This window comes from Streptomyces sp. NPDC127108 (assembly GCF_042677545.1).
GTDB lineage: Bacteria > Actinomycetota > Actinomycetes > Streptomycetales > Streptomycetaceae > Streptomyces.
In genome coordinates, this window is the sequence record NZ_JBHXTE010000058.1 from 1 (window position 1) to 57,671 (window position 57,671).

The following is a 57,671-nucleotide window of genomic DNA, read 5'->3' on the forward strand; positions in this document are numbered from 1 at the left end:
GGCCCGCTGCCGAAGCAGCGGGCCCGCCCTCGTCGTTACTCCGCTCCGCGGTCCGCGCGCTTACGCGGACTTGCGGCTGTCACGCGGATGCACCGCAATATTCATCGCACCGGACCTGAGAACCGCCAGGCGCTCCTCAAGGACCTCCTCGAGCTCTTCTCGAGTACGGCGCTCCATGAGCATGTCCCAGTGCGTACGCGCGGGCTTGCCCTTCTTCTCCTCAGGTCCGTCGCCGTCCACGAGAAGTGCCTGGGCCCCGCAGACCTTGCACTCCCACTCGGGCGGGATCTCCGCCTCCACCGAGAACGGCATCTCGAAACGATGTCCGTTCTGGCATGCGTACTCCACGGCCTGGCGCGGAGCCAGGTCGATGCCGCGGTCGGTCTCGTAGCTGGTCACCACGAGGCGCGTGCCGCGAAGAGCTCGCTCACTCATGAATCGTGCCTCCCGGGCTTGTCGCCCACAGGACAGGTGTCGCTGTCGTCGTCATCCGGTCAACGTCCGGTCGGCGGTAAAGATTCCCGTTCAGGGTCATGCGTCGCCGTCGTATGCCGCCCCTTGTTGTACCCACCAGCGCCCGGTTTGTCACATCTGGCAGCAGATGTCACCCAGCGTTTCTGAATCCTCAGCGCGCAGTAACGGTCCGCCTGGCAGGCCAAACGCGTACACTACCGGCCTTCGCCGCTCGTTGCTAAATCCGGTCGGGCCCGGAATGGCCCGTGGCGCGCCCCGCACGCCGTACCGGAACCCGCGCGAGCGGCCCGCGGGCGAGCGCGAAGAGGGCTGCGAGCGATCGGATCGCGCCCCGGTCCGACCCTGTGAGCTGGTACGTCAGTCAGAACGGCGGTGGCCCGAGCCACGCCGCGCCCCGGTCGCCGATCTCGTACGCGGAAGCACTGGGCTGCTTTTACGTCACTTTCCTCGCGGGGCCCGTCGGGGCCTGTCGGCACCCGTCAGGTCCACGTGCCCCGGTCCTTGAGCACCTCGCGCAGCAGCTCGATGTCGTCCGTCATGATGCCGTCGACGCCCAGGTCGAGCAGGGCGTGCATCCGGTCGGCGTCGTTGATCGTCCACACGTGGACCTGGAGCCCGCGCGCGTGGGCGGTGCGTACGAAGCGGTGGTCGACCACCCGGACGCCCGACTGCGCCTCCGGCACCTGGGCGCACACCGCCGAGACGCGCGGTGTCGTCGGCACCCCCAGGGAGCGCAGCCGCAGCCCGAGGACGCCGCGCGTGCCGAACGACGTGGCGAGGCGCGGTCCCGCCAGGCGCTGGGCGCGCGCGACGCGGCCCTCCGAGAAGGAGCCGACGCACACCCGGTCCCAGGTGCGGGTGCGCTCGATCAGTTCCAGGAGCGGGAGGAGGGCGGACTCCGCTTTGACGTCCACGTTCCAGCGGACGTCAGGGAACGCCGCCAGCATCTCCTCGAAGAGGGGGACCGGCTCGCTGCCCGCCACGCGCGCCTGGCTCACCTCGCTCCAGGGGAGGTCCGCGATCCGGCCCGACGCGTCCGTGACCCGGTCGAGCGTCGCGTCGTGGAACGCGGCGAGCCTGCCGTCCGACGTGGCGTGCACATCGGTCTCGATGTAGCGGTAGCCCGCGTCCACGGCGCGCCGGAAGGCGGCCGCGGTGTTCTCCAGGCCGTCGGCCGCGCCGCCGCGGTGCGCGAAGGCGAGCGGGCCGGGGTGGTCGAGGTAGGGGTGGCGTACGCGCGTGGTCACCGTCGCAGTATCGCTTGCTCCGATGGCTCTCCGGAGGCCACGACGCGGCCCGCGGTGGACGCGGGGACGGCGAAGAAGCGCAGGAAGAACTGGGCGAGCGGGCCGATGCACAGGGCGTAGAGGACCGTGCCCACGCCCACGGTGCCGCCGAGCACGAAGCCGGTGACGACGACCGCCACCTCCACCAGCGTCCGCATCAGGCGGATCGAGCGGCCGGTGCGCTCGTTGAGGCCCGTCATCAGGCCGTCGCGCGGTCCGGGACCGAACTTGGCCGCGATGTAGAGGCCCGTCGCCACGCCGTTGAGCACGATGCCCGCCACCAGGAGCGGAATGCGGATGCCCAGGGCGTGCGCGTCCGGTACGAGGGCCAGGGTGCCGTCCATCGCCAGGCCGACGACGAAGACGTTCGACACCGTCCCGAGGCCCGGGCGCTGGCGCAGCGGGATCCACAGGAGCAGCACGGCGGCGCCCACGAAGATCGACACGACGCCGATCGACATCCCGGTGCGTTCGGCGATGCCCTGGTGCAGCACGTTCCACGGCTCCAGGCCGAGGCCCGAGCGCACCAGGAGCGCGGAGCTGGCGCCGTACAGGGCCAGACCGGCGTACAGCTGGCACAGCCGCCGCGTGAGGTGGCGCCCGCCGTGTGTTCCCGTAGTGGGCCGACCTGATTTCGCCCTGGACAAGAGAAGCCCCCGTGGTGGTAGTGGCCTGACGCATGACACTCTGTGGCTTGGTGGCGGACGCCAACCATGGCCAATTCGACGAAGGTGGACTGGGATCATGCCTCAGTGGACATCAGCGGTGGGCTCGACCCAGCTCGCCCGGCTGCTCACCTCCCAGCAGGCGCGCCCCGCAGGACCGGGCACCCGCCGCCCGCCCGCCTACCGCGCCCTGGCCGACGGTATCCGCCTCCTCGTCCTGGAGGGACGCGTTCCCGTGGCGGCCCGCCTGCCCGCCGAGCGCGAGCTGGCCGTCGCGCTCGCCGTCAGCCGTACGACCGTCGCCGCCGCCTACGAGGCGCTGCGCACCGAGGGCTTCCTGGAGTCTCGCAGGGGAGCGGGCAGCTGGACCGCGGTCCCGGCCGGGAACCCGCTGCCCGCGCGCGGCCTCGAACCGCTGCCCCCCGAAGCGCTCGGCTCCATGATCGACCTCGGCTGCGCGGCCCTGCCCGCGCCCGAGCCCTGGCTCACCCGCTCCGTGCAGGGCGCCCTGGAGGAACTCCCGCCCTACGCCCACACCCACGGCGACTACCCGGCCGGACTGCCCGCCCTGCGCGCGATGCTCGCCGAGCGCTACACCGCGCGTGGCATACCGACCATGCCGGAACAGATCATGGTCACCACCGGCGCCATGGGGGCCATCGACGCGATCTGTCACCTCTTCGCGGGCCGCGGCGAGCGCATCGCCGTGGAGTCGCCCAGCTACGCCAACATCCTCCAGCTGATGCGCGAGGCGGGCGCGCGCCTGGTGCCGGTGGCGATGGCCGAGGGCCTCGGCGGCTGGGACATGGACCGCTGGCGCCAGGTCCTGCGCGACGCCGCGCCCCGGCTCGCGTACGTCGTCGCGGACTTCCACAACCCGACCGGCGCGCTCGCCGACGAGGACCAGCGCCGTCGCCTGGTCGACGCCGCCCGGCACGCGGGCACCGTGCTCGTCGTCGACGAGACCATGAGCGAACTGCGCCTCGACGACGGACTCGACATGCCGCGCCCCGTCTGCGGATTCGACCCCTCGGGCTCCACCGTCATCACCGTCGGCTCGGCGAGCAAGGCCTTCTGGGCGGGCATGCGCATCGGCTGGGTGCGCGCTGCACCCGACGTGATCCGCAGCCTGGTCGCCGCGCGCGCCTACGCCGACCTCGGCACCCCCGTCCTGGAGCAGCTGGCCCTCAACTGGCTGCTCAGCACCGGGGGCTGGCAGCAGGCCGTGGACGTGCGCAGGGAGCAGGCCCGCGACAACCGCGACGCCCTGGTCGCCGCCGTGCGCCGCGAGTTGCCCGGCTGGGAGTTCGAAGTGCCGCACGGCGGCCTCACGTTGTGGGTGCGCACCGGCGGTCTCTCCGGCTCGCGCATCGCCGAGGTCGGCGAACGCGTGGGCGTGCGGGTGCCTTCGGGCCCCCGCTTCGGCGTGGACGGCGCCTTCGAAGGCTATGTGCGGCTGCCGTTCACCGTGGGCGGGGCGGTCGCCGAGGAGGCGGCGGTGCGGCTCGCCGCGGCCGCCCGCCTGGTGGAGTCGGGGACGGGCGCGGGAGCCGGGGCGGAGGGGCCGCACACGTTCGTGGCGTGAGGCCCCCTCCGTCCGGTGCGCTCAGCCCTCGGCGACCGCAGGGGCCAGCGCCGCGTCCGCCGGGGTCGTGCGGGCCGGGAGCAGGTCGAGGACGGCCCGCCGGTGCGCGTCGCTCGTGGCGTCGTCGTACGGGTCGGGGGTCGCGGGGACCTGGAGGCGGTGCACGGGACCGGTGCCGAGGCGGGCGTAGCCGCGGCCGGGCGGCATGTCCGCCGTGGGGGTCGTGTGCGGCCGCGCGCCCAGGACCTCCTCGACCTGGCCGGGCGTGGCCGGACCGAGCACCACGCGCGCGCGGGTGTGCTGGCACACGGCGTCGGTGAGGGCGTCCGCGCTGTCGAGCTGGTCGGCCACGACGACGGTGACGCCCGCGGCGCGCCCGTGCCGCAGCGGCACCTGGAGCAGTGTCTGCGGATCGCGGTGGCCGTCGGCGGCGGCCAGGTGGCCGAGCGTGCTGGGGCGGTCGAGGAGGATCCACAGGGGCCGTTTGATGTCGTCCGGCGGGGCGTGGCCCGCCTGCCGGGCCCGGTTCGCGGCGATGAGCCGCCGCTCCGTCTCGTGCGCCGCCCACTCCAGGCTGGCGAGCGCCCCGGCGAGCCCGCACTCGACGGCGAGGACGCCGTCGCGCCCCGTCAGGCACGCGAAGTCGCCGGTGCCGCTGCCCTCGATGATGACGACGTCGCCGTACTGGAGCGCCTGCAGGGCCACCGAGCGCAGGAGCGTGGTGGTGCCGCTGCCGGGGTGGCCGAGGACCAGCAGATGGGGCTCGGTGGAGCGGCCGCCGGTGCGCCACACGACGGGTGGTACGTCGCGCTGCTCGTCGCCGTCCGCCACGGGCAGGGTGCGCTGCACGGCGGACGGGTCGGTGAAGCCGAGGACGGTCTCGCCGGGGGCGGTGACGAAGCGCTGGGCGGCGATGTCGGTGGGCAGCGGCGGCAGCACGGTCACGGTGAGGGTGTTGCCCTCCTCGTCCCACGTGAAGTGGTACTCCCGGCCGCGCCCCGACTTGGCGTGCAGCAACTGCTCGATGCGCGCGCGGGATTCGGCCTCGCCGTCGGTGAAGTACGCGGGATAGCGCAGCACCAGATGGGAGACGCGGCCGTCGTCGTCGAACGTGTAGTCGCTGAAGGCCTTGTCCCACTCACCGCCGTGCGCGAACAGCGGGCTCGGGTCGTCGGGGACGGAGAAGTACGGCACGAGTGCTTCGTAGAGCGATTGCAACCGCTGGACCTGGGCGTCGTCCGGGCCGGAGGGGGCCGGCGCGGTGCGCTCACGGCCGGTCCAGGCCGCGGCCGCCATCAGGCTGATGGCGGCGAGCAGCGGACCGTAGGGGATGAGCGCCACGACGAGGACCACGGAGGCCACCAGGAACAGAAGGGGGCCCCGACGGTCCTTGGGGGTCTCGGACCACTTGCGCCGCCCGGCTCCGGCGAGGCGGCGCAGCCCGCGTGTGATCGTGATCAGCGGGTGGAGGACGTCGGTGGCACTGTCGGCGGCCGACCGGGCGAGTTCGCGACTGCGCGCGATGTGCTCCCGGCTCCGGGCGATCTGGGCGGTGCCGTTGCTCAGGATGCGGGGGAGAGGGCGCCGAGCCACGTCGTTCTCCTGGGGGTGGTGGTGAGCGGTGAACCGTCGGAAACCGTCAGAACTTGATGCCGCCGAGCAGGCTCGCGAGGCTCGCGCCGCCGGCCTTGATGCTCGGGGCGATAGCGGTGCCCGCGAGGTAGAAGCCGAAGAGCGCGCACACCAGCGCGTGGGAGGCCTTCAGTCCGTCTTTGCGGAAGAAGAGGAAGACGATGACTCCGAGCAGCACGACGCCTGAGATGGACAGGATCATGAGGTTTCTCCTGGTCGATGGGGACAGTCACCATGAGTTCTTCCAGGCTCACAGCATGTATCCATACGATAAAGGGTGCAAATGGGGTAAATTTCCGATATTTACCTCGAACGGCGGCGGCCTGATGGGCCGACTGTGCACGTCGGAGGCGGTTTCGGAGCGAGGGTCGGGGTGGGGGGTCGTCACCCGACGTGATCTTTGCCGTGGACGCGGTCGGTCATGTGCCGTGACGGGCAGTACCCTGTCGATTCACTCGTACGGCTGCACGGCTGGGTCACCGGGAACGATCCGGGCCGGCCGCGCATTCGTTTCGGCCCAGTGCACGCGGAACACGAAAGGCGATCATCACTGTGAGCGATGAAGTCTCCGACACGGGGGGCGCGGCAGCCCCCGACCCGGAGGTCGTTGCCCTCGCGGGCAAGATCTTCGACCTTGCCCGGGCCGGTGACACCGACGCGCTCGCCGCGTACGTCGACGCGGGCGTGTCCGCGAACCTCACCAACGACAGCGGCGACTCGCTCGTCATGCTCGCCGCCTACCACGGCCACGCGGCGACCGTACGGGCCCTGATCGAGCGCGGCGCGGACCCGGGACGCGTCAACGACAAGGGCCAGACGCCGCTCGCGGGCGCCGTCTTCAAGGGCTCCGACGACGTGATCAGGGCGCTGCTCGACGGGGGTGCCGATCCGGCCGCGGGCACGCCGTCGGCGATCGACACCGCGCGCATGTTCGACAAGACCGAACTGCTCGCACTGTTCGGCGCCGCCTGAGCGGGTAGGCGGTCCGGCAGCACGGGGGCGCCGGAAATGTGGTCGCGGCGGGCAGAACCGCTGGGTCATCATGACGACGTGATTCACGGACGCGACGTCGGGGCAGGTGTTGCCGCAGCGCGCGGACCGTGAGCGGCCCGACCCCGGACATGGCGTCCGGGACCCTCCGGGTCACCGACGAGAGGCAGAGGAAGATGGTCTTCAGCAAGCAAGAGACGTGGGGCGGCCCGACGTGTTGGCGCGCGGCCAGGTAGTGCGGATTCCCGGTTGCGTCGACGCTTGATGTGAGGCTGTTTCCCATGTTCGAACCGGTCATAGCGCCCAGCGGTACGCTGCTCGGCCTGCTGCAGCGGGGCCGCGGCGACGGCACCCTGCACGCACTCACCGCCCCTCGGTCCGAGGCGCTCTCCGCCCTTGACCACTGTGTGCTGCACGACCCGCGGCACGACTGGCAGGTGGAGAACCGCTCGCTGTACTACGCGCGGCTCTACCTCGATCTGAACGGCGGGCTCGGCGCGATCCAGCGCCATCTCTTCGACCCCGACGACACGCACGACCCGGACGACTCACGCACCGGGCTCGCGCTGTCCGTCCTCGGCCACCTCGCCTCGTACGACAGGCTGGACGCCCTGCGCCTGCTGCGCAGCTACGCCGAGTACGGGGCGAACTGGGCCTGGGCCCTGGACGAGCTGGCCCTGCGCGACGACGACGCGGGCCTGCGCGCCCTCGCCGTCCCCGTGCTGTCCCGCTTCGCCACCGATGCCGAGGGCGAGGCCGCGCTGACCGAGGCCGTGCGCGACGCCTTCGAGCCCCGGCCCTGGCGGCTGTGGGCGGAGGATCCGCGGCCCGAGATCGGCGGCCGCGTGCGCGCCGCCGCCGAGCGGGGCTCCTTCGACCGCTGGCAGCGCCAGCTCGCCCCCGCGGGCCCGCGCCCCGGCTGGAGCGTGCGGGCCGTGCTCGCCTGGGCCCAGGAAGGACTGGAGCGCGGCGCCGCACTGCATGTGCCGGCCGCCCGCTGCCTGACCGCCGTCGCCGGGCCCGAGGACCGCGCCGAGATCCTCGAGGCCGCCCGCCACGGCGCGGACGCCGAACGCGGCACGGCCCTCTGCTACCTGGCCGACGCCAACGATCCCGGCGTCCTCGACCTCCTGGAGGAAGCCGCCCAGAGCCCGTCGCGCGCCGTCGTCGACATCGCGGCCGAGACGTTCGAGCGGATGCGCTCCGTCGCCGCCGTCGAACGGGCCCGGCAGTGGGCCGGGCGCCCCGACGCGCTCGGCGCGGCCGCCGGCCGCGTGCTCGCCTGCAGAGGCGGCGCCCAGGACAGCCAGCTGGTGCTCGCCGCGCTGCGCGAGGCGGTGCGCGGCGAAGGCCCGGACGCGCCGACCCTGTGGCCGCTCGTCGACGGCGCGGGCCGCCTCGGCATCGGCTGCGCGGCGCCCGTCCTGCGCCATGTCTACCGCGAGACCGCCTCCTCCCACCTCCGGGGCCGCGCCGCCCGCGCCCTCGCCGCCACCGACCCCTCCTTCGCCGCGGGCTTCGCCGTCGAGTGCCTGTGGGACTGCGAGGAGTCCACCCGCGAAGTCGCCGCCCGCCACGCCGAGACCGGCGACGCCCGCGTGGTCAACCGCCTCCGCAGACTCGCCGCGGATCCCGCCGAGGAGGACGACGTGCAGTCGGCGGTACGGAGCCGGATCGGGCCGGACGCGCCCGCTGTGTGAGCCTCTTGGGGCGGCGGGGGCGCGGGGCTGTGCTGGTCCGGTTATCGGTCGGTGCTGTGCCGGTGTTCCGACAGGGCTGTGCCGGTGCCCGGGTGGTTCCGGGCGGCTCTGTGCGCGGCTCCCCCCCCAGTGAGGGGGAAGGCCCCCGCCCCGAAGGCCCAGCCCACCGCCCCCGCCCAGTGCGTAACGCCCCGCCTGCGGCGAAATGGCCGGATCCCGTGGAGCGCAACGCTCATGGGACGTTCCTCGTCAGGAAAGATCCACGTTGACGTGGGCACGCCCCGTCTGACGACAACACGGGTATGCGTGTCGTCATCGTCACCGAATCCTTCCCGCCCGACATCAACGGCGTGTCGCACTGCGCCCTGCAGACCGCCCGGCAGCTCGTCGCGCGCGGTCACGAGCCCCTCGTCGTCGCCCCCGCCACCGCGGCGGGCGCCGACCCTCTGTCCCCGTGCCCCGTCGTACGCGTACCCTCCCTGCCCCTCCCCGGATATCCGCAGGTCAGGGTCGCGTTGCCGAGTCGAAGGCTGGCGGCGGCGCTGAGCGAGCACCAAGCCGACCTGGTCCACCTGGCCAGCCCGTTCGTGCTCGGCGCGCGCGGCATGGCCGCGGCGACCCGCAAGCACCTGCCCACCGTCGCGGTCTACCAGACCGACCTCGGGGGCTACGCGCGGACGTACATGGGCCGGGGCGAGGCCACCGCGTGGCGGCGCATCCGCGCGGTGCACGCCGCCGCCGACCGCACCCTCGCGCCCTCCACCGCCGCCCTCGGCGACCTGGTCGCGCACGGCGTGCCCCGGGTACGGATGTGGCCGCGCGGCGTGGACACCGCACGCTTCCGGCCGTCGCTGCGCGACCCCGCCCTGCGGCGCGAACTCGCCCCCGACGGCGAACTCATCATCGGCTACGTAGGGCGGCTCGCCCCCGAGAAGCACGTCGAACTCCTGGCGCAGGTGTGCGGCCTCGACGGCGTCCGGGTCGTCGTCGTGGGCGACGGGCCGAGCGCAGGCACCCTGCGCACGGCGCTGCCCGGGGCCACGCTGCTCGGCCGCCGCACCGGCGACGAACTCGCCCGGATCTTCGCCTCCTTGGACGTCTTCGTGCACACCGGGCCCCTGGAGACGTTCTGCCAGACCGTGCAGGAGGCCATGGCCAGCGGCGTTCCCGTCATCGCGCCCGCCGTGGGCGGCCCCCTCGACCTGGTGGTCCCCGGGAGGACCGGGATCCTCGTCCCGCCCGGCGACGCCGCCGCCGTGCGGGACGCGGTGTGGGTCATGGCCGCCGACCCGGCGCTGCGGGCCGCCTACGGGGCCGCCGGGCGCGCTGCCGTCGAGGGGCGGACCTGGGACGCCATCGGGGACCAGCTCATCGCGCACTACGAAGAAGTCCTCGCCGAACGCACGGCGGTGGCGGCATGACCGCGGCCCTCGGCATGAACCCCCTCGGCACGGCACGCGCCGCGCGCACCGCCGGGCCGCTGCGCATCGTGCGCCTCGCCAACTTCGTCACGCCCTCGTCGGGCGGCCTGCGCACCGCCCTGCGGGAACTGGGCCGCGGCTACCTGGCGGCAGGCCACGACCCCGTACTGATCGTCCCCGGAGAGCGCGCCGACACCGTCCGCACGGAGCAGGGACTCGTCATCACCGTGCCCGGACCCGAGTTGCCCGGCACCGGCGGCTACCGCGTCATCGCCGACCAGAGGCGCCTCACCCGCCTCCTGGAACGCCTCGCCCCCGACCGCCTCGAGGTCTCCGACCGCACCTCCCTGCGCTGGACCGGCGAGTGGGCGCGCCGCGCCCGCGTCCCGGCCGTGATGGTCTCCCACGAGGCGGCGGACGCCGTGATGCGTACGTGGGGGCTGCCGCCTGGCCTGGCGCGCCGCGCGGCCGACGCGCTCAACACCCGTACCGCGCACGCCTACGCGCGCGTGGTGTGCACCACGGCCTGGGCGGAGCGTGAGTTCGTACGCATCGGGGCGGGAAACGTCGTCCGCGCGCCCCTGGGCGTCGATCTGGCGGACCGCCACCCGGGGCTGCGGGACCGGCGGACACGGGACCGCCACGCGCGCGGGGACGACGTCGTGCTCCTGGTGCTGTGCTCCCGCCTCTCCGTGGAGAAGCGGCCCGGCATGGCGCTCGACACCCTGGAGACGCTGCGCGGGCGTGGCGTACCGGCCGTGCTCGTCGTCGCGGGCGACGGTCCGCTGCGTCCCCGGCTCGAACGGCAGGCCAGGGAGCGGCGCCTTCCGGTGACGTTCCTCGGCCATGTCGCGGACCGCGCCGCGCTCGGCGCCCTCCAGGCCACGGCCGACGTCTGCCTGGCCCCGGGCCCCTGCGAGACCTTCGGCCTGGCCGCGCTCGAAGCCCTCGCCTGCGGCACCCCGGTCGTGGCCAGCGCCTCGTCCGCGCTGCCGGAGATCGTGGGCGGCGCGGGGGCGGCCGCCGCCGACACGCCCCGCACGTTCGCCCACGCGGTACGCGCGGTCCTCGAACGCCCGGAGCACATCCGACGGGCGATGGCACGCGCGCGTGCGGAGTGCTTCGGGTGGGACGCGGCGGTGGGGGCGTTCTTGGCGGCGCATGGGGCTGAACCGGGGGAGGGGGCGGTTGCTGGTGGGGGTGCGCTGACTGTCAGGGACGGGGCGGCTGGTCGGGGGGCGATCACTGTCGGGGACGGGGTGGTTGTGGGGGATGGGGTGGCTGTCGGGAACGGGGTGGTTGTGAGGAACGGTGTGGTTGTGGGGAACGGGGCGGCTGTTGGGAACAGGGCGGCTGTGGGGAACGGGGCAGCTGTGGGGAACGGCGTGGCCGTGGGGGATGGGGCGGCTGTGGGGGACGGCGCGGGTGCGTCCGTCAGCCACGGGTCCGGTTCCGACTCCGGGCGGGGCGGGGCGCGGGTGGCGGCCGCCGCGGACGAGGGCGCGGCACCCGTCGGGGACGGGGTTCGGGCGCTGCGTCTCGTGGCGGGGCCCGGTGCCGGGCCGGACGGGAGCGGTGGCGGATGAGCCCGGTGACGTTCGTGGCGCTCGGGGACTCGCTCACGCAGGGCGTGGGGGACCCCGTGGACGGCGCGTGGCGGGGCTGGGCGGCGCTGCTCGCCGCGGGCCTCGGGACGCCCGGACGGCCCGTGGAATTCCACAACCTGGCCGTCAGCGGCGCGCAGACCTGCGACGTGCACGGCCGCCAGACGCCCCGGGCGGTGGCCCTGCGGCCCGACATCGCGTCCGTCGTCGTCGGCGTCAACGACACCCTGCGCTGCACCTTCGACATCCGTGCCGTCGCCGTCCGCCTCGACGAGGTGTACGGCGCCCTCACGGCGGCAGGCGCGGTGCTGCTCACCGCCTGCATGCCCGACCCCGGCGCCATGCTGGGCCTGCCCGGCGCGCTCGGCCGCCCGCTGGCCCGGCGGCAGCGCGCGGTCAACGCCGTCGTGCACGCCCTGTCCGAACGCCACGGCGCCGTCCACCTGCACGCCGCCGACGAGGAGTGGGTCGCCGACCGCGCCCTGTGGAGCGCGGACCGGCTGCACCCCGGAGAGCGCGGGCACCGGGTGTTCGCCGCCCGCTTCCACGCGCTGCTCGCCGCCGAGGGCCTGGCACCAGGATCCGCCCCCGCCGTCGACCCCGAACTGCCGCCGCCCGCCCCGTCGGCGAGCCTGCTGTGGCTGGCCACGGCCGGTACCGGCTGGATCGCCCGGCGCTGCACCGACCTGCTGCCGCAACTGCTCGGCCTCGCCGTGGAGGAGGTGCGGCACCAGGTGCGGGGCACGAGCGGTGGGCTCGACGTCCGGGACGCGCACGCCGCGGCGGCGGCACTCGCGGGGCTCGGGGCCGCCGAGCACCAGGTGGAGGCGGCGTAGCCCGCACCTCATCCGCGGCGCGCCCCCGGCCAGCCCCCCACCCCCACGAACCGCACCACCGTCCCCGGCACCGCCTGCGCCGCCGCCGCGAGGTCGCCTTCCCTGACGACACCCACGACCGGGTAGCCGCCCGTCGTCGGATGGTCGGCGAGGAACACCACGGGCCTGCCGTCCGGCGGCACCTGGATCGCGCCCAGGACCATGCCCTCACTGGGCAGTTCGCCGCGGACCGCACGCTCCAGGGGCGGCCCGTCGGTGCGCAGGCCGATGCGGTTGCTCGCCGAGGACACGCGGTACGCGCGCGTGGTGAGCGTGCGCAGGGCGGTGGCCGTGAACCAGTCGGTACGAGGTCCCGGCGTCACCCGCAGGACCAGCTCGCGCGGCGGCCCGGGCTGCGGAACGGTGTCCACGCGCGCGTGGGCGACGGGTGCGGCACCCAGCGGCAGCACCGCGCCGTCCGTCAGCGGGGGCGGGCCGAGCCCGGACAGCAGGTCGGTGGAGCGGCTGCCGAGGACCGGCTCGACGGCCACGCCGCCACCTAGGGCGACGTAACCGCGTACTCCGGAGACAGCGGGCCCCACCTCCAGGAGAGCATCGGCGGGCACCCGCACCGGTGTGCCCCAGGCCACCGCGCGCCCGTCGACCGTCACCCGGCAGGGCGCACCGCCGACGGCGACCGTGACGTCGCAACGGGGCCGCAGCGCGCAGCCGTTGAGGGTGGTCTCCAGGACGGCCGCCGCGACCGGATTGCCGACGAGACGGTTCACCAGGGCGGCGGCGGGCCGGTCCAGGGCTCCGGAGCGCGGCACCCCGAGGTGGGCGTGCCCGGGACGGCCCTCGTCCTGCACCGTGGTGAGCGCCCCGGCCCGTACGACCGCGAAGGCCCGGTCGGTCATCGGCCCTCCGGCACGAAGCGGACCCGCGCGCCCGGCGACAGGAGCGCCGCAGGTACGCGCGCGTGGTCCCACAGCACGGCGTCCGTCGACCCGATCAACTGCCAGCCGCCGGGCGAGGAGCGCGGGTACACGCCCGTGTACGGCCCGGCGAGGCCGACGGAGCCCGCGGGCACCGCCGTGCGCGGCGTCGCCCTGCGGGGAACGTCGGGCACCCCGTCGAGGCCCGTCAGATACCCGAACCCGGGCGCGAACCCGCAGAAGGCGACGCGGAATTCGGCCGCCGCGTGGATCCGCGCCACGTCCCGCACCGGCACGTCCCACAGCGCCGCGACGTCCGCCAGGTCAGGGCCGTCGTACCGCACCGGGATCTCCAGGACGTCGTCCGCGCGCGCGGGCAGCGGGGGGATCTCCCAGGTGGGCAGGCGCGCGGCGAGCCGGAGCGGGGTGTCGGGTCCGTCGAGGCCGTCCAGGAGCACCGTGCGGGCCGCGGGCACGATCTCGCGTACGACGAGGTCTCCGGCCGCGCGGCGGCGCAGCAGCTCGGCGTGCAGGGCCGCGGCGGCCGTTCCGTCGGCGAGTTCGACGAGCAGCGCGCGCTCGCCCATGGGCAGGACCTTCATGGGCGGCGTCGACGGCGGGTTCGGTGCTGTCGGCGTCGGCAGGGACGCCGGTGGTGCTGCCGTCGGGCGGGTGCTCATGCGAACGCCTCCACCCGCACGCCCGCCGCTTCGAGGCGCGCCCTGACCTCTCGTGCGAGCTCCACCGCCCCGGGGGTGTCGCCGTGCAGGCACAGCGAGCGCGCCCGGACGTCGACGCGCCGCCCGCCGTGCGAGGTGACGGTGCCGAACCGGGCGATGCCGAGGGACCGTTCGACGACGGCGTCGGCCTCAGTGATGACGGCGCCGTCGGTGCCGCGCGGCACGAGGGTGGCCTCGTCGGTGTACGCCCGGTCCGCGAACGCCTCCGTGACGACCGGGAGTCCGGCCTTCTCCGCCGCCTCCAGGAAACGTGATCCGGGAAGGCCGAGGACGGGCAGCCCGGCGTCGGCGAGGAGCACACCGTCCACGACGGCGGACGCCTGCTCCATGTCGTGCACCACGCGGTTGTACAGCGCGCCGTGCGGCTTCACGTACGCCACACCGGCGCCCGCCGCGCGCGCGAACACCTCCAGGGCGCCGATCTGGTACGCCACTTCCGCCGCGAGCTCGGCGGCCGGCACGTCCATCGCGCGCCGCCCGAACCCCGCCAGATCGCGGTACGACACCTGGGCGCCGATCCGCACCCCCCGCTCCGCCGCGCGCTCGCACACGCGCCGCATGGTGGCCGCGTCGCCCGCGTGGAAGCCGCAGGCCACATTGGCGCTGGTGACGACGGACAGCAACTCCTCGTCGTCGGTGAGCCGCCACCGCCCGAAGCCCTCGCCGAGGTCGGCGTTGAGGTCGATCGAGGCCCAGGTCATGTGCGTATCGCTCCCGTGGATTCGTGTGGAGTCGGTCAGGCGACGCGGTACTGCTCGTCGCGCGCGTCGGTGATGAACATCCGGCCCGGCGCGTGCATGATCGCGAACGGCGGCCGCGACGCCATCACGGCCGCCTGCGGTGTCACCCCGCACGCCCAGAACACCGGGATGTCGTCCGGCTCGGCGTCCACCGGATCGCCGAAGTCGGGCTCGGCGAGGTCGGCGATGCCGAGTCCGGCCGGGTCGCCGCAGTGGACCGGCGCGCCGTGCACCGCGGGCAGCACGGATGTCTCCCGGATGGCCGTGGCCAGGTCGCCGGGCGGCACCGGGCGCATGGACACCACCAGGGGGCCGCGCAGCCGCCCCGCCGCACGGCACTGGCGGTCGGTGACGTACATGGCGACATTGCGGCCCTGCGCGACGTGCCGCAGCGGCACGCCGGCCGCCGCGAGCGACCACTCGAAGGTGAAGCTGCAGCCGATGAGGAACGACACCAGGTCGCCGCGCCAGTGCCCGAGGACGTCGGTGGGTTCGTCGACCAGCTCGCCGTCCTCCCACACGCGGTAGCGCGGCAGATCGGTGCGCAGATCGGCCCCCGGGGCCAGCGGCGTGGACCAGGAACCCGCGTCGGTCACGTCGAGGACCGGACAGGGCTTCGGGTTCCGCTGGCAGAACAGGAGCATCTCGTACGCCCAGTCGGCGGGGACGGACACCAGGTTCGCCTGGGTGCGTCCGGGCGCCCAGCCGGCCGTTGGCGCGCTGTGGCCCGCACGGAACGCCGAGCGCGCCTCTTCGGGGCCCATGGTCTCGGGACGCACGGCTTCAAGGCTCACAGCAGTTCCCTTCCACGCGTCTCGGGCAGCCCGAGCAGGGCGATCACGGCGAGCGCGTAACCGAACGCTCCGAAGATGAGCGCTCCGCCGACGCCCCAGCTGTCCGCGAGGAACCCGACGGTCGTGGGGAACACGGCGCCCACCGCGCGGCCGGTGTTGTACGTGAAGCCCTGCCCCGTGCCGCGCACGGCGGCCGGGTACAGCTCGCTCAGGAAGGAGCCGAAGCCGCTGAAGATCGCGGACATGCAGAAGCCCAGGGGGAAACCGAGCACCAGGAGAAGGCCGTTGGCGTCGTCCGGGATGTTCGTGTAGGCGGCGATGCTGGCCGCGGACAGGAACGCGAACAGCGTGATGTTGCGCTTGCGGCCCAGCTTGTCGGTGAGGTAGCCGCCCGTCAGATAGCCGATGAAGGCACCGGAGATCAGGAACGTCAGGTACCCGCCCGTGCCGACGACCGTGAGCCCGCGGTCCTCCTTGAGGTACGTGGGCACCCATGTGGCCAGCGTGTAGTAGCCGCCCTGGACGCCGGTGGACAGCAGCACCGCGAACAGGGTGATGCGCAGCAGCCCCGGCTTGAAGATCGCCGTGAACGAGCCCTTCTCCGTGCTCTGTTCGCGCTGGGCCGCCGCTTCGGGGGCGTCGTGCACATTGCGGCGTACGTAGATCACCAGCAGTGCGGGCAGCGCCCCGGTGAAGAACATGACGCGCCAGGCGATGTCGTCGTCCATGAACTGGAAGACCAGGGTGTAGACGATCGCGGCGAGCCCCCAGCCGACGGCCCAGGAGCTCTGGATCGCGCCGAGCGTACGGCCGCGGTTCTTGGCGGTCGCGTACTCGGCGACCAGGATCGCGCCCACCGCCCACTCGCCGCCGAAACCGAGCCCCTGGAGGGCGCGGAAGACCAGCAGCGTCTCGTAGTTGGGCGCGAAGCCGCAGGCCACGGTGAACACCGCGTACGTGATCACGGTGATCATCAGGGCCTTCACCCGGCCGATGCGGTCCGCGACGACGCCCGCGACGGCGCCGCCCACCGCGGAGACGACCAGCGTGACGGTCGTGAACAGACCGGTCTGGCCGCTGTTCAGGCCGAAGTAGGCCGAGAGCGCGACCATGCTGAGCGGCAGCGTGAAGTAGTCGTAGGAGTCGAGCGCGTACCCGCCGAAGGCGCCGGCGAAGGCGCGGCGGCCGCGCGGGCCGAGCGCGCGCAGCCAGCCGAACGCGCCGTCGTCGTCGGGTGGTTGGGTCCCGCGTGGCTGGTCGTCCAGCTCTATGGCGGAGGGCGGGGGAGTCGTGCTCATGGGCACCTCACAGAGGAGTCGGCGGGGCTGGAGGGTGCTTCTGAGGAGCGGGGACGTGCTGGGCGGCGTGTGGCCGGTGCCCTTTGGGGACGGGGGCGGGGTGACGCCTGCCGGACAACGTAGAGGATTGTTCAACGATCCCTCAATACCCATGTTGTCTCGTTCTTGTATCTGCGGTTGAATCCGGGCATGGCTGAGGGGATGGCTGATCATGGCTGAACTGACCGGTCTCGCCGACGACCGCGCGCTCCTGGGACGCACCAGTACCGCGGAGCGGGTCGCGGACATCCTCCGGAGCCGCATCGCCGAGGGGTACTTCCCACCCGGCACCCGGCTGTCGGAGGACAGCATCGGCGGCGCGCTCGGCGTCTCCCGCAACACCCTCCGCGAGGCCTTCCGGCTGCTCACCCACGAGCGGCTGCTCGTCCACGAACTCAACCGCGGTGTCTTCGTGCGGGTCCTGACCGTCGAGGACGTCGAGGACATCTACCGCACCCGGCGCCTGGTCGAGTGCGCCGTCGTGCACGGCCTCGGCCGCCCGCCGTACGCCGTGGACGCGCTCGCCGCCGCCGTCGCCGCGGGCAGGGCCGCGGCGGGCCGCCGGGACTGGAAGGGCGTCTCCACGGCCAACATCCACTTCCACCGCGAGCTCGTCGCGCTCGCCGGGAGCGCCCGCACCGACGAGCTGATGCGCAGCGTCTTCGCCGAACTGCGGCTCGCCTTCCACGTGGTGGACGACCCGCGCGGCCTCCACGAGCCCTACCTGGTGCGCAACCAGGAGATTCTGGACGCCTTGCAGTCGGGCCTCGGCCCCAAGGCCGAGCGGCTGCTCGCGATCTACCTGGACGACTCGCTGCAGGGCCTCGTCGACACGTACGCGCGCCGAGTGGCGGCGGGCGGGGCCGGGGCGGGCTGAGGCGCGTCGGCCCGAGGCGCGGGGTCCTGGCGCGGGTTGGCGTGAGGGGCGGGGCGGGGTCCTGGCGCGGGTCGGTGTGAGGGTGGGGCGAGGTCTGGGCGCGAGCTGGGGCGGCGGGGCATCTGCGTCGTTTCGACCGTTGTCAGACCGAGGACCTAGTCTGTGCACCGTGACTTCGCCTGCCGTACCGGACTCCGTTCCGTCCCAGCTCAGCGCGGGGCCGCGGCCCGCGCCGGGCCCGGCCGCCGACGAGGGCCTGGCACGGCGCCTGCGCGCGCTCGCGTGCACGGCGCCGCTGCACGACCTGGACGCCCGCAAGGCCAACCTCGCGGGGGAGTACTCGGTGTACGCGATGGCGGAGGTGGCCCTGTCCGCCATCGACCTCGTCACGCTGAACATGGACTTCGACACGGGCGCCGACCACGACCAGGTCGTCGCCCGGCTGCTGCCCCGCGTCGCCGCCCAGGCCCCGCGCCGCCCCACCGCCGAGCACGAGCGCGTCGCCCGCTGGGTCCTGGAGAACCTGATCAACGTGGGCAGCGTCGACCGCGGCTTCCGCGCGGTGTACGGCACCTTCGACCCGGACGGCACCTACGTCCGGCGGGACTACGACTTCAAGCTGATCGAGGAGGTCCCCGGCTACGGCGGCGGTGTCTGTCTGCGCACCACCGACGAGGCCGTGAACGTCCTCGTGGGCGCCCTCGACACCGACGTCACCAGCGCCCAGATCGCCGCCGAGGTGAAGCTGGAGGTCCTGATCAGCCGTGGCCGCCTCGCCGACGCCCAGCTCGCCGCCGAACAGGCGCGGTATCGCACCGTGCAGTACTCGGAGACCCTCCGCAGGGCCCTCGACGCGACCCGGCGCAACGTCCGCGCGGTGGACTGGCTCCAGTCCGTGCCCGACATGATCGCCGAAGCCCTGGACCACGTGGCCGACCGGTACCGCCACGAGAACGCGATCCTGACGAACATCCGCAAGGCACGCGACGAGTCCGAGGACCCCGAGCACAAGCGCCGCGCCGCCGAGCTCGTCGACATCGTCAAGGACTGCATCCGCCGCCACACCCAGCTCCAGTCCCGGCTCCTCGAAGCGGGCCCCCTGTTCCGCGCCGAGCAGGACCGGCAGGCCTTCGCCGCCCCCACCGCGCGCACGGGACTCGACCTGTACGGCCAGTTGGTCGCCCCGATCCTGCCGCTCCCCGCCGAGCAGGCGATCCGGGTGACGGACGCCTTCTTCGCGCGCGGGACGGGCCTGCGCACGCCGGTGTCGGTGCGGGTCGGCGACCTCGTCGACATACTGCTCACACCGCCGCAGGAGCGCGAGCACCTGGGCGCGGAGATGCCCGAGCCCGACCTCATCGCCACGCCCGACGACAGCCGCTTCAGCGAGGAGCAGCTCGCGAGCGCCATGGAACTGCTCGCGCTGCCCCCCGACGCCCCGCGCAGGCTCTCCGGGCTGCTCGCCGACGCCCGCCGCAGCGACCCCGAACTGCCCTATCTGGTCGCCCTGCTCGCCGTCCACGCCGCGAGCCCGCCGGTCGGCACGGCCTACCGCCAGGGCGAGCAGCAACTGCTGTTCGCCGTGGACGACGGCACCGACCTCGACGACCCGGAGTTCGGCGGCGCCGACCTCATCGTCGGCACGGCGCTCCTGGACGCGGTGGGCATGGCGGCCGACCGGACGGAGGCGGCCTGATGACGGCGACCCCGCACCCCGCAGGGGCGCCCACGCGCGCGACTCGGCGTCGGCCGAGAACGACCCCGCCCGCCGCTGGGACACCCACCGGCGCGCCCCCTCAGGCGACCACCGGCGCGCCTCCGCGCCCCGTACGACCGACCGACCGCACCAAGGAGCCCCAGCCGTGACCGACCACCCCGCAGAGCACGCCGCGTGGGGCGAGCCGGACGCCGCCGCGGCCCCGGCGGCGGCGCCCACGAGCGCCGCCGTCACCCCCGCCGACGCCGCCGACGCGGCCCGCCTCGTCGCGTTCGGACTCCAGCCCAAGCTCCAGCCCGCCCGCGACCAGGAGTACGGCGAACTGCTCCGCAGGTACCGCGAGGACCCGCCCTTCGCCCGCCTCGCCGACGCCGTCGCCGCCGGGCTCGGCCTCGTCGTCCTGGAGGTGTCCCCGCGCGCGGGGATGGCGGTGACCGCCGCCGAGGACTCCGTGTTCGCCGTCCGCATGGGCGACTACGCCCGCCGCGCCGCCGCCGACTCCACCGACCGCTTCCTGCACGGCCTCGCCCACCTCGCCGTCGCCGCCATGGCCTTCCCGCGCCCCGAGGACCTGGCCGACGACGGGTACATCGGCCGCGTCACGGTCAACGGCGTCGACGCCTTCGTCCGGCAGGCCTGCCGCCGCCTGGAGGAGCGCGCCGAGGAGCAGGGCGAGAACACCGACCCGGCCTCGGACGCCCCGGGGCTCGAGTCCGCCTGGCGGATCTGGGCGCGCCGCAGCTCCACCGGCGCCACCAAGGACGCGCGCAGGCTCGCCGGTTCGACCACCGGCATCGTGGGCAAGGCCGCCGCGTTCCTCACCGACTCCGGGTTCCTCCAGCGCACGGGCGACGACTCCGGCGGGACCTACCGCACCACCGCGCGCTATCAGCTCCAGGTCCGCGACATGGCGGGCACCGCGGCCATGGCCGAACTCCTGGAGCTGGGCGTCGTGCCCGTCACCGACGGCTCCGCGACGCTGCTGCCCCCCGACGACACCGACGACCTGGAGCTGGCGGCCGACGCCGGCCTGCCGTTCCACTCCTGATCCGCGCGGGACGGCATCCGGTCGCCCCGCCCGCATCCACCGACGTTCCGCCCGTTCCGTTTCTTCGTCCCGCACGACTTACGACGAGAGTCCGCCGCCATGTACGAGCTGTCCCGGGTCCGCCTCTACTCCATCGGCCCCGCCGGTGCGCGCTACGCCGACACCGTGCTGGACCTGCGCGGCGTCGGCGACGTGGTGCCCGACCCCGCGCCCGCGCAGGCGGAGTTCTTCGAGGAGGAGCCCGTCGGCCCGCCGCGCCGCCCGGCGCCCGCCGGGGTGCTCTTCCTGGAGAACGGCGGCGGCAAGTCCGTCCTCCTCAAGCTGATCTTCTCGGTGATGTTGCCGGGCCATCGGAACACGCTGGGCGGCGCCAGCTCCGGCGTGCTGCGCAAGTTCCTCCTGGCCGACGACTGCGGACACGTCGCCCTGGAGTGGCAGCACACGCTCACCGGTGAGTGCGTCGTCGTCGGCAAGGTCAGCGAGTGGCGCGGACGGCAGGTCTCCAACGACCCGCGGAAGTTCGCGGAGGCCTGGTACTCCTTCCGCCCCGGCCCCGGGCTCAGCCTGGACTCGCTGCCGGTCGCCGAGTCCACCGCCGTGCGCCCTTCCGCCGAGGGCGCGTCCGGCGCACAGGGGCGGCGGCGCACCATGAAGGGCTTCCGGGACGCCCTCATGGACGCCACGAAGGCCTATCCGCACCTCGAAGTGCACTGGGAGGAGATCCACGACCGCTGGAACGAACACCTCGGGGACCTCGGCCTCGACCCCGAACTGTTCCGCTACCAGCGCGAGATGAACGCCGACGAGGGCGAGGCCGCCGGCCTCTTCGCCGTCAAGAAGGACTCCGACTTCACCGACCTGCTGCTGCGCGCCGTCACCGACACCCGGGACACGGACGGCCTCGCCGACCTGGTGCACGGCTTCGGAAACAAGCTGGGCCGCCGCGCCGAGCTGATGGCCGAGCGCGACTTCACCGCGGGCTCCGTGGACCTGCTCGGCCGCATCGTCGACGCCGCGGACACCCGGGCACGCGCGCGTGACGTGCACGCGGGCGCCGAGCGCCGCACCCGCACCCTGGCCCGCCGCCTCTCGGCCCGCGCCGTCGAGGAGCGCGGCCGCGCCGCCGAACTGGCCGAGCAGGTCACCGCCGCCGCGCACACCGTGACGGCCGCCGAGCAGGCCCGCGGCCGCTCCGCGCTCATCGCCGCCGAACTCGCCTACCGGCACGCCTCGCTGGCCCTCACCGTCGCCGAGAAGGCCGCCGCGGCCCAGCGCCGCGAGCTGGCCGACGCCCGCACCCTGCACTCCGCCTGGCAGGCCGCCGAGGCCGTCCTGCGCCATCGCGCCGCCGCCGACCGCTCCGCGCGCGTGGCCGTCGCCATCCGTGAGGCCGAGCGGGACGCGGCCCCCGCGCTCGCCGCCCGCGCGAAGGCCGCCGCCGACCTCGTCCGCGCCCTGCACACCGCCGCCGCGGACGCCGAGTCGCACGCCAACGAGGAGGAGGAGCGCTCCGCCGCACTCCAGGAGACCGGCGAGGCCTCGCACCGCGACGCCACCACCGCCGCGACCGAGGCGCAGCGCGCCCGCAGCGAGGCCGGGCACCTGCGCCAGCGCCTCACCGAGGTCGAGCAGGAGACCGCCGAGGCCGTCCGCGCGGGCTGGCTCGACGACAGCACACCCGACGCCGACCCGGCCCGCGCGGCGCTCGCCGCCAGCGACGCCGAGAAGACGGCGGTCGCCGCCTGGGACGAGGCCCGCGAGTCCGCACGCCGGGCCTCCGACCAGGCCAAGGAGGCCGCCTCCGCCGAGGCCCGCGCCGAGCTGACGGCGGCCCGCGCGGAGGACGCGGCGACGGCCGCCGAGCAGGCGCACGACGCGGAGAGCCGCACCGCCGACTCCCTCGCACAGGACGAGCGCGTCGCCGAACTCCTGGGCCTGCCGGGCGGATCCGACGGGAGCGGGCGCGGCGGGGTGCCGCAGCCCCGGCACGCCGGTGCCGGGGCGGGCGAGGGCGCCGACGACGGGGCGGGGGCCGCCGCTTCAGGTGCGCGTGGCGCCAAGGGGGCGCACGGGGCCGAGGGGGCGCACGGCGTCGAGGGGGCGCACGGCGAGCACGCCGTCCCGGGCGGAGGCACGAGCGCAGCGGGCGACGCCCACGACGGCTCGGCGCCGGGCGGCTCCACCTCCGCCGCCGGGCAGACCCTCGCCCCCGTGGCCCCCGGCCTCACCGCCACGGAGCTCGACCGAGGCGCCGACGACCTGAAGACCCTGCTCGACGACGGAGTGGCCGCCGCAGAGCGGCAGTTGTTCGAGCTGCGGACCGCCGCAGCCGACGACTCCCGCATCCTCGGCGCGCTCGGCGACGGCGGACTGCTTCCGCCCGGGCCCGACGTCCTCGCCACCGTCGAGTTCCTCGGGGAGCACGGCATTCCGGCCCTCCCGGGATGGCGGTATCTGGCCCAGGCCGTCGACCCCGCGGACCACGCGCGTGTCCTTGCCGCGCGCCCCGAGCTGGTCGACGGCGTCGTCATCACCGACCCGGACACGCACGCCCGCGCGCGCGAAGCGCTCACCGGCGCCGCGCTGCTTCCGCGCTCCACGGTCGCCGTCGGCACCGCCGCCGCGCTGCTCGCCCCGGTGCCGCATGCCGACAGCGCCGCCGACGACTCCGGCGCCGTCTTCCTCGTACCGCCGAACCCCGCGATGCACGACGAGCACGCCGCCGACGAGGAGCGGCAGGCCCTGCGGGCGCGCACGACCCGCCGCGACGAGGAGATCCGCGCGCTCGCCCTGCGTCTCGCCAAGGACCGGGAGCTGGCCGCGCGGCTCGCCTCCTGGCGCTCCGGCTGCCCCGCGGGCCGCCTCGCCGAGCTGGCCGCCGCCGCCCGGGACGCGCGCGCCTTCGCCGAGGAGGCGGAGGCCGAGCTGGCCGAGGCCCGCACCGCGCGCGCCGAGGCCGACGAGGCCGCGGCCGACGCCGCCCGCGTGCGCGACGAGCGCCAGGAGGGCGCCCAGCGCGCACGCCGCGCCGCCGACGCGCTCGCCGGGCTCGCGTTCCGCCTGCGTGAGCGCGCGGGCTGGCAGACCAAGCTGCGCGAACTGGCCGACGACGCCGTCGAGTCGGAGGCCCGCGCCCAGTCCTGCCTGGACCGCGCCCGCGCCGCCGACGAGGACCGCCGCGCCGCCCAGCGCGCCGCCGACGACGCCCGCCGCACCGCGCGCGCCCTGCGTGCCGAGCGCGCCGAGATCGCCGGCGCCCCCGAGGACGTACCGCTGGACCAGGACGGCCCCAAGACCTCCCTGCCCGCCCTCAGGGAGGCCTACCGCGCGGCCTCCCAGCTGTACGAGAAGGTCGGCGTCGGCGCCGACCTGCGCGCCGAACAGGCCCGCGCGGAGAGCGACGAGAGCGCCGCGCTCGCCGAGCTCGACCGGCTCAGCAACAAGGTGCGCACCCGCGCCGCCCAGCTCCTCGAAGGCACCGACGGCGCCGACGGGCCCTCCCGGCAGGCCGCCGCAGCCCGCGCGGAGGCCCAGGTCCAGCTCATCGAGTCGCGCGCCTCCACCGCCAGCGAACAGCTCGGCCGACTGCGCGGCGAGGCCGAGCGGCACGCCCCCGAGGACGGCGAAGCGCACACCGACCTCCCCGAAGAGCTCGTACCGTCCGACGCCGAGCAGGCCCAGACCCTGCTGCGCACGGCCACGACCGAACTGGCCACCCACACCGAGGCCTTGAGCCAGGCCAAGGAGGCGCACGCCGCGCTCCTGCACACCCACCGCGCCACGGAGGACGCGGCCGGCGGGTTCGACGAGACGGCGGCACTCCTGCGCGACCTGCTGCGCGAGCACCACGACACCGAGGACGACGAGCAGCCCGCGCCCCACCCCGGCACCCTGGAGGAGGCCCGCCAGGCCGCCGCCGAGACCCGCCGCTCCCTGCGCGGCTGCGCCGCCGACCTGTCCGCCGCCGAGTCGGCCGTCCGCGAGGCCAGCGACGTCCTCGTCCGGCACGCCAACTCCACCCGGTACGAACAGGTCCGCACCCCCGCCCGGCAGCAGATCCGCGAACTGCCCGCCTCCGCCCTGCCCGAGCACGCCAAGAAGTGGGCCGACGCCTTCGCGCCCCGCCTGCGCGTGCTCACCGACGAGCTGGAGCAGTTGGAGCGCAACCGCGACAGCATCGTCGACCGGCTGCGCGGCCTGGTCGAGTCGGCGCTCGCCACGCTCCGTTCCGCCCAGCGGCTTTCCCGGCTGCCCGAGGGCCTGGGGGAGTGGTCGGGCCAGGAGTTCCTGCGGGTCCGCTTCGACGAGCCCGACCAGGCGACGCTCACCGAGCGCCTGGGCGAGGTCATCGACGAGGCGACGCGCGCGGCCGTGAAGAAGAACTCCGACCTGCGCAGGGACGGCATGTCCCTGCTGCTCCGGGGCGTTCAGGCGGCCCTCGAACCGCGCGGCATCGCGGTGGAGATCCTCAAGCCGGACGCCGTCCTTCGCGCCGAGCGCGTCCCGGTGGGGCAGATGGGCGACGTGTTCTCCGGCGGCCAGCTGCTCACCGCCGCCATCGCCCTGTACTGCACGATGGCCGCCCTGCGCTCGAACGACCGGGGCCGCGACAAGCACCGGCACGCGGGCACGCTGTTCCTCGACAACCCCATCGGCCGTGCCAACGCCACGTACCTCCTGGAGCTCCAGCGGGCCGTGTCGGACGCCCTCGGCGTCCAGCTGCTCTACACCACCGGCCTGTTCGACACGACGGCACTCGCTGAGTTCCCGCTGGTCATCCGGTTGCGCAACGACGCGGACCTGCGCGCGGGCCTGAAGTACATCAGCGTCGAGGAGCACCTGCGGCCGGGCCTGCCGCAGGAGCAGCAGGCCCCGGCCGGGGAGACGGTGCACGGGGAGATCACGGCGACACGGATGTTCAAGAAGCCAGCCGCTGGATGAGCCAGTGGTGGAACACCCCGATGTGATGCTCGGTCGGCACCAGGACACCGCCCTGCCGGTACGCGCGTGAGCCCATCGCGGGCTGCGTGCGCTCGCACGCCGCGAAGTCCTGCTCGTTGACCCGGTGGAACAGCTCGACCGACTTCGACAGGTCCGCTCCGGAGGCGACGACATCGGGTGCGTACAGCCAGTCGCACTCGACGACCGTGCGGTCCACGGCCAGCGGGAACATGCGGTGCAGGATCACGTGGTCCGGGACGAGGTTGACGAACACGGCCGGCTTGACGGTGATGGCGTAGTAGCGGCGGTCCTGGTCGTCGGCGACCTCGGGCAGCCGCCCGAAGCCCGGGGAACCGTCCACAGTGAAGCCGCTGACGTCATCCCCGAAGGCGGCACCGTGCCCTACGTAGTACTGCGCCGCGAAGCCGTCGGCGAACTCCGGCAGGACGTCCGTCAACTCGGGGTGGATGGTCGCGCAGTGATAGCACTCCATGAAGTTCTCGACGATCAACTTCCAGTTGGCACGCACCTCGTAGCGGACGCGATGGCCGAGCGCCAGGTCCTGGGTGCGGTAGCGCTCGATCGACGCGGGGTCGCCCAGGCGCTCCCTGGCCTCGCCGATCACCGTGTCCTCGAAGGACGGCGGCGACTCGGCCAGACACACCCAGACGTAGCCGAGCCACTCCCGCAGCGCGACCTCGACCAGGCCGTACGCGGACCGGTCGACGTCCGGCATCCGCGTCAGGTTCGGCGCGGCGATCAGACGCCCGTCCAGGTCGTACGTCCAGGCGTGGTACGGGCACTGGAGGCTGCGCCGGACCTGGCCCGCCTCGTCCGCGCACAGGCGGGCGCCGCGGTGGCGGCACACGTTCAGGAAGGCACGCAGGCCGCCGTCGCGGGCGCGGGTGATCAGGACGCTCTCCCGGCCGACCTGGACGGTGCGGTACGCGCCCGGACGGTCGAGGTCGGCGGAGCGCACGGCGCAGCACCACAGGGCCTCGAAGAGGCGTTCCTGCTCCTGCCGGAAGACGTCGGGGTCGGTGTAGTAGTGGCCGGGCAGCGTCGCGATGAGGCTCGCGGAGACCTCTGTCGTCACGTCCGTACTCCTCAGACGGGCGCCGCGGCGGGCGCGGTTCGCTCTGACGTGCGCCCCGGGGGGCGCGGGTTCGGTCAGACCGGCGCCGTGGCGGGCGCCGGATCCAGCGGGCCGGTGATCCGGCGGGGGTCGAACAGCTCGATGGGGTGGTCGGTGGTGCCGTCGAGCGCCAGGTCGGCGACGATCTCGCCGACCACCGGCACGAACTTGAAGCCGTGCCCGGAGAAGCCACAGGCCACCGTCACCGACTCAGGGTGCGCCGGATGGCGCGTGATGACGAAGTGCTCGTCGGGCGTCGTCGTGTACATACACGTGGAGGCCTTCAACAGCCGCCCGGGGAGCAGCGGTATGTGCCGCGCCATGTGCCCGGCCATCGCCGCGACCTCGTGCGGATGGACCGTGCGGTCGATGGTCTCCGGAGTGCACACACTGCCGTTGCGGAAGAACGCGACCTTCACCCCCAGGTCGGGGCCGTCGATCGACGGGAAGCCGTACACCTGGACGCCCGCCCGGTCCTCCCACACGTAGATCGGATGGTGCTCCGGCAGGAACGGACCGACACCACCCGTCGGCTGGAACCAGTACATGATCTGCCGCTCGATGGTGAACGGCACCTCCAGGTCCGCGAGCAGCCCCGGCGCCCACGCGCCCGGACAGATCACCAACTGGCCCGCGGTGTACGTGTCGTCGGCCGTGTGCACGCGCACGCCGTCCCGGTACGGCTCCCAGCGCGTCACCGGTTCCTCGAAGTGCAGGTCCGCGCCCTGGCGGGTGGCGAGCTGCAGATGCGCGGCGACCGTGTTCTCCGGCCGGACGAGGCCCGCGCGTTCTTCGTAGAGCGCCACTTCGTCGTCGCGCGGCGTGAGCGTCGGGAAGCGGCGGCGGATCTCCCGGGCGTCCAGCATCTCGTGCGGAAGCCCCCAGGTCTCGGCCGAGAGCCGCGCTCCGGAGACCACCCGCCCGTCCGGGCTGCCGACCATCACACCGCCGCACAGGGTGGCGATGTCACGGCCGGTGTCCTGTTCGAGCTTCTCGTAGAGCTCGTACGCGCGCAGCAGCAGCGGTACGTACGCGGGGTCCTCGAAGTACGACTGCCGCGTGACCCGGGAGCCGCCGTGGCTGGAGCCCCGCTGGTGCACGGGACCGAACTTCTCCAGGCCGAGGACGCGGGCTCCGCGCGCGGACAGATGGTGGGCGGCGGCGCTGCCCATGCCGCCCAGGCCGATCACGATCACGTCGTAGGTGGGGGTGGTGGGAGACACGACGGTCACCTCCGGATCCGGGTCATCTCGGGGTCGAAGAGCGGTTCGTCGGTGACGGTCGCGGAGACCTTCTCGCCGAAGTACTCGATGTGCGTGCTCGTCCCGGCGGGCAGCGGCGGCAGCCAGGCGTACGCGACGCAGCGGCCCAGCGTGTAGCCGTACGCGGCGCTGGTGACGTATCCGGCGGGCGCGGCGTCGCCGGGGGCCGCGAACACCGGCTCCTTGCCGAGGACCACGGCGGCCGGGTCGTCCAGGAGGAGGGCGGTGAGCCTGCGGGTGAGGGGGCCGCGCCGATCGAGGGCCGCGCGCCCGAGAAAGTCGCCCTTGTCCATGCGGACGGCGAAACCTACGCCCGCCTCGTAGGGGTCGTGTTCGGCGGTCATGTCCTGGCCCCAGGCGCGGTAGCCCTTCTCCAGGCGCAGGCTGTTGAAGGCGCTGCGGCCGGCGGCTACGACACCCAGGTCCCGCCCCGCGTCCCACAGCGTGTCCCACAGGCGCAGGCCGAGGTCGGCGCTGGTGTACAGCTCCCAGCCCAACTCGCCCACGTAGCTCAGGCGCAGCGCCGTCACCGGGACATGGCCGAGGTGGGTCTCGCGGGCCTTGAAGTAGCCGAAGGCCTCGTGCGAGAAGTCGTCGCGGGTCAGCGGCTGGACGAGGGCGCGGGCCAGCGGACCCCAGACGCCGACGCAGCACGTCCCCTGGGTGATCTCCCTGATGTGCACGTCGTCGGGCGCGTGCGACTGTAGCCAGGTGAGATCGGCGGGGGAGTTGGCGCCGACCTGGAAGCGGCTGGGGGCGAGCCGTGCCACCGTCAGGTCGGAGCGGATGCCGCCCGCCTCGTCGAGAAGGAGGGTGTAGGTGACCGAACCGGGCTTCTTGCGAAGGTTGTTGGTGGTCATGCGCTGAAGGAAGCCGAGGGCTCCGGGGCCGGTGACCTCCAGGCGGCGCAGCGGCGTCATGTCGTACAGCGCGACGCGCTCGCGGGTGGCGCGCGCCTCGGCGGCGGCGATCGGCGACCAGTACCGCCCGGACCAGCCGTCCCGTTCGGGCACGTCCACGTCGGCGGCGAGCGCGGCGTTGGCCTCGTACCAGTGGGGCCGCTCCCAGCCCCCGCCCTCCAGGAACACCGCGCCCAACTCCTGCTGGCGGGCGTGGAACGGGCTGACGCGCAAGGGGCGCGGCTCGTCCAGGGGCTGGAGCGGATGGAGGACGTCGTACACCTCGACGAACTGCCGGGCGCCGCGCTCGGCGACATAGGCGGGCGAGCGCTGGGCGTCCTCGAAGCGGGTCAGGTCGCAGTCGTGCACGTCGACGGCGGGCCTGCCGTCGACCATCCACTCGGCGACGGCCTTCGCCACGCCCGCGGAGTGCGTGACCCACACGGCCTCGGCGAGCCAGAAGCCGCGCAGCGCCGGGGCCTCGCCGAGCAGCGGCATGCCGTCCGGCGTGAAGGAGAAGACACCGTTGAACCCCTCCTCGACGGCCGACTCCTTGAGCGCGGGCAGCAGTCCGCAACAGTCCTGCCAGCTCGGTGCGAAGTCCTCCTCGGTGAAGGGGTACGAGGACGGCATGGCCAGACCGCGGTCCTGCGCGTCGTCGTACGCGGGCACGGCGAACGGGTCCACGGGCAGCGGGCGATGGGCGTACGAGCCGATGCCGACGCGGTCCGTGTGCTCACGGAAGTACAGGTCGCGGTCCTGGAAGCGGAGGATGGGCCGGGACGCCTCGGTCCGTGGGTCGTTGCGGCCCGCGAGTTCCGGCAGGGGGCGGGTCCGGGCGTACTGGTGGGCGAGTGGCTGCAGCGGTACGTCGACGCCCGCCATCCGGCCGATCACCGGTCCCCAGAAGCCCGCGGCCGACACGACGCGGTCGGCGGGGAAGGTGCCGCGGTCGGTGACGACGGCGGTGACGCGGCCCTCCGCGCGCTCGATGCCGGTGACCGTGTGCCGCTCCAGGAAGCGGGCGCCTCGGCGGGTCGCCCGGTCGAGCTGCGCACGGCAGGCGAGCACGGCGCGGGCCAGGCCGTCGTCGGGTGTGTGCAGACCGCCGAGCACCTGGCCGGTGTCGAGCAGCGGCCACAGCTCCTTGCAGCGCGCGGCGTCGACCAGCTCGGCGCGAATGCCCCAGGACGCGGCGAGGCCCGCCTTGCGGTGCAGGTCCGCCCAGCGCTCCGGAGTGGTGGCCAGCTCCAGGCCGCCGACCGGGTTGAAGCAGGCGAGTCCGTCCACGGTGAGCTCGCCGAACTTCCGCACGGTGTAGGAGGCGAACTCGCTGAGCGTCTTGGACGGGCTGGTCTGGAAGACGAGCCCGGGCGCGTGCGAGGTGGAGCCGCCCGGGGCGGGCAGCGGCCCCTGTTCGAGGACGGTGACGTCGGTCCAGCCCCGGGCGGTCAACTCGTCGGCGAGGGAGCAGCCGACGATTCCGGCGCCGATGATGACGACTCGGGGGGTGGTGGATTCGGGGTTGCCTGGTGTGGGTGTGGGTGTGGGTGCGGGTGCGGGTGCGGGGATGCCGCGCACGCCGGGGGAGTGCGGGTCGGGTCGTACGCCGGTCACAGGACCACCACCGATCGCAGCACCTCGCCGCGCTGCATCCTGGCGAACGCCTCCTCGACCTCGTCGAGGGCGATCTTCTCCGTCACGAAGGCGCCGAGGTCGAGCCTGCGGCTGAGGTACTGGTCGACGAGCAGGGGGAAGTCCCGCGTGGGCAGACAGTCGCCGTACCACGAGGACTTGAGCGCGCCGCCGCGCGAGAACAGGTCGATCAGCGGCAGCTCGACGGCCATCGCCGGATCGGGCACGCCGACCTGGACGAGCACGCCCGCGTGGTCGCGCATGTAGAAGGCCTGCTTGTACGTCTCGGGGATCCCGACCGCGTCGATGGCGACGTCGACGCCGAAGCCGCCGGTGAGCCCGCGCACCGCCTCGACGGGATCGGTGCCCCGGGAGTTCACGGTGTGGGTGGCGCCGAAGCGGGTGGCCCCGTCGAGCTTGCCGTCGTCGATGTCGACGGCGATCACGCGCCGGGCCCCGGCGAGCGAGGCCCCGGCGATCGCGGCGCAGCCGACGCCACCGCAGCCGATGACGGCGACCGTGTCGCCACGGCCCACGTTCCCCGTGTGCACGGCGGCCCCGTACCCGGCCATCACGCCGCAGCCGATCAGCCCCGCCGCCTCCGGCCGGGCCGCCGGGTCCACCTTCACGGCCTGGCCCGCGGCGACGAGCGTCTTCTCGGCGAAGGCGCCGATGCCGAGCGCGGCGCTGAGGGGAGTGCCGTCGAGCAGGGTCATGGGCTGTGCGGCGTTGCGGGAGTCGAAGCAGTACCAGGGACGTCCGCGCAGGCAGGAGCGGCACGTTCCGCAGGGCGCGCGCCAGGCGATGACCACGTAGTCGCCGGGCACCAGGCCCCCGGCGTCGGCGCCGACCGCCTCGACGGTGCCGGCGGCCTCGTGGCCGAGCAGGAACGGGAAGTCGTCGGAGACCGCGCCTTCCCGGTAGTGCAGATCGGTGTGGCAGACCCCGCAGGCCTGCACGGAGACAAGTACCTCTCCCGGTCCGGGATCCGGCACGACGATCGTCTGCACCTCGACGGGTGCGCCCTTCTTCGCGGCGACGACGCCACGGACCTCGTGTGGCACGGCCAGGCTCCTCGACTTTGTGTCGTCTTGTTGCGTACTCCACGATCGGTTGCGCTATGAGAGACATCGTGAGAGCGACATCAAGGAGCCGTCAAGGGGCCGGAGTGAACCCTCGGTAAAACGCCATGGGTGTCGCGAAACGGGGCTGGCACAGGGCGGGGACGGGGGTGCGAAGGCCCGATTCCGCAGGCTTGGGGCGTCCGTGCGCGTGCGAGGGGGTGGGGGTGCGGGGCTGCGGCGTCCGATCCCCTCGCCGAGAAGGGGCGCGCGGCGACGGGGGCGCCAAGGAGGACGGGCGGGGCGCGCGGCGGACCGTGGGGCGGTCGCGTGTGGGCTGTGGGTGGGCCGAGGGTGTGCCGTGGGAGGGCCGCGCCCCTACGCGGCCCTCGTCCCCGCTGCCGTCAGAACCCGTAGCCCATCCGGCGCGACAGCTCCACCGCCGCCGCGACCGTGCGCTTGGCCAGCTCGGTGAGCCGGTCCTCCGTCAGCCGGTACACCGGCCCGGAGGCGCTCAGCGCCCCGATGACCTTGCCGTCGTGCGCCCGCACCGGGGCCGCCACGGCGGCGAGTCCGACCTCGAGCTCTTCCACGGCGATCGCGAAACCCTGCTGGACGACGGCCTCCAGGTCGCGGCGCAGCGCCACCGTCCCGGTCACCGTGTGCTCGGTGATGCGGGGCAGCGTGCGGGCGATCTGGCCCTCGCGCAGGGTGGTCGGCAGGTGCGCGAGCAGGACCTTGCCGCTGGAGGTGGCGTGCAGCGGGGTGCGTCGGCCGAGCCAGTTCTGTGCGGTCACGGACGCGGGGCCCCGGGCCTGCATGATGTTGACCGCGGCGTCGTCGTCGAGCACGGCGATGTTGACCGTCTCGCCCAGCTCGTCCGCCAGCTCGCGGCAGACCGGGCCGCCCTCCTGGGAGATGTCCATCCGCACGGCCGCCGCCCCGGCGAGGCGCAGGACGCCCGCCCCGAGGAAGTACTTGCCGCGGTCCTTCGCCTGTCCGACGAGACCTCGGTTCTCGAGCACGCCGAGCAGCCGGAACGCCGTCGACTTGTGCACCCCCAGCTCGTCGGCGATCTCCGTGACCCCCGCCTCGCCGTGCCGGGCGAGGATCTCGAGGACGCTCACCGCGCGGTCCACGGACTGCACGGAACCGGCGGGAGCCTTGGCCTGCGGCTCGCGCGGCTCGCGCGGCTCGCGCGCTTCCCGGGGCTTCTCGGGTTCTTCCGCGCGCCCTTTCCGGCGCTTCTCCTTGGCTGCTCCCTGCTGCGGCTCCTCGTTCTGGCCAGGCTGTTTCCGCGTGCGGGTCATATCTCAACTCTCACCACTCGGCGGCCTCTCGGAGCCGCGTCCCAGGGAGCCCCTTGACGCGATGGGCATCCCACCGGATTCTGTTGCGCATAGCGCTCTCTGGTGCGCCATATGAAACTTCATGCTACCGAAGAGTCCTTGGCCCGAACGGTCCCGGACCGGGCCGACAGATCCAACCGGGCCGACAGATCCAGAGGAGGGCCCGTGATCCCCGTCTGCCGCCTTGAAGACCTCCCTGCGGGCGAGTCCGTCCGTCTCGACACCACACCCCCCGTCGCGGTGTTCAACGCCGACGGCGCGCTGTACGCCGTCGACGACACCTGCAGTCACCAGGACGCCTCCCTCTCCGAGGGCTGGCTGGAGGGCTGTCTGGTCGAATGCCCGCTGCACGCCGCCTCATTCGATCTCCGGACCGGAGAGCCGACGTGTCTGCCGGCCCGCCGTCCGGTGCGCACCCACCGCGTGAGCGTGGTCGACGGAACCATCCATGTCCACCTGACCGACCCGACCGCGACCCCCGTCCCGGCCTCCGCTCCCCTCACGGCCGCTGCCTCCCTGTCCGCCGCCGCTTCTCTCGCCGCCGCCGGCCCCGGGCGAGGCCCGTTGACCGGTGAGGGATCCGCCGCATGAACACCGTCACCGTCGTGGGCGCCTCCCTCGCCGGGCTCTACGCGGCGCGCGAGCTGCGCGCCCAGGGCTTCGACGGCCGCCTCGTGATCGTCGGCGCCGAGCCCCACCTGCCGTACGACCGCCCACCCCTCTCCAAGTCCTTCCTCACGGACGCGGCTGCGGTCACGGATACGGCCCCGGCCGCGGCGACCACGGCCCCGGCCGCGACCAGCGCCCCGAAAAGCCCCAAGGCCACCGGCACCGGCACTGGAACCGTCACGGCCACCGCTCCCGACCCCGACCCCGCACCCCACATGCCGTACGCATCGGCCCCGGACCCCCAACTCGCCCTCACCGACCCCGAGGAGATCGCGGACCTGGCCGCCGAGTGGCTGCTCGGCGTCCACGCGACCGGCCTCGACCAGCATGGCCGCGCCGTCCTCCTGGACGACGGCCGCACGGTCGTCACCGACGGCGTGGTCGTCGCGACCGGAGCATCGGCCCGCCGACTGCCGGGACCGCAGCCCGGGGGCGTCCACACCCTACGTACGCTCGCCGACGCCCGCGCCCTGCGCGCCGACCTGAGCCGTGGCCCCCGCCGGGTCGTAGTGATCGGCGGGGGCTTCATCGGCGCGGAGACCGCGTCGTCCTGCGTCGCACTGGGCCACGACGTCACGGTCGTCGAGGCCGCCCCACTGCCCCTGATTCCCCAACTGGGCCCGGACATGGCCCTGTTCTGCGCCGACCTGCACCGGCAGGGCGGCGCCCGCCTGCTCACCGGTACGGGTGTGGCGGGCCTGCACCGCATGGCCCCGGCGGCCCCGTCTGCCGCATCCACCCTGCCTGCCGCAGCCGACCCTTCCGGCACCGCCGGCCCGGGGAACCCCCGGGCCGGAACGCCCGGCCCCGGCACCTCCGCCCATCCCGACACCTCCGACCACCCCGACACCTCCGGCCACGTCACCGCAGTCGGGCTGTCCGACGGCCGCGTCCTCCCCGCCGACGTGGTCGTCGTCGGCATCGGCGCCGTCCCCAACACCGGCTGGCTCTCCGGCACTTCGCTCGCCGTCGGTGACGGCGTCCTGTGCGACGGCGGCTGCGTCACCTCTCTCCCGCAGGTGGTCGCCGTGGGAGACGTCGCCCGCGTCGGTGGCGTCCGCGCCGAACACTGGACGAGTGCGACGGAGCAACCTCGCGTCGCCGTCCGCAACCTGCTCGCGGCCCGGACCGTGGAGTCCCTCACCGCGCTCCCGTACTTCTGGTCCGACCAGTACGGCTCCCGCATCCAGTTCGCCGGGCACCGCCCAGCCGACGCCACCGTGCGTATCGCGGAGGGCAGCCCGGACGACGGCGGTTTCCTCGCGCTGTACGAACATGCGGGCCGGGTGACGGCCGCGCTGGCGGTCAACCGCCCTCGCCCGTTCATGAGGGCGCGACGGGAGTTGCGAGCCCGACAGACAGCCGCTGCCTGACCCCGGCCCCGACCACCGCCCGCAGTCCCTGACCGTTGTCGCCGACCCGCCGACCCGCCGACCCGCCGACCCGCCGACCCGCCGTGCTCAGGAGTGCGACAGCTGACCCTGCCCGCCCGGGCTGCGTATGCCCTCCTTGGCGCGGGCGGCCACGCGCGCCTGGCGGCGGGCGCGTCGCCGCTCGCGCCGCAGCCTGCGTGCCGTGCTGCTGGGCATCGAGACCACGCCGTTGCGCTGGTTCCACACCTGGCGGGTCACCCAGACGTCGCACACGCCCCACGTCGCCACGACTGTGCTGGCCACGCTGCTCAACACCATGGGGAAGGCCAGCCAGGACTCCGCCATCGTGCAGAAGAACGCCGTCATCGCCTGGATGAGCGTCAAGGACACGATGAGCACGGCCCGCACGGCCGCCTTGCGCACGGGGTCGGGCAGCCGAGGCCGACGCGCGGGCTCGTCGACCCACAGGGGCCGCCGCTCCTCGTACTCGCTCTCGTCCAGCGCCTCGAATCGACCCTGCTGCTCCGACGCCTCCACCTGCTCACCGCCGTCCGCGTGCTCACGGCCGTCCGAACTCCCGGCCCCCGCAGGCCGATCCGAGGCCCCCGGCTCCGCGGGTCGGCCCAAAGCCTTGGCGTCGGTGCGTCGACCCGAGGCCCGCGATTCCCCGCGTCCCTTGGTCGCTCTGGCCTTGCTGTCCCGAGAGCCGCGAATCGTTCTCTCCGCGAGCCGAGTGGCGGAGGCCGTCCCGGATGCCCGCCGTCCCGCCGACTCCTTGTCCGCGTCCACGCTCGCCGCTTCGGCGTTCGTGGACTTCTCGGACGTCCCGTTCGCCGACGTCCGCCGGCGTTCTGTCGTACCCATCAACTCGTCACTCCCCCCGCTGTCCTGCCCCAGCCGCTGTTCTGCCTGTGCCTCGCGGCCGGCCGATCGAGAGCTCTCATGTCCGACTCTCCGCCTTGCTGCCCGTTTTACGCTGCTTTACGCCGTGCCGCTAGGGCTCGGTCGTGCAGCCGTCCGCCGTCGCCACCCTCGTCCGTCCCTCGTGCCCCCGCACCTTCCGGCGCCCGCGCCACCCGGCCCCCGTGCGCACCCGCTCTCGTACTGATCGACGAACGGACGCCGCGGAAGATTCCCGCCTCCGGCGGCAGATCCCCCCGGATGAGAGATCCCCATCCGGTGCGATCGGTTCCACGTTCCGAACAGTTCAGGCCAACTGGGCCTGCTGGTAAGGGCGATGAGGTCGTGTGGCATGCGCCGCAGGCGGGAGACAATCTCCCGCAATGGGCGGACAACTATGGATGCACCTTTCGCGTCACGGCTGAAAAGCGTCCGGACGTGCCTTCGAGTTGCACGTGTCTCAGTAGTAGGCTCGCGCCGTTTGTTGACGCACATGCGTGCCCCAGGCCGAACGCGCGGCTGTGAGGGGCCCGATCTGGGGGAGGCCATGCGCTTTCGCGGGAAGTCAATCCGCCGGAAGATCGTGGCATTGCTGCTCGTGCCGCTCGTGTCCCTCACGGCGATCTGGGGCTTTGCCACCTTCCTTACGGGGCGCGAGGCGAACAAGCTCATCGACACGGCGTACATCCTCGACGACCTGGCAAGACCGCTCCAGGACACCGCCGAAGTGGTGCAGGAGGAGCGGCGCCAGACCCTCGTCTACCTGGCCGACCCCCGTGCGTCGGACGCGCTCGCCGCGCTGCGCCGCAGCCGAGTGGCCACCGACAGGCTCGTCGCCAAGATCGAGTCCAAGGCCCGGAAATCCGACGCCCGCGAGGTCCTCGACGGCCGGTCGGAGGAGCGCCTGAGCGTGGCCCTGGACGGCTTCAAGGGACTCGACTCGCTGCGCCGCACGGTCGAGGAAGGCACGATCAGCCGGGACAAGGCGTTGAAGATGTACACGCGCCTGACCGACCCCTGCTTCGGCTTCCTGATGACGCTCAACGCCCTCGACGACGTGGGCGTCACCGCGGAGGGCCGCGCGCTCGTCGGTGTCGGCCAGGCCCGTGAACTGCTGTCCCGCGAGGACGCGTTGATCGGCTCCGCCCTGGTCGCGGGCACCGTCACCAAGGGCGAGGTCCGCCAGGTCTCCGACCTCGTGGCGCAGCGCGGTGTGCTCCTCGACAACAGCCTCACCCAGCTCCCCGACGACGAGCGGGCCCGCTTCGAGCGCTACTGGAACGGCGCCGAGACGAGCCGACTGCGCGACGCCGAGCAGTCCCTGATGGAATCCGGCGGCGGCACCCCCCGCGCGGTCACGTCCAGCGACTGGGACCGCGAGTCGGACAAGGTCCTCACGAGCCTCGCCGACCGGACCGAGGACGCCGTCGACCGGCTGCGCGACCGCGCCCGCCCCCAGGCCATCAGTGTCATCGTGCAACTGGCCGTCGCCGGTGTGCTCGGCCTGCTCGCCGTGCTCCTGTCCATCTTCCTTTCCGTACGCATCGGCCGCAGCCTCATCCGCGACCTGCGCCGCCTGCGCCTGGAGGCCCACGAGGCGTCCGGTGTGCGCCTGCCCGGCCTGCTGCGCCGTCTCGCGGCGGGCGAGCAGGTCGACGTGGAGACCGAAGCGCCGCGCCTGACCTACGACAAGGACGAGATCGGGCAGGTCGGCCAGGCCCTCAACACCCTGCAGCGCGCCGCGGTCGAGGCCACCGTCAAGCAGGCCGACCTGCGTCGCGGCGTCTCCGAGGTGTTCGTCAACCTCGCGCGCCGCAGCCAGGTCCTGCTGCACAAGCAGCTCACGCTCCTCGACACCATGGAGCGCCGCACGGAGGACACGGACGAGCTGGCCGACCTCTTCCGCCTCGACCACCTCACCACGCGCATGCGGCGGCACGCCGAAGGCCTTGTGATCCTCTCCGGCGCCGCCCCGTCGCGGCAGTGGCGCAAGCCCGTCCAGCTCATGGACGTCGTCCGCGCCGCGGTCGCCGAGGTCGAGGACTACGAACGCATCGAGGTGCGCCGCCTGCCGCGCATCGCCGTCACCGGCCCCGCGGTCGCCGACGTCACGCACCTGCTGGCCGAACTCCTGGAGAACGCCACGGTGTTCTCACCCCCGCACACTGCGGTGCAGGTCCTCGGGGAGCACGTCGCCAACGGCTTCACCCTGGAGATCCACGACCGCGGCCTCGGCATGGCGTCCGAAGCCCTCCTGGACGCCAACCTCCGCCTCGCCGAGACCCCCGAGTTCGAGCTGTCCGACACCGACCGCCTCGGCCTCTTCGTGGTCAGCCGCCTGGCCCAGCGCCAGCGCGTCCGCGTCTCGCTGCAGCCCTCCCCGTACGGCGGCACCACCGCCGTCGTGTTCATACCGGAGTCGCTGCTCACCGACGACGTGCCCGACACCGGAGGCGTCGGCTTCCGCCTGGACCGGCCGCAGCCGCAGAAGGCCGTGGGCGGCACCACGGACGACCGCGACGCCGCCCTCGCCCAGACGCCCGTCGAACTGCCCGGCCTGCCCGCGTCCCTCCTGGACGGACCGGTCGAGCTGGAGGCGCCCGTCGGCATGGCCGGCCTCGACGGCTTCCCGGGCGCCCTGGAGGACGAGGACAGCGAGCGCGGCGGCCTGTTCCGCCCGCGCCGCCGCGTCGGCGAGACCGCCGGGGAACAGCACCAGCAGGCCCGCGAGCCCGACCTCGGGGAACCCGTCCGCGCCGCCGACTCCACCGGCCACGACGCCCTGTACACCGACGACCCCCTGGACGACGAGCCCGCCCCGGGCGGCACCGTGCCCCTGGCGCGCCGCCGCACACCGAAGCTGGTCTCCTCGCACGGCCGCCGCGTGGGCCCGGCCCGCACCCGTGACACGGACGTCGGTCCCGCCCTCACCCGTGACACCGACACCGCGGACCCGGACAGCGACAACGACCGCGCCCGCCGCGACCCCGGCACCGGGTGGCCCGGCCGCGGCCCCGCCCGGGAATCCCGGCCCCTGGGTCAGGCGCCCACCGACACCCGCTCCGACGCCGGCCCCGCGCGCGGGGCTCTCGACAAGCGCGTACGGGACGGGCTCGGCACCCCGCCGCACGCCCCCCGGGACCGCTCGGACTCCTCCGGCGGCGCGGGCGTCGACCTGCCGCGCCGCCCCAGGCCGGACGCGGGCTGGCCCGACCTCACTCCGCCGCGCCCCCTGGGCCCGGACACCCCGGCCGACCCGCAGCCGCTCCTGCCCCGGCGCCGCCCGATCACGGACGCGCCGCGCGCCACCACCCGCACCGAGACAGCGCCCGGTGCGGACCGGGCGGCAAGGACGGACAGAGGACCCATGGACCGGGCCGCAGGCAGCACGGACACGCCGCCCCGGACGGCGGGCAACGATCAGGCCGCGCCCGCGCCCGGCGGGCTGCCCCGCAGGGTCCGGCAGGCGAATCTCGCCCCCCAGCTGAAGGACAGCCCGGACCACCGCACAGAACTGGACTCGACACCGGCGACGGCCGGAGCGGAGGAGCGCGACGCCGACGAGGTACGCAGCCGGATGGCTTCGCTCCAGCGCGGCTGGCAGCGCGGCCGTGAAGAGAACGCCGTGGGCGATGAAGTCCCGGACGGCGAAGCACCAGGAACGACATCTGAGGGGGACGGTCGATGACCGCACCGAAGGCCGACACACGCACCACCGCGACCGGGGGATCGGGAGAGCTGAACTGGCTCCTCGACGACTTGGTGGAGCGCGTCGGCAGCATCCGCAAAGCACTCGTGCTCTCCGGGGACGGCCTGCCCACGGGCGTGTCGAAGAACCTGACGCGCGAGGACAGCGAGCACCTTGCCGCCGTCGCGTCCGGATTCCACAGCCTGGCCAAGGGCGTGGGGCGCCACTTCGACGCGGGCAAGGTCCGCCAGACGGTGGTCGAGCTGGACGACGCCTTCCTCTTCGTCACGGCAGCGGGTGACGGCAGCTGTCTCGCCGTCCTCGCGGACGCCGACTCCGACGTCGGCCTGGTGGCGTACGAGATGACGCTGCTGGTCAAGAGGGTGGGTGTGCACTTGGGTTCGGCGCCGCGCACGGACCTGCCCGCGGGAGGGTAGTGGGAGGGCATGAGCGACGACGACGGTCAGGCCGCTATGCCTCACTGGTTCGACGACGACGCCGGCCCGGTGGTGCGCCCGTATGCCATGACACGGGGCCGCACCACCAGCCCCGCCCAGCACCGCCTCGACCTGATCGCGGTCGTGATCGCGGAGTCGCGCGCCGAGGAGACGGAGGCCGACCAGACGCTGTCCCCGGAGCACGTGGACATCGTCGGCCTCTGCCGCGACACCCCGCAGTCCGTCGCGGAACTCGCGGCGGAACTGGACCTTCCGATCGGCGTGATCCGCGTCCTCATCGGTGATCTGGTGGACGACCAACTGGTGCACGTGACCCGCCCCGTACCCCCCGCCGAGCTGCCGGACGAGAGTATTCTGCGCGACGTGATCAACGGCCTCCGGGCGCTCTGAACAGCGCGAAAGCGGGGATTGAGACGTGACAGGCTGGCAGTTCTGGGTCGACAGGGGCGGTACGTTCACGGACGTCGTCGCGCGCCGCCCGGACGGCGGACTGCTCACCCACAAGCTTCTGTCGGACAACCCCGCGCGCTATGCCGACGCCGCCGTCGCGGGCATCCGGGAGCTCCTCGTCGAGGCGGGCGAGCCGGGCACCGACACCGCGCGCGGAGTCGGCGATGTACGCATCGACGCCGTCCGCATGGGCACCACGGTCGCCACCAACGCCCTCCTGGAGCGCAAGGGCGAGCCCACCGCCCTCGTCATCACCCGGGGCTTCCGCGACGCGCTGCGCATCGCCTTCCAGAACCGCCCTCGGATCTTCGCCCGTGACATCGTTCTCCCCGAAGAGCTCTACGACCGCGTCATCGAGTACGACGAACGGGTCGGCGCCGACGGCGAGGTCCTGCGCGCCCCCGACCTCGACGGCCTCGCCGAAGCCCTGCGGCAGGCCTACGACGACGGCATCCGCGCCGTCGCCGTCGTGTGCGTGCACAGCCATCTGTACCCCGCCCACGAGCAGGCGGCCGGTGACGTCGCGCGCCGCACCGGATTCCCGCAGGTCTCGCTCTCCAGCGAGGTCAGCCCGCTGATGAAGCTCGTCCCGCGCGGTGACACGGCGGTCGTCGACGCCTATCTGTCGCCCGTCCTGCGGCGCTACGTCCAGCACGTCGCCGCCGAACTCCAGGGCGTGCGGCTGATGTTCATGCAGTCCAACGGCGGACTCGCGGACGCCGGACAGTTCCGCGGCAAGGACGCCGTCCTCTCCGGGCCCGCCGGCGGCATCGTGGGGATGGCCCGGATGTCGCGGCTCGCCGGGTTCGACCGGGTCATCGGTTTCGACATGGGCGGCACGTCGACGGACGTGTCGCACTACGCCGGGGAGTACGAGCGGGTCTTCACGACACAGATCGCGGGCGTACGCCTGCGGGCCCCGATGCTCGACATCCACACCGTCGCCGCAGGCGGCGGCTCGGTGCTGCACTTCGACGGCAGCCGCTACCGCGTGGGCCCCGACTCGGCGGGCGCGGACCCAGGTCCCGCGAGCTACCGCGGCGGCGGCCCCCTGACGGTCACCGACGCCAACGTCGCCCTCGGCCGCGTCCAGGCGGCTCACTTCCCGCGGGTGTTCGGCCCCGACGGCGACCAGCCGCTCGACGACGCGCTCGTCCGCCGCAGGTTCGCCGAACTCGCGCGGGAGATCACCGAGCGCACCGGGGACGACCGCACCCCGGAGCAGGTCGCCGAGGGCTATCTCCAGATCGCCGTCGCCAACATCGCCGCCGCCGTCAAGCGCATCTCGGTCCAGAAGGGCCACGACGTCACGCGCTACGCCCTGACGACGTTCGGCGGCGCGGGCGGCCAGCACGCGTGCATGGTGGCCGACTCGCTCGGTATCCGCACCGTCCTCGTACCACCCATGGCGGGCGTCCTGTCCGCGCTCGGCATCGGCCTCGCCGACACCACGGCCATGCGCGAACAGTCCGTGGAAGCGCCCCTGGAAGCCTCCGCGATGCCCCAGGTCCACAAGACGGCCGACGACCTGGAGACCGCCGCCCGCGCGCAGCTCGCCGCCGAGGACGTGCCGGCCGACCGCGTGCACATCACACGCCGGGCCCACCTGCGCTACGACGGCACCGACACCACCCTCACCGTCGAGCTGACCGACCCCGCCGCCATGACCCGCGCCTTCGAAGAACAGCACCGCGCCACCTACTCCTTCACCCTGGACCGCCCTGTCGTCGTCGAAGCCCTCTCCGTGGAGGCCACCGGCCGCACCGAGCCCCCGGCCCTGTCGGTGCTCGGCACCAGCACCGCGCGCGGCACCACGCGCACCGTGCGCCTGCACACGGGCGGCTCCTGGCGCGAAGTGCCCCTGCACCGGCGCGAGGAACTCCCGGCCGGCGAGCGGGTCACCGGACCCGCGATCATCACGGAGGCCAGCGCCACCACGGTCGTCGACGAGGGCTGGGGCGCGGCCATGACCGACGACGGGCACCTGGTCATGGAACGGGTGGCGGCGCCCGCGAGTTCCGACGCCGGAACGGAGGCCGACCCGGTCCTCCTCGAAGTCTTCAACAACCTCTTCATGTCCATCGCCGAGCAGATGGGCGCCCGCCTGGAGTCCACCGCCCAGTCGGTCAACATCAAGGAGCGGCTCGACTTCTCCTGCGCCCTGTTCGACCCGGACGGAAACCTCGTCGCCAACGCGCCGCACATCCCCGTCCACCTCGGCTCCATGGGCACCAGCGTCAAGGAGGTCATCCGCCGCCGGGGCACCGCCATGCGGCCGGGCGACGCCTACGCGGTCAACGACCCGTACCACGGAGGCACACACCTCCCGGACGTCACCGTCATCACCCCCGTCTTCGACACCCCCGGAGAGCGGATCCTCTTCTACGTGGCCTCGCGCGGCCACCACGCGGAGATCGGCGGCATCGCGCCCGGCTCCATGCCCGCGCACAGCCGCACCATCGACGAAGAGGGCATCCTCTTCGACAACTGGCTGCTCGTGGAGGCCGGGCGCTTCCGCGAGACCGAGACCCTGAGCCTGCTGACGGAGACCCGCCACCCCTCCCGCAACCCCGCCACGAACCTCGCCGACCTGCGGGCCCAGATCGCCGCCAACCAGAAGGGCGTCGACGAAGTGGGCCGGATGATCGACGACTTCGGGCTCGACGTCGTCCAGGCCTACATGCGACACGTCCAGGACAACGCCGAGGACTCCGTACGCCGCGTCATCGACACCCTGGAGGAGGGCGAGTTCTCCTACGAGACCGACTCCGGCGCCGTGATCCGGGTGCGCGTCTCCGTAGACCGCGAACAACGAACGGCGACCGTCGACTTCACCGGTACGTCACCCCAGCTGACCACCAACTTCAACGCCCCCTTCGCCGTGGTCAACGCCGCCGTCCTGTACGTCTTCCGCACCCTGGTCGCCGACGACATCCCCCTCAACGACGGCTGTCTGCGGCCGCTGCGCATCATCGTGCCGACGGGGACGTTCCTGTCGCCGGAACCACCCGCGGCCGTCGTCGCGGGCAACGTGGAGACCTCACAGGCGATCACCGGCGCCCTCTACGGAGCGCTGCGCGTCCAGGCCGAGGGCTCCGGCACCATGAACAACGTCACCTTCGGCAACGACCGCCACCAGTACTACGAGACCGTGGCCTCCGGCTCCGGCGCGGGCGACGGCTTCCACGGCGCGTCCGTCGTGCAGACCCACATGACCAACTCCCGGCTCACCGACCCCGAAGTCCTCGAATGGCGGCTGCCCGTCGTCCTGGAGGAGTTCGCGGTGCGCGCGGGCAGCGGCGGCGACGGCCGCTGGCGGGGCGGGAACGGCGCCGTGCGCCGCATCCGCTTCCGCGAGCCCATGACCGTCTCCACGCTGTCCCAGCACCGCGTGGTGCCGCCCTACGGAATGGCGGGCGGCGAGCCCGGCGCGCTCGGCTCGGGCCGTGTAGAGCGCGCCGACGGCAGCGTCGTACGGCTCGACGGCAGCGACTCCGCCGACGCGGGCCCCGGCGACGTACTCGTGATCGAAACTCCCGGGGGCGGCGGGTACGGACCGCCGTCCCACCGACCGCCCGGCGCACCGGCCGCCCCTGAAGCACCTCACCCCAACTGACGCACGCGACACCACTGATGACTGATGCAGGAGAAGAGAGCAATGATCTTCAAGCGTTCTGAGCGCGGTACGGCCCCCGTCGAGCCGGTTACGCTGAAGATCCTGGTCGCGGGCGGTTTCGGCGTCGGCAAGACGACCCTCGTCGGCGCGGTCAGCGAGATCAAGCCGCTGCGCACGGAGGAAGCCCTCAGCGAGGCGGGACGGCCCGTCGACGACACCAACGGCGTCCCGGGCAAGCACACCACCACCGTCGCCATGGACTTCGGCCGGATCACCCTCCGCGAGGACCTGGTCCTGTACCTCTTCGGCACCCCGGGCCAGGACCGCTTCTGGTTCCTGTGGGACGAGCTGGCGACCGGCGCGCTCGGGGCCGTCGTGCTCGCCGACACCCGCCGCCTGGAGGACTGCTTCGCCGCCGTCGACTACTTCGAGCGCCGCTCCATACCCTTCGTCGTCGGCGTCAACTGCTTCGAGGGCGCGACGCGTTACCCGTCCGACGCGGTACGCCACGCCCTGGACCTCGACGAGAGCACTCCCGTGGTGCTGTGCGACGCGCGCGAGAAGGAGTCCGTCAAGGAGGTCCTGATCGACGTGGTCGAGCACGCGATGGCGGTCGGGGCCGCGGCGAGGCAGCCGGTCGCCACCTGACGCGAAGACCGCGCGCGTGGAAGGCCGGGGGGCGATCCACGCGCGCGTGCCTGCCGCGCGTGCCAGGGCCGGGGCGAGGGCATCGGCCGCGCGGCAAGCGCCTCAGCCTTCGCCGTCGTCGTGCCACCCGAAGCTGCGCTCGACCGCCTTGCGCCAGTTGCGGTACTCGCGCTCGCGCTCCGTGTCCGCCATCTGCGGCGTCCACTCGACGTCGCGCTGCCAGTGGGCCTTCAGCTCGTCCAGGTCGTTCCACACGCCCGTCGCGAGCCCTGCGGCGTACGCGGCGCCCAGACACGTCGTCTCGGACACCCGCGGCCGGATCACGGGCACACCGAGCACATCGGCCTGGTGCTGCATCAGCAGATTGTTCTTGGTCATGCCGCCGTCCACCTTCAGGGTGGTGATGCGCACCCCGGAGTCCTGGTACATCGCGTCGACGACCTCGCGGGTCTGCCAGCTCGTCGCCTCCAGGACCGCACGCGCCAGATGGGCCTTGGTGACGTAGCGCGTGAGACCGGTGACGACACCGCGCGCGTCCGAGCGCCAGTACGGCGCGAAGAGGCCGGAGAACGCGGGCACGATGTACGCGCCGCCGTTGTCGTCCACACTCGCGGCCAGGGTCTCGATCTCGTCGGCGCTGCGGATGATGCCGAGCTGGTCGCGGAACCACTGCACCAGCGCCCCGGTGATCGCGATGGAGCCCTCCAGGCAGTACACCGGAGCCTCGGAGCCGATCTTGTACCCCATGGTCGTGAGCAGGCCGCTCTTGGACGGCACGGGCCGGTTGCCCGTGTTGAGCAGCAGGAAGCTGCCCGTCCCGTAAGTGTTCTTGGCCGTCCCGGTGTCGTAGCAGGCCTGCCCGAAGACCGCTGCCTGCTGGTCGCCGAGCGCGGAGGCGACGGGCACGCCCGCGAGCTGCCCGACGGCCGTCCCGTAGCACTCGGCCGACGACCTGATCTCCGGCAGGACGCTCTCGGGGACGTTCATCGCCGACAGGATCGAGGAGTCCCACTGCAGGGTCTGCAGGTTCATCAGCATCGTGCGGCCGGCGTTGGTGACGTCGGTGACGTGCACGCCGCCATCGGTGCCGCCGGTGAGGTTCCAGATGAGCCAGGAGTCGATGGTGCCGAAGGCGATGTCGCCGCGCTCGGCGCGCGCCCGCAGCCCGGGGACGTTGTCGAGCAGCCAGGCCGCCTTCGGCCCGGAGAAGTAGCTCGCCAGCGGCAGACCCGTCCGCTCGCGGAAGCGGTCCTGGCCGTCCGCGCCACCTAGGTCGTTGCAGAGCGCCGACGTCCGGGTGTCCTGCCAGACGATCGCGTTGTGCACCGGCTTGCCCGTGGAGCGGTCCCACAGGACCGTCGTCTCGCGCTGGTTGGTGATGCCGAGCGCGCTCAGCTGGTCCGCGCGCAGCCCGGCCTTGGCGAGGGCGCCCGCGACCACCGCCTGCACCTTGGACCAGATCTCGGTGGCGTCGTGCTCGACCCAGCCGGGTTTGGGAAAGATCTGCCGGTGCTCACGCTGGTCCACGGCGACGATCGCGCCGTCCTGGTTGAAGATGATGCAGCGGCTCGAGGTGGTGCCCTGGTCGATTGCGGCGACGAATTTCTCGGAGCTGTCCGTCATGGCTACCCCTTGGAGGAAGGCTGCTCAGAAGGCTGCGTTGTAGATGAGTCCGGCGAGGAGCCCGCCGATCAGCGGCCCGGCGACCGGAATCCAGGCGTAACTCCAGTCGGACGTGCCCTTGTTGGGGATCGGCAGGAAGTGGTGCACGACGCGCGGGCCGAGGTCACGCGCGGGGTTGATGGCGTAGCCGGTGGGCCCGCCGAGCGAGAGGCCGATGCCGACGACGAGGAACGCGACGATCAGGATCTGGGTGCCGGAGGTGCCGAGGCCCTTGGTGAGCCCGAAGGCGAGGATGGGCAGAACCAGGCCGACGGTCCCGATGATCTCGGTCAGGAGGTTCGCCACCGGGTTCCTGATCTCCGGGATGGTGGAGAAGATGCCGAGGGTCGGCGTGGGGCTGTCCGTGCCCGGCGAGTCCTTCGTCCCGCGGGGCACGTTGGCGTTGAACTGCGCGAGATACACCAGGTACGCGAGGACGGCGCCGAGCATGGCGCCGATCATCTGCCCGGCCAGGTAGATCCAGACCTTGTCCCACTTGTCGGTGTCGACGGCGATGCCGAGGGTGACGGCAGGGTTGAGGTGACCGCCGGACAGCGGCGCGGCGGTGTACGCGCCCGCCATCACGCCGAAGCCCCAGCCGAACGCGATGACGATCCACCCGGAGGCCTTGGCCTTCGAGTGGTTGAGGGTGACGGCGGCGCACACGCCGGCGCCGAAGAGAATCAGGATCGCGGTGCCGATGATCTCACCGACGAAGATGTCCCCATTCGAGTACATGGCGGCTCCTAGGCCTTCGCCCGGGGTGGTGGGCCCCGGTACTCCGTGCAGGGTTCGTTTCCCACGACTACTGCCCGGCCACCGCCCAGCCGCGTCAGCCGAAGGCAGGGGAGTCCCGCGCCCCGCCCGGCTTCGGTGACGAGCGTGCCGTCACAGTCGAATCGCCCATGGGGGATGCCCGTTGAACTGGCTCGTTGCGCGGAGCCATGGAGCGCGCGGGCCCTGAGCGGCGGAGTGCCGAAGAGCGGCGATGCCGACTGACACCGGGAAGTGTTCACCGGTGGTGATGGAGCGTCAAGGTCGCGGACGACACGGGTTAACCGGCGCGACGCCTTCCGAGCGGGAGGCCCCGGAAGCCGCCGTACGGCCTCTCCAGGGGCCCCGCGCGATGCCCGTACAGGTGCCCGCGCGGGCGTCAGCGCACCGCCACCACCGACGAGCCGTGCCCGAACAGGCCCTGGTTCGCGGTGATTCCCACCCGCGCACCCTCGACCTGCCGCGCGCCCGCCAACCCCCGCAACTGCCAGGCAAGCTCGCAGACCTGAGCGATGGCCTGGGCCGGGACGGCCTCTCCGAAGGAGGCGAGTCCGCCGCTGGTGTTCACGGGTATGCGCCCGCCGAGCGTGGTCGCGCCGTCCCGCAGGAGCTTGGCCCCCTCGCCCTCGCCGCACAGCCCCAAGTCCTCGTACCACTGGAGCTCCAGGGCCGTCGACAGGTCGTACACCTCCGCCAGGGAGAGGTCCTCCGGGCCGATCCCCGCTTCCTCGTACGCGGCGTGCGCGACGGACGCGCGGAACGCGCGCTCGGCGGGGCGCACGGCGGCCGCGGAGTCCGTGGCGATGTCCGGCAGATCCAGGACGGTGTTCGGGTACGTGGGCGTGACGGTGGACACCGCCCGGATGCGTACCGGCGCGGCCGTGCCGTGCCGCCGGGCGAACTCCAGGGTGGACAGCACGAGCGCCGCCGCGCCGTCCGAGGTCGCGCAGATGTCCAGCAGCCGCAGCGGATCGGCGACGACGGCGGACCCGGCGACCTCCTCCGGGGTGACGGTCTTGCGGTAGCGCGCGTGGGGGTTGAGTGCCCCCAGGGCTGCGTTCTTCACTTTGACGTGGGCGAAGTCCTCCAGGGTGTCGCCGTGCACGGCCATGCGGCGGCGTGCGTACATCCCGAAGTACGCAGGGTTCGTGGCGCCGAGGACGCGGAAGCGCAGCCAGTCGGGGTCGTCGGGCCGATCGCCCCCGGCGGGCCGGAAGAACCCCTTCGGGGCGGCGTCGGCGCCGACCACGAGAACCACGTCGGCTAGGCCCGCGAGCAGTTGGGCACACGCCGTGCCGATGGCCTGGGCCCCGGAGGCACACGCCGCGTACACGCTCGCCACGCGTGCGCCCTGCCAGCCGAGGGCCTTCGCGAAGGTCGCCCCCGCCACGTACCCGGGATAGCCGCCCCGCACGGTGTCCGCGCCGACGACGGACGTGATGTCCCGCCAGTCGACTCCGGCGTCGGCGAGCGCCGCCCGCGCCGCCACCGTCCCGTACTCGACGAAACCGCGTCCCCATTTGCCCCAGGGGTGCATGCCCACGCCGAGCACCGCCACGTCCCCGGTCATGCCGTCACCCCCACCGGTCGCCAGTTCCACGTCGTCCACGTCGTCGACGGATGCTCGGGGTCCGTGCCGAGCACGCCGGGGACGACCTCCACCTCCATGCCGACCTCCAGGTCGGCGACGGTCACTCCGGGAGTCGCCTGCCCGAGCACCACCATGCGCTCCGCGGCGAGCTCCACAGCGATCAACGTGTAGGGCTCCCAGGGAAGTTCCGGGTCCGAGAGGTACGGCGACGGCGGGCGGTAGCGCCCGTCGGTGTACGACCACACCCGCCCGCGCCGCGACAGCGCCACCTCGGCCAGCTCGCCCCCGGCGCAGCCCGGATTGCGACAGAAGCCGTCCTCGCGCGGGAAGAAGACGGCCGCGCACCCCGCGCACCGCGTGCCGAGCAGCCGGAAGTCCTCCCCCTCCCCGTCGAACCACCGCGCCACCACGGGCGTACGCACTCGCGACATGGCCCCTCCCGCACCCAGGATCTGACGGAACGTCAGAAGTGTGACATGGGCAGCGCCCTGCGCGACACCGGGAAGTCGAAGTAGGTGTCGGGGAACGGCTCGGGCTTGTACGTGAAGTGCCACCACTCTTCGGGGAGGTTGACGAAGCCCGTCTTCGCCAGGGCGCCGCGCAGCCGATCGCGGTTCGCGCGCTGCTTGGCGGTCACGCGAGGGTCGTCGGTGTGCGACAGCGTGTCCATGCAGTCGTACCCGGTGCCCATGTCCACGGAGTTGTCGGGGAATCGCTCACTACGGGGTGCGTAGCAGGGCTTGAGCGGCTCTCCGGGGACGTACGGTCGCGTCGGCTTGGCCGGCAGCCGCACGATCGTGAGGTCGACCGTCGAACCCCTGCTGTGCCCGGACTTCTTGGCGATGTAGCCGTCTTCGAAGAGGCGCGACTTGGCGACCCGGGGGTAGAACTCGGCCTTCATGCGCTCGTCCAGTAGATCCTCGCCCCAGCGCACGAACTGGTCGACCGCCCGCTGCGGCCGGTAGCAGTCGTACACCTTCAGGGAGTAGCCCGCGCGCAGCAGGCCGCGCTGAGCCTTGCGCAGGGCCTTCGCCGCGGGTTCGGTGAGGATGCACATCGGCTTGCGGTAGCCGTCGATGCGGTCGCCCACGAAGTTGTGCGGGGTGGTGTACCGGATCTCCTGGATGATCGTCGGGTCCACGTCGCTCAGCGCGACGAAGCCCTTCGGGGCCTGCGGTTCGGTGGCCGCCTGGGCGGGGGAGGGCACTGTGGCCGCGGCGAGCAGAGCGGCGGCGGCAACGGCGAGTTTCCGCAGTGCTGGGGCGAATGCTGTCATGTACCCGCATCTATCAGGAGGTTGGCACTCCACGGAAGACCGCCGCGTCGAGATCGGATACAGTCCGCCGCGTGTCCCCATCCCCGCACCCCACCGACCCCGCCCCGGACTCCCACTGCTCGAGCTGTGGCGCGCTCTACGGAGACCACGTCACGGGCTGGCCCCGCACCTGCCCGGACTGCGAGACAGTGGCCTACCGGAATCCGCTGCCCGTCGCGATCGCCCTCCAGCCGGTGTACGACACGAAGGGCACCGGCCTCGTCGTCGTGACCCGGTCCATCGCCCCCGCGCGCGGGGGCACCGCCCTGCCCGGCGGCTATGTGGACCACCGGGAGGACTGGCGGCACGCCGTCGTCCGGGAGCTCAAGGAAGAGACCGGCATCAGCGCGGCGAGCCACGACGTGCGCATCGTCGAGGTGCTCAGCTCACCCGACGGACACGTGCTCCTCTTCGGGCTGCTGCCGGAACGCCCCGCGGCCGACCTGCCGCAGTCGTCGCCGACGGACGAGACCGAGGGCTGGGAACTGCTGCACCGGCCCGCCGAACTCGCCTTCCCCCTGCACACGTCGGTGGTGCGGGCATGGTTCGAAGGGCGCTACATCTGAGACCGCGGGCAGCCGCCCGGCCGCAGCTGAAGGGTGCTCCATCACGACCACAGAGGGCGCGACACGAGGCCTCGCCTCAGGCGCCCCGCACCCGCACCGCGTACTCCACGGTGGCCCCAGGCTCGTCGCCCTCCTTCTCGACCACAAGCCGCTCACCGCTCCAGCGCACACCGAAGCGCTGGAGCTCCGGCTCCTCCCACCCGTCACCGGCGTCCGCGATCACCAGGCCGCTGCCGGAACGCCCTTTCGCGGGCGCCCACACCTCCAGCGCGAGCTGCCCGTCCTCCCCGCGGACGGGCAGCACGGCGCCCGCGCGCGCGAGGACCGGTATGCGGGACAGCGGAGCATCGAGCAAGGCCCGCCCCGGGCCCTGGTACGACTTCTCGGTGACCGTGTCGTACCACCGGCCCGGCGGGAGCCGCACGGCCCGCTGAGTGGCCCCTTCCTGCAGCACCGGCGCGACCAGCAGGCAGTCCCCGAGCAGGAACGCGTCCTCGCAGTCCCGCAGTGCCCTGTCCTCCGGGGACCCCCACCACAGGGGACGCGCGTACGGCGCACCGGTGAGCCGCGCCAAGTGCGCGAGCGTCACGAAGTACGGCAGCAGCCGTTCTCGCTCGACGAGAGCCACGCGCGCGTGCTCCAGCACCTCGGGGCCGAACTCCCATGGCTCCCTGCGGCCGGCGTGCAGCGCCGCATGCGTACGGAACAGCGGCAGATACGCCCCGAGTTGGAACCAGCGCAGATACAGCTCCGGTGACGGACTGCCGTCGAAACCGCCGACATCGGGACCCGAGTACGGCACTCCGCACAGACCGAGCCCCAGCACCAGCGCGAGCGAGGCCCGCAACCCCGGCCAGGTGCTGGCCACATCGCCCGACCACGTCCCTCCGTAGCGCTGCATTCCCGCCCACCCCGAACGGGAGAACAGGAACGGCCGCTCACCGGGCCGCAGTTCGCGCATGCCCTCGTAGCCCGCGCGAGCCATGCCCAGGGCGTACACGTTGTGCGCCTCCTGGTGATCGCCACCGCGGCCCTCCAGGGAGTGCCGGGCCGAGCGGGGAAGGGTGGTCTCCCCGAAGGCCGCGAACGACACCGGCTCGTTCATGTCGTGCCAGAACCCCGAGAAGCCCTGATCGAGACGCTCGTCGTAGAGACCGCCCCACCACTTGCGCACCCGCGCGGCCGTGAAGTCCGGGAACACCGCCTCACCGGGCCACACCAAGCCCCGAACGGCACGCCCCGCCGCGTCCCGCACGAACGCGTCCGAGGCCGCCCCGCCGTCGTACACCGCGTTGCCCGGCCCCGCCTTCACCGCGGGATCCACGATCGACACCAGCCGGATCCCGGCGCCGCGCAGCTCACCGGCCAGCTTCGGCAGGGACGGGAAACGCTCCTCGTCGACCGTGAACACCTGATGCGCGTCGAAGTGGTCGATGTCCAAGTGCACGGCGTCCAGAGGCAGTCCGCGCTCCTGGTAGCCCGTGACGATCCGCCGCACCTCCTGCTCGCTGCCGAAGCCCCACCGCGCGTGATGGTGACCGAGCGCCCACGCCGGCGGCACCGCGGGCGCACCGGTGAGCGCCGCCCAGGAGTGCAGCACGCGCGCGGGGGTGCCCACCATGACCCAGCAGCGCAGCGGCCCGCCGTCCATGCGGACCTCGCACGTCCCCGCCCTGTCGTGCCCGGAACCCGCCCCCTCCTCGCCCTCGTGCACGGTCACCGAGCCGTCCCAGGTGTTGTCGTGGAAGACCAGATGGGTTCCCACGTCGGCGACCACCCACTGCACAGGCATCGTGATGTACAGCGGATCGTCCCCGGGCTCGAAGGAACCCCCGGGATCGGTGTTCCACAACCGGTACGTCCCGTTCCGGAGCCGTGGCCCGGCCGCCCTGCCGCCGAGACCGAAGAACCGCGCGTCCGGGGCCACCTCCGACCGCTGCACCCAGCGAGCCGCACCACCGCCCACCGGCTCCCACCAGCGCGGCGGCAGATCGCGCCGCAGCATCACCCCGCCCGGAGTGTGCAGCTCCACCGCGCCGTGCCGCGAGACGACCACCGTCGCCCGCTCCGAGACCACCCGCCAGCCACCCGCCTTGTCGGGCTCGAGCACCGCCCGCGGATCCGCCTCGGGGCTGCCGCCCGCCAAGGCGTAGGACGGGTCGGGCTCGGCCCCGTCCCAGCCCCAGAACACGGCCCCGCCCAACGTGACCCGCACGCGCAGCTCGGAGCGCGCGAACCGCACCACGCCACCGCCGGGACCGGGCTCCACGAGGGTCACGGGACCGGGCGTCCGGGCCCGCTCGGCACCCCGGGGCGGCAGGCCCGTCGCGTCGGTCCGGAGCCGCCGCCACGCCGAGCGCACCATGCGCAACCTCTGGGCCGTGTCGGACAGGCCGACCGCCTTCACCGAACGCACCAGGTCACGACCGTTCATGCTGCTCACCCTGCCATCGAAGGCGCGGCGGGAGTACCGCGTTCAACTGCCGTTCATCCCGAGCGCCGACTAGCGTTACCAACCCTCTCCGTAGACGCACAGTGAGACCCATCGACAACAGGCGACGAAGCGTCCCCCGGGACCCACCATCACGTCTCTCCGGAGAGGCGCACACCACGCCTCTCCGGAGACGTCGTGGTACGCCGCCCCACACGGACACCGACCCCTCTGTGCCTGGACACCCTGGTGCGGAAGTCGATCACGTGGCATCGTCCGTGTCAGCCGTGTCACGCGCACACCCAGCACGTGCGCACGACAGCCGCCCACGACGCGCACAGCCCAGGAGCAGCCCCATGTCCTCAGCGAACCCCTCGCCGCTCTGGCAGCCGGACAAGCAGCGGATCGCCGACGCACAGGTCACGCGCTTCCAGGCATGGGCGGCCGAGCACCACGGAGCGCCCGCCGCAGGGGGATACGAGGCCCTGCACCGCTGGTCCGTCGACGAGCTCGACACCTTCTGGAAAGCCGTCACCGAATGGTTCGACGTGCGCTTCACCACGCCCTACACGCGCGTACTCGGCGACCGCTCCATGCCGGGCGCCGAGTGGTTCCCGGGCGCCACCCTCAACTACGCCGAGCACGCCCTGCGCGCCGGTGAGGATCCCGCGCGCGCCGACACCCCGGCCATCCTGCACGTCGACGAGTCGCACGGCCCGACGCCGCTCACCTGGTCCGAACTGCGCGGCCAAGTGGGCTCCCTGGCCGCGGAGCTGCGTGCCCTCGGGGTGCGCCCCGGAGACCGCGTCAGCGGCTACCTGCCGAACATCCCCGAGGCCGTCGTCGCCCTCCTCGCCACCGCCGCCGTCGGCGCCGTCTGGACCTCCTGCGCGCCCGACTTCGGCGCCCGCAGCGTCCTCGACCGCTTCCAGCAGGTGGAACCGGTCGTGCTCTTCACCGTCGACGGCTACCGCTACGGCGGCAAGGAGCACGACCGCCGCGACACCGTCGCCGAACTGCGCCGCGAACTGCCCACCGTGCGTGCGGTCGTCCACATCCCCCAGCTCGGCACCGCGGCCCCCGAGGGCGCCCTGGAATGGTCGGCGCTCACCTCGGCCGACACGGCCCCCGTCTTCGAAGCCGTGCCGTTCGACCACCCCCTGTGGGTGCTCTACTCCTCCGGCACGACCGGCCTGCCCAAGGCGATCGTCCAGTCCCAGGGCGGCATCCTCGTCGAGCACCTCAAGCAGATCGGCCTGCACTGCGACCTCGGCCCCGACGACCGGTTCTTCTGGTACACGTCCACCGGCTGGATGATGTGGAACTTCCTCGTCTCCGGCCTGCTGACGGGCACCACGATCGTCCTGTACGACGGCAGCCCGGGCTATCCCGACACGGCCGCCCAGTGGCGGGTGGCGGAGCGCACCGGAGCGACGCTCTTCGGGACGTCGGCCGCGTACGTCATGGCCTGCCGCAAGGCCGACGTGCACCCCGCGCGTGACTTCGACCTCTCGCGCGTGCAGTGCGTCGCCACCACCGGCTCACCACTGCCGCCCGACGGATTCCGCTGGCTGCACGACGAGTTCGCCGACGCCTCCGGAGAGGTGTGGATCGCCTCCGTCAGCGGGGGCACCGACGTCTGCTCCTGCTTCGCCGGTGCCGTGCCCACGCTGTCCGTCCACATCGGCGAACTCCAGGCTCCTTGCCTGGGCACCGACCTGCAGGCCTGGGACCCCCAGGGCAAGCCACTCGTCGGCGAGGTCGGCGAGCTCGTCGTCACCAACCCCATGCCGTCCATGCCGATCCACTTCTGGAACGACCCCGACGGCAGCCGCTACCACGACAGCTACTTCGACACCTACCCCGGCGTGTGGCGCCACGGAGACTGGATCACCCTCACGTCACGCGGCTCCGTCGTCATCCACGGCCGCTCCGACTCGACGCTGAACCGTCAGGGCGTACGCATGGGATCGGCCGACATCTACGAAGCCGTCGAACGCCTCCCGGAGATCCGCGAATCCCTCGTCATCGGTGTCGAACAGCCCGACGGCGGCTACTGGATGCCCCTGTTCATCCACCTCGCCCCTGGCGCCACACTCGACGACGACCTGCGCACTCGCATCAAGCGGACCATTCGCTCGCAACTCTCGCCCCGCCACGTCCCGGACGAGATCGTCGAAGTCCCCGGCATCCCGCACACCCTCACGGGCAAGCGCATCGAAGTCCCGGTCAAGCGCCTCCTCCAGGGCACCCCGCTCGACAAGGCCGTCAACGCGGGCTCCGTCGACAACATCGAACTCCTGCACTTCTACGAGCAGCTGGCCCGCGAACGAGGCTGAGCCCCTCACGCCCAGCGGTCACTGTCAGTGCCTCCCGTTACGGTGAGTGAGCATTGATCGACTGACCGCAGGGGGAATCATGGGGCACACCCAGCACGACACGATGCGCCGCGTCCTGCGCCGCGAAGTCGCCGGCACCATCGGCCTGCTTGCCGACGCCGAGGACTTCGCGGCGATGCGCCGCTATCGCAGCTTCACCTTCGACGACCACGTGACATATCTGCAGCAGGTGGAGGCACTGCTCAAGACCCTGTCCGCCCAGGGCAGGCTGACCAGCGTCGCCCTCTTCGACCCGGAGGCGTACGACGAGTTCTGCGCGGAGACGGGCCTCGACCCGGACACCTCCGCGAGCCGCACCCGCTTCACCGCGGAGCTGGCGACCATGGGCCCGACGATGCCGTACGAGGGCCAGGCCCTGGCCGACATCGTCCCCGACCTCGTCGACGAGACCGTCCGACAGAGCACTTGGGAGTACGGGACCATGCTCCTGGCCCGCATCGGCGCGTGCGCGGACTGCGGTGTCGACATCGGACGCGCCGCCTTCGCCAGGGCCTCCGACCTGCTCATGCGCGCCATCAGCAGCGGCGGCGGCCCGGTCGCCCGCCACCTCGTGTGCAGCGTCCCGTCCGAAGGCCAGACCCTCCTCGCCGCCCTGCACGTCGAATGCGACGGCGACGGCAATCCCCAACTGGACGAAACAGAAGCCCTGGAGTTCACCACGGTCCTGGCGGTGGGTATCGCCACTGTCAGCGCGGGCGGCCTGGTGATGCGCACCAACGACGGCACCCGTGACCGAGTCCAGGGCTGGCGCCTGGAGGGCGAGCGGCTGCACGCGCTCACGGCCGCGGAAGTCTTCGACGCCTACTGCACGGACGCGCTCTCCGGCGACCTCATCGCCCCCGAGTCCGGCGTCGACTACTGCGCCGCACCCGACCTGGGCCACGACGAGCCGCAGGACGGGGGACACCACCACTGAACACGGAAGGGGCGCCCCACCCAACATGGGTGGAGCGCCCCTTCCGCAGAACCGGACCTACATGGGACAGCCGCCGAACGGCGATCCCATGAGGGCCGTGCCGACTACTCGCCGGACAGCACCGCCTGCGCCGCCTTGCGAGCCTCTTCGGCGCTGTCCGCGGCACGGGCCGCCGCCGCGGCGCGCTCGCACTGCGCCAGCGTGTACTTGGCCAGCGTCGCCCGGACGTAGGGAATCGACGCCGCACCCATCGACAAGGAGGTGACACCCAGACCGGTCAGCACACAGGCAAGCAGCGGGTCGGACGCGGCCTCGCCACACACGCCGCAGCTCTTGCCCTCGGCCTTCGCCGACTCGGCGGACAGGGCGACCAGGTCGAGCAGCGCGGGCTGCCACGGGTCCTGGAGCCGCGACACCGCACCGACCTGACGGTCGGCGGCGAACGTGTACTGCGCGAGGTCGTTGGTGCCGAGCGAGAGGAACTCGACCTCCTGCAGGATCGAGCGGGCCCGCAGCGCGGCCGACGGAATCTCCACCATGGCGCCGAACTTGGCCCGCAGTCCCGCCTCACGGCACGCGTCGGCGAACGCCTTGGCGTCAGCGCGGTCCGCGACCATCGGAGCCATGACCTCGAGGTAGACGGGGAGCCCCTCCGCGGCCTTGGCCAGCGCGGTGAGCTGAGTCCGCAGCACCTCGGGGTGGTCGAGGAGCGAACGCAGTCCGCGCACACCGAGCGCGGGGTTCGGCTCGTCGGCCGGCGTCAGGAAGTCGAGCGGCTTGTCCGCACCGGCGTCGAGCACCCGCACGACGACACGGCCCTCGGGGAAGGCCTCGAGGACCTGGCGGTAGGCCTCGACCTGCTTCTCCTCGGTCGGCGCCTTGGTGCTGTCGTCGAGGAAGAGGAACTCCGTACGGAACAGACCGACGCCCTCGGCGCCTGCCTCGACCGCCGCGGGCACGTCGGCGGGACCGCCGACGTTCGCGAGGAGCGGCACCTTGTGTCCGTCCGACGTGGCGCCGGGGCCGGTCGACGCGGAGAGTGCGGCCTTGCGCGCGGCAGCGGCGGCCTCCAGCTCGGCATGCTTCTCCGCGCTGGGGTCGACGAAGATCTCACCGGTGCTGCCGTCCACGGCCACGACCGTGCCCTCGGCGAGCTCACCGGCACCGGGCAGCGCGACGACGGCGGGCACTCCGAGCGCCCGCGCCAGGATCGCGCTGTGGCTGGTCGGCCCGCCCTCTTCGGTGACGAAGCCGAGCACGAGCGCCGGGTCGAGCAGCGCGGTGTCCGCGGGCGCGAGGTCACGGGCGATGAGCACGTACGGCTCGTCGCTGTCCGGCACGCCCGGCATGGGGACGCCGAGCAGCCGCGCGACGATGCGGTTCCGCACGTCGTCGAGGTCCGCGACACGACCGGCCATGTACTCGCCCGCGCCCGCGAGGAGCTCGCGGTAGTGGGAGAACGCGTCGTAGATGCCGCGCTCGGCCGTGCTGCCGACGGCGACGCGTCGGTCCACGTCGGCCATGAGCTCCGGGTCCTGAGCGATCATCGCCTGGGCTTCGAGGACCGCCTGGG

The 57,671-nt window shown here is 73.2% G+C and carries 42 protein-coding genes and 1 pseudogene (1 of these 43 running past the window's edge); 20 read left to right on the plus strand and 23 right to left on the minus strand.

Annotated features, from left to right (window positions below; genetic code table 11):
• Positions 1-60: 60 nt before the first annotated feature.
• The 3 genes from ACFVHO_RS35440 to ACFVHO_RS35450 form a co-directional block, all read right to left on the minus strand.
• Positions 61-435 (minus strand): RNA polymerase-binding protein RbpA, encoded by a 375-nt coding sequence (locus tag ACFVHO_RS35440; RefSeq protein WP_030360404.1) that lies wholly within the window; start codon positions 433-435, stop codon positions 61-63.
• Positions 436-953: 518 nt separating this feature from the next.
• Positions 954-1,721, minus strand: a complete 768-nt coding sequence (locus tag ACFVHO_RS35445; RefSeq protein WP_385724053.1) for a glycerophosphodiester phosphodiesterase — start codon at positions 1,719-1,721, stop codon at positions 954-956.
• Positions 1,718-2,407 (minus strand): YitT family protein, encoded by a 690-nt coding sequence (locus ACFVHO_RS35450; RefSeq protein ID WP_385724056.1) that lies wholly within the window; start codon positions 2,405-2,407, stop codon positions 1,718-1,720. Before ACFVHO_RS35450 ends, ACFVHO_RS35445 begins: the two co-directional genes overlap by 4 nt.
• A 97-nt stretch (positions 2,408-2,504) precedes the next feature.
• Between ACFVHO_RS35450 and ACFVHO_RS35455 the strand changes: the two genes are divergently transcribed.
• A complete protein-coding gene (locus ACFVHO_RS35455; protein ID WP_385724058.1) occupies positions 2,505-4,010 on the plus strand; it encodes a PLP-dependent aminotransferase family protein in 1,506 nt (501 codons plus the stop codon).
• A gap of 21 nt (positions 4,011-4,031) precedes the next feature.
• Here the strand turns inward: ACFVHO_RS35455 and ACFVHO_RS35460 are convergent, their stop codons facing one another.
• Together ACFVHO_RS35460 and ACFVHO_RS35465 are read right to left on the minus strand one after the other, a co-directional pair.
• A complete protein-coding gene (locus tag ACFVHO_RS35460; RefSeq protein WP_385724061.1) occupies positions 4,032-5,603 on the minus strand; it encodes a hypothetical protein in 1,572 nt (523 codons plus the stop codon).
• Between the two features lie 46 nt (positions 5,604-5,649).
• Entirely contained in the window at positions 5,650-5,844 is a 195-nt protein-coding gene (locus ACFVHO_RS35465) for a hypothetical protein (RefSeq protein ID WP_030360399.1), read from the minus strand.
• A gap of 350 nt (positions 5,845-6,194) precedes the next feature.
• On the opposite strand from ACFVHO_RS35465, the gene ACFVHO_RS35470 reads away from it, so the two are divergent.
• The 5 genes and pseudogenes from ACFVHO_RS35470 (at position 6,195) to ACFVHO_RS35490 (ending at position 12,193) form a co-directional block, all read left to right on the plus strand.
• Positions 6,195-6,614: an ankyrin repeat domain-containing protein gene (locus ACFVHO_RS35470; protein WP_385724064.1), complete on the plus strand. Its 420-nt coding sequence runs from the start codon at positions 6,195-6,197 to the stop codon at positions 6,612-6,614.
• A 299-nt stretch (positions 6,615-6,913) separates the two neighbouring features.
• Positions 6,914-8,332, plus strand: coding sequence for a HEAT repeat domain-containing protein (locus ACFVHO_RS35475; RefSeq protein WP_385724067.1), 1,419 nt, complete (start codon positions 6,914-6,916; stop codon positions 8,330-8,332).
• Between the two features lie 302 nt (positions 8,333-8,634).
• Positions 8,635-9,753 carry a glycosyltransferase family 4 protein gene (locus tag ACFVHO_RS35480; RefSeq protein ID WP_385724070.1) on the plus strand — a complete coding sequence of 373 codons (1,119 nt, stop codon included), beginning with the start codon at positions 8,635-8,637 and terminating at the stop codon, positions 9,751-9,753.
• A gap of 14 nt (positions 9,754-9,767) precedes the next feature.
• Positions 9,768-10,937, plus strand: a pseudogene (locus tag ACFVHO_RS35485) (glycosyltransferase); the annotation flags it as partial.
• Between the two features lie 398 nt (positions 10,938-11,335).
• Positions 11,336-12,193 carry an SGNH/GDSL hydrolase family protein gene (locus ACFVHO_RS35490; RefSeq protein WP_385724073.1) on the plus strand — a complete coding sequence of 286 codons (858 nt, stop codon included), beginning with the start codon at positions 11,336-11,338 and terminating at the stop codon, positions 12,191-12,193.
• 8 nt (positions 12,194-12,201) lie between these two features.
• Here the strand turns inward: ACFVHO_RS35490 and ACFVHO_RS35495 are convergent, their stop codons facing one another.
• From ACFVHO_RS35495 to ACFVHO_RS35515, 5 genes are all read right to left on the minus strand, one after another.
• Positions 12,202-13,089: a biotin-dependent carboxyltransferase family protein gene (locus tag ACFVHO_RS35495; RefSeq protein WP_385724075.1), complete on the minus strand. Its 888-nt coding sequence runs from the start codon at positions 13,087-13,089 to the stop codon at positions 12,202-12,204.
• Positions 13,086-13,709: an allophanate hydrolase subunit 1 gene (locus tag ACFVHO_RS35500; protein WP_385724142.1), complete on the minus strand. Its 624-nt coding sequence runs from the start codon at positions 13,707-13,709 to the stop codon at positions 13,086-13,088. The genes ACFVHO_RS35495 and ACFVHO_RS35500 overlap by 4 nt, the downstream gene beginning before the upstream one ends.
• Positions 13,710-13,783: 74 nt before the next feature.
• Positions 13,784-14,548, minus strand: a complete 765-nt coding sequence (locus ACFVHO_RS35505; RefSeq protein ID WP_385724078.1) for a LamB/YcsF family protein — start codon at positions 14,546-14,548, stop codon at positions 13,784-13,786.
• A 35-nt stretch (positions 14,549-14,583) separates the two neighbouring features.
• A complete protein-coding gene (locus ACFVHO_RS35510) occupies positions 14,584-15,351 on the minus strand; it encodes a putative hydro-lyase (RefSeq protein WP_385724144.1) in 768 nt (255 codons plus the stop codon).
• A gap of 26 nt (positions 15,352-15,377) precedes the next feature.
• Positions 15,378-16,679, minus strand: coding sequence for an MFS transporter (locus ACFVHO_RS35515; RefSeq protein ID WP_385724080.1), 1,302 nt, complete (start codon positions 16,677-16,679; stop codon positions 15,378-15,380).
• A gap of 211 nt (positions 16,680-16,890) precedes the next feature.
• Between ACFVHO_RS35515 and ACFVHO_RS35520 the strand changes: the two genes are divergently transcribed.
• The 4 genes from ACFVHO_RS35520 (at position 16,891) to ACFVHO_RS35535 (ending at position 25,301) form a co-directional block, all read left to right on the plus strand.
• Entirely contained in the window at positions 16,891-17,595 is a 705-nt protein-coding gene (locus ACFVHO_RS35520; RefSeq protein ID WP_385724082.1) for a GntR family transcriptional regulator, read from the plus strand.
• A gap of 169 nt (positions 17,596-17,764) precedes the next feature.
• Positions 17,765-19,291 carry a hypothetical protein gene (locus tag ACFVHO_RS35525; RefSeq protein WP_385724084.1) on the plus strand — a complete coding sequence of 509 codons (1,527 nt, stop codon included), beginning with the start codon at positions 17,765-17,767 and terminating at the stop codon, positions 19,289-19,291.
• A gap of 166 nt (positions 19,292-19,457) precedes the next feature.
• Entirely contained in the window at positions 19,458-20,360 is a 903-nt protein-coding gene (locus ACFVHO_RS35530; RefSeq protein ID WP_385724087.1) for a hypothetical protein, read from the plus strand.
• A gap of 99 nt (positions 20,361-20,459) precedes the next feature.
• Entirely contained in the window at positions 20,460-25,301 is a 4,842-nt protein-coding gene (locus ACFVHO_RS35535) for a hypothetical protein (RefSeq protein WP_385724088.1), read from the plus strand.
• Here ACFVHO_RS35535 and ACFVHO_RS35540 read toward each other — a convergent pair.
• The 5 genes from ACFVHO_RS35540 to ACFVHO_RS35560 form a co-directional block, all read right to left on the minus strand.
• On the minus strand, positions 25,279-26,397 hold the full coding sequence (locus ACFVHO_RS35540; protein ID WP_385724091.1) for an aromatic ring-hydroxylating dioxygenase subunit alpha: 1,119 nt from the start codon (positions 26,395-26,397) through the stop codon (positions 25,279-25,281). The genes ACFVHO_RS35535 and ACFVHO_RS35540 overlap by 23 nt on opposite strands.
• Before the next feature lie 74 nt (positions 26,398-26,471).
• Complete coding sequence (solA, locus tag ACFVHO_RS35545; RefSeq protein WP_385724094.1) at positions 26,472-27,659, minus strand: N-methyl-L-tryptophan oxidase; 1,188 nt, start codon at positions 27,657-27,659, stop codon at positions 26,472-26,474.
• A gap of 5 nt (positions 27,660-27,664) precedes the next feature.
• Positions 27,665-30,094: an FAD-dependent oxidoreductase gene (locus tag ACFVHO_RS35550; protein ID WP_385724146.1), complete on the minus strand. Its 2,430-nt coding sequence runs from the start codon at positions 30,092-30,094 to the stop codon at positions 27,665-27,667.
• Positions 30,095-30,210: 116 nt separating this feature from the next.
• Positions 30,211-31,296: an S-(hydroxymethyl)mycothiol dehydrogenase gene (locus ACFVHO_RS35555; protein WP_385724096.1), complete on the minus strand. Its 1,086-nt coding sequence runs from the start codon at positions 31,294-31,296 to the stop codon at positions 30,211-30,213.
• 401 nt (positions 31,297-31,697) lie between these two features.
• On the minus strand, positions 31,698-32,441 hold the full coding sequence (locus tag ACFVHO_RS35560) for an IclR family transcriptional regulator (protein ID WP_030360381.1): 744 nt from the start codon (positions 32,439-32,441) through the stop codon (positions 31,698-31,700).
• 366 nt (positions 32,442-32,807) lie between these two features.
• On the opposite strand from ACFVHO_RS35560, the gene ACFVHO_RS35565 reads away from it, so the two are divergent.
• Positions 32,808-33,233, plus strand: a complete 426-nt coding sequence (locus ACFVHO_RS35565) for a bifunctional 3-phenylpropionate/cinnamic acid dioxygenase ferredoxin subunit (protein ID WP_385724099.1) — start codon at positions 32,808-32,810, stop codon at positions 33,231-33,233.
• A complete protein-coding gene (locus tag ACFVHO_RS35570) occupies positions 33,230-34,684 on the plus strand; it encodes an NAD(P)/FAD-dependent oxidoreductase (RefSeq protein ID WP_385724102.1) in 1,455 nt (484 codons plus the stop codon). Before ACFVHO_RS35565 ends, ACFVHO_RS35570 begins: the two co-directional genes overlap by 4 nt.
• An 87-nt stretch (positions 34,685-34,771) precedes the next feature.
• Here ACFVHO_RS35570 and ACFVHO_RS35575 read toward each other — a convergent pair whose 3' ends face one another.
• The gene (locus ACFVHO_RS35575; protein WP_385724149.1) at positions 34,772-35,398 is read right to left on the minus strand and encodes a hypothetical protein; all 627 of its coding nucleotides are present in this window, start codon (positions 35,396-35,398) and stop codon (positions 34,772-34,774) included.
• Between the two features lie 733 nt (positions 35,399-36,131).
• On the opposite strand from ACFVHO_RS35575, the gene ACFVHO_RS35580 reads away from it, so the two are divergent.
• Genes ACFVHO_RS35580 through ACFVHO_RS35600 form a run of 5 tightly spaced genes read left to right on the plus strand, consistent with a single transcriptional unit; the run spans position 36,132 to position 44,444 of the window.
• The gene (locus ACFVHO_RS35580) at positions 36,132-39,272 is read left to right on the plus strand and encodes a nitrate- and nitrite sensing domain-containing protein (RefSeq protein ID WP_385724105.1); all 3,141 of its coding nucleotides are present in this window, start codon (positions 36,132-36,134) and stop codon (positions 39,270-39,272) included.
• A complete protein-coding gene (locus ACFVHO_RS35585) occupies positions 39,269-39,709 on the plus strand; it encodes a roadblock/LC7 domain-containing protein (RefSeq protein ID WP_385724107.1) in 441 nt (146 codons plus the stop codon). The genes ACFVHO_RS35580 and ACFVHO_RS35585 overlap by 4 nt, the downstream gene beginning before the upstream one ends.
• A gap of 9 nt (positions 39,710-39,718) precedes the next feature.
• Positions 39,719-40,120 carry a DUF742 domain-containing protein gene (locus tag ACFVHO_RS35590; protein WP_385724109.1) on the plus strand — a complete coding sequence of 134 codons (402 nt, stop codon included), beginning with the start codon at positions 39,719-39,721 and terminating at the stop codon, positions 40,118-40,120.
• Positions 40,121-40,145: 25 nt separating this feature from the next.
• A complete protein-coding gene (locus tag ACFVHO_RS35595; protein WP_385724112.1) occupies positions 40,146-43,796 on the plus strand; it encodes a hydantoinase B/oxoprolinase family protein in 3,651 nt (1,216 codons plus the stop codon).
• A 42-nt stretch (positions 43,797-43,838) separates the two neighbouring features.
• Entirely contained in the window at positions 43,839-44,444 is a 606-nt protein-coding gene (locus tag ACFVHO_RS35600; RefSeq protein ID WP_385724115.1) for an ATP/GTP-binding protein, read from the plus strand.
• 102 nt (positions 44,445-44,546) lie between these two features.
• Here ACFVHO_RS35600 and glpK read toward each other — a convergent pair whose 3' ends face one another.
• From glpK to ACFVHO_RS35625, 5 genes are all read right to left on the minus strand, one after another.
• Positions 44,547-46,067, minus strand: a complete 1,521-nt coding sequence (gene glpK / locus ACFVHO_RS35605; RefSeq protein WP_385724117.1) for a glycerol kinase GlpK — start codon at positions 46,065-46,067, stop codon at positions 44,547-44,549.
• Positions 46,068-46,091: 24 nt separating this feature from the next.
• Positions 46,092-46,844 carry an MIP/aquaporin family protein gene (locus ACFVHO_RS35610; protein WP_385724120.1) on the minus strand — a complete coding sequence of 251 codons (753 nt, stop codon included), beginning with the start codon at positions 46,842-46,844 and terminating at the stop codon, positions 46,092-46,094.
• A gap of 415 nt (positions 46,845-47,259) precedes the next feature.
• Positions 47,260-48,450 carry a lipid-transfer protein gene (locus ACFVHO_RS35615; protein ID WP_385724122.1) on the minus strand — a complete coding sequence of 397 codons (1,191 nt, stop codon included), beginning with the start codon at positions 48,448-48,450 and terminating at the stop codon, positions 47,260-47,262.
• On the minus strand, positions 48,447-48,881 hold the full coding sequence (locus ACFVHO_RS35620; RefSeq protein ID WP_385724152.1) for a Zn-ribbon domain-containing OB-fold protein: 435 nt from the start codon (positions 48,879-48,881) through the stop codon (positions 48,447-48,449). The genes ACFVHO_RS35615 and ACFVHO_RS35620 overlap by 4 nt, the downstream gene beginning before the upstream one ends.
• A gap of 53 nt (positions 48,882-48,934) precedes the next feature.
• Positions 48,935-49,747 carry a M15 family metallopeptidase gene (locus tag ACFVHO_RS35625; RefSeq protein WP_385724125.1) on the minus strand — a complete coding sequence of 271 codons (813 nt, stop codon included), beginning with the start codon at positions 49,745-49,747 and terminating at the stop codon, positions 48,935-48,937.
• A 71-nt stretch (positions 49,748-49,818) separates the two neighbouring features.
• Here ACFVHO_RS35625 and ACFVHO_RS35630 point away from each other — a divergent pair, with 71 nt between their 5' ends.
• Positions 49,819-50,352, plus strand: a complete 534-nt coding sequence (locus ACFVHO_RS35630; protein ID WP_385724127.1) for an NUDIX domain-containing protein — start codon at positions 49,819-49,821, stop codon at positions 50,350-50,352.
• Between the two features lie 76 nt (positions 50,353-50,428).
• On the opposite strand, the gene ACFVHO_RS35635 is transcribed toward ACFVHO_RS35630, so the two are convergent.
• Entirely contained in the window at positions 50,429-52,786 is a 2,358-nt protein-coding gene (locus ACFVHO_RS35635) for a glycoside hydrolase family 31 protein (RefSeq protein ID WP_385724130.1), read from the minus strand.
• Positions 52,787-53,139: 353 nt separating this feature from the next.
• Between ACFVHO_RS35635 and ACFVHO_RS35640 the strand changes: the two genes are divergently transcribed.
• On the plus strand, positions 53,140-55,122 hold the full coding sequence (locus ACFVHO_RS35640) for an acetoacetate--CoA ligase (protein ID WP_385724133.1): 1,983 nt from the start codon (positions 53,140-53,142) through the stop codon (positions 55,120-55,122).
• Positions 55,123-55,201: 79 nt separating this feature from the next.
• Positions 55,202-56,098: a hypothetical protein gene (locus ACFVHO_RS35645; protein WP_385724135.1), complete on the plus strand. Its 897-nt coding sequence runs from the start codon at positions 55,202-55,204 to the stop codon at positions 56,096-56,098.
• Positions 56,099-56,202: 104 nt separating this feature from the next.
• Here ACFVHO_RS35645 and ptsP read toward each other — a convergent pair whose 3' ends face one another.
• On the minus strand, positions 56,203-57,671 hold the 3' portion of the coding sequence (ptsP, locus tag ACFVHO_RS35650) for a phosphoenolpyruvate--protein phosphotransferase (RefSeq protein WP_385724138.1). 202 nt of this gene lie beyond the right edge of the window; the window shows 1,469 of its 1,671 coding nt (coding positions 203-1,671); the start codon falls outside the window, past its right edge; the stop codon is at positions 56,203-56,205.

Excerpts from the sequence above, each read along its gene's own strand:
- ACFVHO_RS35440 (WP_030360404.1), bottom strand. The coding sequence starts at position 435 with ATGAGTGAGCGAGCTCTTCGCGGCACGCGCCTCGTGGTGACCAGCTAC.
- ACFVHO_RS35455 (WP_385724058.1), top strand. The coding sequence starts at position 2,505 with ATGCCTCAGTGGACATCAGCGGTGGGCTCGACCCAGCTCGCCCGGCTG.
- ACFVHO_RS35465 (WP_030360399.1), bottom strand. The coding sequence starts at position 5,844 with ATGATCCTGTCCATCTCAGGCGTCGTGCTGCTCGGAGTCATCGTCTTC.
- ACFVHO_RS35475 (WP_385724067.1), top strand. The coding sequence starts at position 6,914 with ATGTTCGAACCGGTCATAGCGCCCAGCGGTACGCTGCTCGGCCTGCTG.
- ACFVHO_RS35480 (WP_385724070.1), top strand. The coding sequence starts at position 8,635 with ATGCGTGTCGTCATCGTCACCGAATCCTTCCCGCCCGACATCAACGGC.
- ACFVHO_RS35490 (WP_385724073.1), top strand. The coding sequence starts at position 11,336 with ATGAGCCCGGTGACGTTCGTGGCGCTCGGGGACTCGCTCACGCAGGGC.
- ACFVHO_RS35495 (WP_385724075.1), bottom strand. The coding sequence starts at position 13,089 with ATGACCGACCGGGCCTTCGCGGTCGTACGGGCCGGGGCGCTCACCACG.
- ACFVHO_RS35500 (WP_385724142.1), bottom strand. The coding sequence starts at position 13,709 with ATGAAGGTCCTGCCCATGGGCGAGCGCGCGCTGCTCGTCGAACTCGCC.
- ACFVHO_RS35505 (WP_385724078.1), bottom strand. The coding sequence starts at position 14,548 with ATGACCTGGGCCTCGATCGACCTCAACGCCGACCTCGGCGAGGGCTTC.
- ACFVHO_RS35510 (WP_385724144.1), bottom strand. The coding sequence starts at position 15,351 with ATGGGCCCCGAAGAGGCGCGCTCGGCGTTCCGTGCGGGCCACAGCGCG.
- ACFVHO_RS35515 (WP_385724080.1), bottom strand. The coding sequence starts at position 16,679 with ATGAGCACGACTCCCCCGCCCTCCGCCATAGAGCTGGACGACCAGCCA.
- ACFVHO_RS35520 (WP_385724082.1), top strand. The coding sequence starts at position 16,891 with ATGGCTGAACTGACCGGTCTCGCCGACGACCGCGCGCTCCTGGGACGC.
- ACFVHO_RS35535 (WP_385724088.1), top strand. The coding sequence starts at position 20,460 with ATGTACGAGCTGTCCCGGGTCCGCCTCTACTCCATCGGCCCCGCCGGT.
- ACFVHO_RS35570 (WP_385724102.1), top strand. The coding sequence starts at position 33,230 with ATGAACACCGTCACCGTCGTGGGCGCCTCCCTCGCCGGGCTCTACGCG.
- ACFVHO_RS35580 (WP_385724105.1), top strand. The coding sequence starts at position 36,132 with ATGCGCTTTCGCGGGAAGTCAATCCGCCGGAAGATCGTGGCATTGCTG.
- ACFVHO_RS35585 (WP_385724107.1), top strand. The coding sequence starts at position 39,269 with ATGACCGCACCGAAGGCCGACACACGCACCACCGCGACCGGGGGATCG.
- ACFVHO_RS35590 (WP_385724109.1), top strand. The coding sequence starts at position 39,719 with ATGAGCGACGACGACGGTCAGGCCGCTATGCCTCACTGGTTCGACGAC.
- ACFVHO_RS35600 (WP_385724115.1), top strand. The coding sequence starts at position 43,839 with ATGATCTTCAAGCGTTCTGAGCGCGGTACGGCCCCCGTCGAGCCGGTT.
- glpK (WP_385724117.1), bottom strand. The coding sequence starts at position 46,067 with ATGACGGACAGCTCCGAGAAATTCGTCGCCGCAATCGACCAGGGCACC.
- ACFVHO_RS35610 (WP_385724120.1), bottom strand. The coding sequence starts at position 46,844 with ATGTACTCGAATGGGGACATCTTCGTCGGTGAGATCATCGGCACCGCG.
- ACFVHO_RS35615 (WP_385724122.1), bottom strand. The coding sequence starts at position 48,450 with ATGACCGGGGACGTGGCGGTGCTCGGCGTGGGCATGCACCCCTGGGGC.
- ACFVHO_RS35625 (WP_385724125.1), bottom strand. The coding sequence starts at position 49,747 with ATGACAGCATTCGCCCCAGCACTGCGGAAACTCGCCGTTGCCGCCGCC.
- ACFVHO_RS35635 (WP_385724130.1), bottom strand. The coding sequence starts at position 52,786 with ATGAACGGTCGTGACCTGGTGCGTTCGGTGAAGGCGGTCGGCCTGTCC.
- ACFVHO_RS35640 (WP_385724133.1), top strand. The coding sequence starts at position 53,140 with ATGTCCTCAGCGAACCCCTCGCCGCTCTGGCAGCCGGACAAGCAGCGG.
- ACFVHO_RS35645 (WP_385724135.1), top strand. The coding sequence starts at position 55,202 with ATGGGGCACACCCAGCACGACACGATGCGCCGCGTCCTGCGCCGCGAA.